The sequence below is a fragment of the Lentibacillus sp. genome, assembly GCF_035301675.1.
GTDB lineage: Bacteria > Bacillota > Bacilli > Bacillales > Amphibacillaceae > Lentibacillus.
The window spans coordinates 1-55,541 of sequence record NZ_DATGTT010000095.1 but is presented as its reverse complement, the minus strand read 5'-3'; the positions used below and the strand labels follow the sequence as shown (position 1 = coordinate 55,541).

Here is a 55,541-nt window from a genome sequence, read left to right as displayed (position 1 = left end):
CAGTCTGAACGGCACAAGTGTTAGTGTCAGCGTCCGGAACGCTGAGAGCGGCGAGATTCTGTATAATCATAATGGCGATTTGCGCCTCCATCCGGCTTCAAACATGAAGTTGCTGTCGGGTGCGGCCGCCATGGAAACATTAGGTCCGGATTACCAATTCACTACGAAAGTGCTCACAGACGGCCAGATAAACGGAAAAGTGCTTCATGGCGATTTATATTTAAAAGGAAAAGGTGATCCGACCTTAATGAAGAAAGACCTTGATCAGTTTGCAGCACAGCTGAAAGAAAAAGGAATCAGGAATATTAAAGGTGATTTGATAGGCGATGACAGCTGGTATGACGATGTGCGCCTGTCGCAGGATCTGAACTGGTCAGATGAACCGTATTACACTGGTGCTCAGGTTTCGGCATTGTCATTATCACCGAATGATGATTATGATGCGGGGACCGTGATTGTGGAAGCATATCCGGCCGATGAAACCGGAAATGAAGCGGAGGTCACGGTAACACCGGAAACTGATTATGTCACAATCACCAACAATACAGAAACCGTTGCCGCCGGGGAAAGCAAAGACATCTCCATTCAGCGCCAGCATGGATCCAATGAAATTATCGTTGAAGGAACAATTCCGGCAGACGGATCAAGGTCAAGGTCGTGGGTATCAGTTTGGGAGCCGACCGGATATGCGCTTGATGTCTTCAAAAAATCGCTCAAGGAACATGGCCTTAAGTTCATTGGCAATAGTGACGTGAAAACCGGTATAACACCCGACGATGCAACTGTTCTTGCTTCGAGGGATTCGATGCCGCTTGAGGAACTGTACATTCGGTTTATGAAGCTGAGCAATAACGGCCACGGTGAGATTCTGACAAAAGAAATGGGTAAAGTGCTGAATGGCGAAGGAAGCTGGGATGAAGGGCTTGATGTCATTGAAAATGTGGCAGAAAACTACGGCATTGACAGTGACACCATCCTGTTGCGTGATGGTTCGGGCATGTCACATAAAAATATGATTCCCTCAAATGGATTGTCACAGTTTTTAACAGCCATACAAGACGAAGAATGGTTCCCGGCATTTGAGAACTCGCTGCCTGTTGCAGGCGCACCCGAACGCTTTGTCGGCGGAACACTCAGATACCGAATGACCGAAGAACCGGCACAAGGGAATGTTGTCGCCAAAACGGGGTCATTGACCGGCGTTTCAACGTTATCCGGTTACGTGACATCACAAGACGGCGAAGAGCTGGTGTTTTCCATCATGTTTAACAACTATTTAGGCAGCTCGGATACAGAGCTTGAGGACTCGATTGCCACAACATTGGCCGGGCATGAGTTTTAGAATGATATAGGGGTTCCGGCCGTTGTTTTATCACATCATTAAACCAACCTGCCTGGCAGGTTGGTTTTAAGGGGGAGACTACCTTTAAGTTGGCTTTAATAACCAACTTCAATTGCAGCATTTACAATATACATTAAATCATTCTCATCATCTTTTTCATCCAGCATAATCCCGCTAGAAGTTGCCATACCGCCGTCTGTGACATCCGCAGTGACTGAACCGTACGGAATGGCATTTTTAATTTGCTCGACATCAAGTTTATCACGGTCGAGCGGAACGGCCAGCCGGACATTCACCTGCATGTTATCAAGTTTTCCATCCGGAAGACTTTTCTCGATTCCAGGCATTGAATTGGAATAAATCGCATTTTCCACAGCACGGACGGAGGCTTTTGTGATGTTTTGGCCATGAACATCAATACCGCTGCCTGTTTGGATGAAAAGAATTTGTTCCATGAATGATATGCTCCTTTTATTTCATGTATTTGGATACTACTTATTGGACACTTCCCATATGGATAAACCCTAAAACATCTGACAGGACTAAAAGATTTGAAAAATCCGTGTTATAATCAAAAATAGGAACTAAATCAGAAAAAGGTGAGACGATGAAAACTGAAGTTAACGGAAACACACTTGAACTGATGACTGGTGATATTACGAAGCTGGATACAGACGCAATTGTCAATGCCGCCAACGGAACGCTTATGGGAGGTGGTGGTGTTGATGGTGCAATCCATCGGACAGCAGGCAAGGAACTGCTGGAAGAATGCAAACAGGTGCAGGAGAATCAGCTTAAAGGTGAAAAATTACCGACCGGTAAGGCTGTCATCACAGGCGGCTTTAATTTGCCGGCAAAATATGTCATTCATACGGTTGGGCCGGTCTGGAATGAACGTGATCAGGGTCAGGAAGAATTGCTTGCCAATTGTTATCGTAATTCTTTGGAACTTGCAGTGGAAAATGACATGGCCGAAATAGCGTTCCCATCGATTTCAACAGGTGTGTACAGTTTTCCAATCGATCTTGCTGCCAAAATAGCCTTGCAAACGATCACTGATTTTCTAAAGAACCATGATTTCGGAAAAGTAATGATGGTACTGTTTTCGGAAATAGATTATGAAACATATGCTGCTGCACTCAAAGAGTCGGCCGGATAATTGCTGAAAGGATTTAAGTTCCCTTTAAAAAGAAACAATTCTGTGAAAAACCAAAAATGACGTAGCGCTTTTATCTGACAAATGATAAAATTTAATAAGAAGGTGTAAGAAGGAGAAATCACGATGAAGCTTTGGATGCGGAAAATAGCAGTGGCACTGGTTGCGGTTGTCACATTAGGTTTATATATTCCCGAATTTGATGTGGATGTCGAAGCAGAACAGAATAAAGAAACGATGGATTCTGAAAGCAACTCGCATGATAGAGCCATCAATGAAACAAGTGACCCGCCGATTCTGACGCCAGAATTGCCTGATGCGGATGCGGACGCTGCTGCCCCTGATCCGATTGAGGAATTGAGCGACAAAGCACGGGAGCAGGCTATGACGAAGATGGGACCACGGATTACGGCCAAGGTGGAGGGTGAGTTCCAGGCCGTTATTCTGCCGAAAATGGAAGAAGCGCTTCATCGGATTATGGACGAAACCGGAGCGGATGATTTTCAATATTACAGCGTTACCGAGCAGCCGTCCGAGGGATTGGGCGAACGGATTTTTAATATTTATGACGAACGGACGGGGCATGACATTGCCCGGTTTGATGTCAGACGCGAAAACCGTCCCATGGAAGGTTATTGGTTCAATTTTCATTATCATATAAAGAGTGATGGCTTTGAACATCACCATGAAATTGGAGAACTTTACTGGGATAAAAATATTCCGCCGAAATGGATGGCATGATAAGGGAAGCCTGGTCTTGCACCGGGTTTTTTGTTTGTTTATGATGAAATAAGGTTGTGCAGCTGCGGGATTGCCCGTTATTAACCAACATAGGAGTTTACCATATGTCTGAAGAAAATATAACACGCATCAATTTGGATGATAAAGAATACATACTGATCGGGACAGCTCATGTCTCCAAAAGCAGTGCCGAACAGGTCAAGGAAGTGATTGAGGCGGAACAGCCGGATACCGTCTGCATTGAGCTGGATGAGCAACGGTACAAATCAGTCACTGAAGGAAATAAATGGCGCGATATGGACATCTTTCAGGTTATTAAAGAAAAAAAGGCAAGCCTATTGCTAATGAATTTAGCCATTTCCTCATTCCAGAAACGCATGGCGAAACAATTCGGGATTAATGCTGGCCAAGAGATGATTCAAGGAATCGAATCAGCCAAGGAAACCGATGCAGAACTGGTGCTGGCAGATCGCGATATCCAGATCACTTTTTCCCGTATTTGGGGAAATCTTGGTTTCAAAGGAAAAGCCATGCTGCTGATGCAAGTTATCGGCAGCATTTTCAGCCGGGAAACGATTTCGGAAGAGGAATTGGAAAAGCTCAAATCAAAGGATATGCTCGACAGTATGCTGGAAGAATTTACTGAACATTTTCCAAGGCTGAAAAAACCGCTGATTGACGAACGGGACCAGTATCTCTCCGAAAAAATCAGACGAGCACCGGGTGGCAAGGTTGTTGCTGTCCTTGGTGCTGCGCATGTTCCTGGTATTACAAAGGAGATCAAACGGGAGCAGGATTTGAAACAGCTAAGTGCACGTCCGCCTAAATCAAAGCTGCCGAAGATCATCGCCTGGACGATCCCGATTTTGATTATTTCCATCATAGCATATACATTCTATACAAACCCGTCTGCCGGGTGGCAGCAAACGATCAGCTGGATTTTATGGAATGGCAGCTTGTCAGCACTTGGAACGGCCATTGCCTTGGGGCATCCATTGACGATTTTAACAGCGTTTCTTGCAGCTCCGATATCGTCATTGAACCCGCTGATCGCAGCAGGCTGGTTTGCCGGCATTGTCCAAGCTCTTATCCGCAAACCGCATGTCGGCGATTTTGAGAAGCTATCCGAAGATGTTTACAGTGTGAAAGGTTTTTGGCAAAACAAGGTGACACGCATTCTCCTGATAGTGGTCCTGGCAAACATCGGCAGTTCGGTTGGGACATTCATCGGCGGCGCAGATGTTATCAGGGTATTTCTGGATAACCTTTAAAACAGCAGGAGGGAAATTCCTATGAAGCTGATTGCTGAACAGCCGTACGTTAAGGTGGAGCGTGAGATTGCAATCTCAGGCAAGTATTATGTTGAGGATCCCCGCTCCCTGTATTTATACAGTGATAAAATTGTAAGCCGGCATCACGAATTTCCCATCGAAAACGTCTGGGATATGTCTTATCGCCCTTTTGGCAAGGAGGGCGGTCTGTTATATTTACACACGAGCAAAGGCGTTAATGTATATACCGTAAAACAGTCGCCCGAGCATTTTATTGAAGCATTCCGAGAAAACATAAAAAAGCAGCGGTAAAAGGCTCCTTCTATAGGGAGCCCTTTTGTTTTAATGGGGGTATTTTGATCAAATGTACTAGCTGACAAACTGGATGTTCCAGTCCATCTGCAGATTATCTCTGTCTTCTATCGATTCCCCCCCTCTTCTGCAAATATCACCGCGAATCGATGCAAAAAGCTTAAGGGATAAGTCCCTTAAGCTTTTTAATCATGATGCTCTTTCAATTTTAGCCCGATAAATTTCGTCTCAGTCATGCCATCGACGGCATATTTGACGCCTTCACGGCCGACACCGCTTTGTTTGACGCCGCCATATGGATGATTGTCCTGGCGGTAGGTGGAAATTTCATTGATCCAGACACCGCCCATCTCCAGCTGATCCGCCACCCGGAATGCCCGGTCGACATCCTTGGTGAACACACCTGCCTGCAGTCCGTAAATGGAATCATTCGAGTAGCTCACGACACTGTCTTCCGTATCAAATGGAATAACGGATACAATCGGTGCGAACACTTCATCCGCGATGATTTTCATGTTGCTTTCAACATCGGTCATGATGGTAGGTTGCAAAATCGTCCCATCCCGTTCACCGCCTGCTGCTACTTTTGCACCGTTTTCGGCCGCGTCATCAATCCATTCTTTGGCCCGTTTGGCTTCCTCAACACTGATCATCGGTCCGATATCGGTTTTCTCAGATGCCGGATCACCAATGGTCAGGTCTTCTGTTGCTACAATGTATTCTTTCAGGAATTGGTCATAGATTGATTTTTGGACGTATATGCGCTGTGCCGAGATGCAGACCTGTCCGGAAAAGGCAAAAGCACCCTTGACCAGCATGCTGACGGCTTCATTGATGTTTCCGTCATCGAATATGATATTGGGTGAATTGGAGCCCAATTCGAGCGTGACTTTTTTGAAGCCCGCCGACTCCTTAATTGAGCGCCCCACAGGCAAACTTCCGGTGAATGATATTTTGTGCACTTTGTCATGGGTGACCAGCTTCTCACCGATGTCACCGGCGCCCATGAGCAGATTGAGTACACCGTCAGGCAGGCCGGCCTCATGGAATAATTTAGCCAATTTATGCGCGGAGACGGGTGTTTTTTCAGCCGGTTTGAAAATGACGGTATTACCTGCTGCAATGGCTGGTGCAATTTTATGCAATGACAGGTTTAGCGGGAAATTAAACGGGGTGATGGCAGCCACGACACCGAGCGGTATATGTTTGACCAGACCGAGGCGGCCGTCGCCGTCTATCGCTGCATCCATCGGGATTACTTCCCCGCTGATATGTTTGGCTTCTTCAGAGGCGAAGCGGAGCACCTGAATCGCTCGCTGCACCTCACCGCGGCTGAAAAAGATCGGCTTTCCGGCTTCTTTCATAATGATTTCAGCAAAATCTTCAGACTGCTCTTCCATTAAATCAGCCGTTTTGCGCAGGATATCTGAACGCTTATGTGCCGGCATGTCTTTCATGGTATTATGAAACGTATCAAACGAACTTGTGACAGCACGTTCAAATTCATCGTCTGATGCCAGGACAATCTCCTCTACTGTTTTTCCGTTATACGGGTTTTTCACATCGATTGAATCATTGCCCGTGTTGATTTCTTTGCCATTAATAATCGAACATATCATGATTTATAGCCTCCTTCCAGAGTTTCAACAAATAATATCGCCGAGTTTTTCCGTTAATTTCATATTTTCGCTGTAATCAACCGGACAGTCGATAAAGACCGGCTGATTTGAAGCAGCGGCCTTTTCCAGCGCCGGTTTCAATTCGTCCGCTTTTGTAATGGTCATCACCTCAAATCCATACGAAGCGGCGAGCTGCTGGTAATCCGGATTGCCAAATTTGATATAGGATGAACGGTCAAATTTCTTTAATTGGTGCCATTCGATCAGACCATAGCCGTTATCCCGCCACATCAGGACAATGATCGGCAATTCGAGCCGTTTGGCTGTTTCCAGTTCGGCCCCGGTCATCTGAAATGAGCCATCGCCGCACACTGCGACAACATTGCGCTCCGGATTCACCATTTTTGCGGCAATTGCACTTGGCACTGCAACACCCATGGAGGCCAGGCCGTTGGAAATAAGGCATGTATTCGGCTGATAGGTGTGATACATGCGGGCCATCCACATTTTATGGGCACCGACATCCGAGATGGCAATCGCATCTTCGTTTAAAACCGTACGCAGATCGGAAATGATTTTTTGCGGTTTCACGGGGAAATGCGTATCTTTTTGAAATGCCTCGAGTTCATCCAGTGCCTGCTTTCGAACATTGGAAACCCATGTGATATCCTTGTTCGGAGTTTTGATGTTTTCACCGAGCTTCTGCAGGTTTACCGGGATGTCACCGAGAATGTTGAGCGCCACCGGATAATTGGCATCAGTTTCGGCTTCTTCGGTGTCAACGTGAATGATCTGCGTGTTGCTCCGGTTCCAATTCTTCGGCGGATACTCCGCAATATCAAATCCGACCGTAATAATTAAATCAGCCTCGTTAAAACCGCATGTAATGTAATCATTTCCGCCGATTCCTGCCGTCAGAAGACTCAGGTCATCTTCCCAGGAAATAGCGCCTTTGCCCATAAACGAATGGACAACAGGGATGCGCACTTTTCGTACAAACGCCCGGAATTCTTCGGCAGCTTGCTGGCGGCTGATACCGTTCCCGGCAAGGATGAGCGGGTGCTCGGCTTTTTCAATCATGGTTACAGCCTGTTCGATAATGCTTTCACTCGCTTTCGTATGAGGTCGTTCATTCGGCTTAAGCGGTGTCGTCTTATCGATATCCATGCCGGCGATATCTTCCGGCAGATCGATATGGGTGGCGCCCCACTTTTCCTGCCCGGCCACCTGAAATGCTTTGCGGACAACTTCCGGTGTAATTTTGGCTGATTTAATCTGGGCATTCCACTTGGTCACCGGTTCATACATATTAATCAGATCATAATACTGGTGGGAAATTTTATGGTGCCGGTCAAGCCCTGCCTGTCCGGTGATGGCGACAAGCGGTGCATGGTCCATATTCGCATTGGCGACCCCGGTCATCAGGTTCGTCGCGCCCGGTCCCAATGTGGCCAGGCAGACGCCGGGAGTGCCGGTTAGGCGCCCGTATGTCGCGGCCATAAAGGCAGCACTTGTTTCGTGCCGGGTAACGATAAACTCAATATCAGAGTCGTAAAACGCATCCATCAGGTCAATATTTTCTTCTCCAGGTACGCCAAAAACGTACTCAACGCCTTCCTGTTCAAGACATTTGACAAGCAATTCAGAGACATTCATTGCGATCATCCTTTGTAAAATATGCTTGTGTTAGCTTTTGCCAAAAGTCACGAATTATGAGTACAAAACCACTCATCTTAAGGAAAACCCCTGCATAGGCTATATAAAGTCTATTAGATGGAAGCTTATTGTCAGGTTAAGGCGGGAGAAAACCAGTTATGGAGGGAAGTAAATGGATATACTCAACAAAGTCAGAGATCACCGTGAGGAAGAACAGCGCCTTAAGTGGGAAGGGACTTTTTCAGAGTATCTTGAGATTGTAAGAGAGAGACCGGAAGTAGCGCAAACAGCCCATTCGCGTGTTTATAATATGATAAAGAGTTCCGGGTTAACAGAAAAAGACGGCCGGAAGATGTATGACTTTTTCGGTGAAGAAATTTTTGGGCTGGAGGAAGCGATCGAAAAGCTGGTGGAGGAATATTTTCACCCGGCGGCCAAACGGCTCGATGTCCGGAAGCGGATTTTACTGCTGATGGGTCCGGTCAGCGGCGGTAAATCCACGATAGTGACGATGCTTAAACGCGGGCTTGAGCAATATTCACGGACAGATGAAGGCGCCGTTTATGCGATTAAAGGCTGCCCGATGCACGAGGACCCGCTGCATTTGATTCCGCAGCATTTACGCGATGATTTTTATGATGAATACGGCATTCGCATTGAAGGAAATCTGTCACCGTTGAATGCGATGCGTCTGGAAAAGGAATATGACGGTCGGATTGAGGATGTAAAGGTCGAACGAATTTTTTTGTCAGAAGATAGGCGTACCGGTATTGGCACGTTCAGTCCGTCTGATCCGAAATCACAGGATATTGCAGACTTGACCGGCAGTATCGACTTTTCCACGATTGCGCGATATGGATCCGAATCTGATCCGCGCGCGTACCGGTTTGACGGGGAGCTGAACAAGGCAAACCGCGGAATGATGGAATTTCAGGAGATGCTCAAGTGTGATGAGAAGTTTCTCTGGCACCTCTTGTCACTCACGCAGGAAGGAAACTTCAAGGCCGGCAGATTCGCTCTTATAAGCGCTGATGAACTTATTGTTGCTCATACCAACGAAGCGGAATACCGGTCGTTCATTGCCAACCAGAAAAACGAAGCACTGCAATCACGGATCATCGTCATGCCGATTCCGTACAATTTGAAGGTGACTGAGGAAGAACGTATTTATCAAAAAATGATTAATGAAAGCGATATGTCGCATGTGCATATTGCTCCGCACGCTCTGAGGGTTGCTGCAATTTTTTCGATTTTGACCCGGCTTGAGGAGTCAAAAAAGCAAAGTGTTGATCTTGTGAAAAAAATGCGCCTTTATGACGGCGACAGTGTTGAAGGCTATAATCAAGTGGATGTCGATGAACTGCGGAAGGAATACCCCGATGAAGGCATGCGAGGGGTTGATCCGCGCTATGTCATCAACCGGATTTCGTCAACGATCATCCGTAAAGAAGTGTCTTCAATCAATGCGCTGGATGTGCTGCGTTCTCTGAAAGACGGGCTTGAGCAGCATCCGTCGATTTCCGATGAAGACAAGGAACGCTATTTGAATTATATTTCCGTTGCCAGACGGGAATACGATGAAATTGCGAAAAAAGAAGTGCAAAAGGCTTTTGTTTACTCGTATGAGGAATCCGCGAAAACATTGCTGGATAATTATCTGGATAACGTGGAGGCGTACTGTAATAAAACGAAACTGCATGACCCGCTGACCGGTGAGGAAATGAATCCGGATGAGAAGCTGATGCGTTCGATTGAGGAGCAGATCGGCATTTCGGAAAATGCGAAAAAAGCATTCAGAGAGGAAATTCTGATCCGCATTTCCGCTTATGCACGCAAAGGAAAGCGCTTTGACTACAATTCGCACGAGCGCTTGCGGGAAGCGATCCAGAAAAAGCTGTTTGCCGATTTGAAAGACGTTGTCAAGATTACCACATCATCACAGACGCCGGATGAATCACAGTTGAAGAAAATTAATGAAGTGATTGCCCGTCTGATAGATGAGTATGGCTACAACTCCGTCTCGGCCAATGAGCTGCTGCGGTATGTCGGCAGCCTGCTGAATCGGTAAATAAGGGAGAAAAATAACAAGACTGATCCTCATCAGCTCTTGTTATTTTTTCAACTCAGCTGCGGCAACTATTAACCAGTATGCGGGGGTGTCAGCAATTAATAACTTGTTTGCTTGAGGTTGCATAGACTGAATAAAAGCATGAGGAGGGGAACATGTGCAGGAAGAAAATAAAAGTTTCACTGTCTCGAAGGAAGATTGGTCCCTCCACCGCAAAGGTTACCAGGATCAGAAGCGTCACATGGATAAAGTAAAAGACGCGATCCGAAACAATTTACCTGATCTCATCAGTGAAGAAAATATCATCATGTCAAATGGCCGGGATGTCATCAAAATCCCGATCCGTTCACTGGATGAATACAAAATCCGTTATAACTATGACAAATCCAAACATGTTGGGCAGGGTGATGGTGACAGCGAGGTCGGCGATGTCATCGCGCGTGACCCGAACGGTGGAGGTAAGGGCAAAAGCGGATCCGGCAAAGGGAAGAAAGCAGGCGACCAGCCGGGAAATGATTACTATGAAGCGGAAGTGTCGATGGCGGAATTGGAAGAAGCATTATTCAAAGAGCTTGAACTGCCTGATTTGCAGCAGAAGGAAGAAGCGGAAGTCACCACCGAAAAAGTCGAATTCAATGATGTCCGTAAAAAAGGACTGATGGGCAATGTTGATAAGAAACGGACGATTTTGACCGCTCTTAAGCGCAATGCAATTAAAGGGGAACCGCAAATCACGCCTATCTATAATGATGATCTCCGCTTCAAGACGTGGAATGATGTCGTGAATCCGGAATCAAAAGCTGTCATACTTGCCATGATGGATACCAGTGCATCGATGGGGAATTTTGAAAAGTATCTGGCCAGAAGTTTCTTTTTCTGGATGATGAGATTTTTGCGTTCGAAATATGAGCGTGTTGAAATTGCTTTTATTGCTCATCATACCGAAGCAAAAGTTGTCTCCGAAGAAGCATTCTTTTCAAGAGGCGAAAGTGGCGGAACAATTTGTTCATCCGCCTATGAGAAAGCATTGGAGCTGATTTCAGACGAATACCCTCCGTCCCGTTACAATATTTATCCATTTCACTTTTCCGACGGGGAAAACATCACATCCGATAATCCAAGGTGCATCAATCGTGTGAATGAAATCATGGATGTTTCCAATATGTTCGGTTATGCTGAGGTGAACATGTATAATCGCCAGTCAACACTGATGCGCGCGTACCGGGAATTTGAAAACCCGAAATTCCGTCATTATATCTTGAAAGGCAAGGAAGACGTTTACCATGCATTAAGGTCGTTTTTCCGGAAAAAAACAGCTACTGTGTGATACCTCCGACAACCTGCGGGGGTTCTTTTTTGCCATCTATAGCGATTTTCGCGAATCTGCAGCAATTCTTCAACTAACATTAAGCGGGAAAAAGCGCTCCACTGAATGACATCATAGCTCATTCCTTCTCAATCTTATACACGCCGCGGGAGGTACTCAGTAAAAACTTCTGCCCGTCAAACTCGTACAGCGTATTGTCTTCAAGCGGAATTTCATAAACAGATGACGGCAGCGACTGGGCGTTGCTGGCATCGGTCTCGATCGTGCCCGTCCCGTTCAGATGCAGTGCGTGCATCGGTTCATAATCATCAAGCCGTCGTGTGTTGCGCGCGTATGAAATATCCTGGAGCATCATCAGCGTCTCGTCCAAATCATCGAGTTCATGTTTGGAAATTTTGATGGTTTCGCCGTTCCATTGTTGCAGTAAGTCATTGAACGTTTCAATTGTTAAAAATTTCGCTTCCATGATCATCCCTCCTGCTTATAGATTGAGCGCAATCAGAATAATCATGCAGAGTCGAAGCGTGGTAATTTTTACAGCTCGCAGCCAGAAACAGGCATCAAAAAAACTGTCTCATTTTTGAGACAGTTCCAGTTTAAATAATGCCCTGTGCGTTCATTGCGTCGGCAACTTTGATAAAGCCTGCGATATTGGCACCGGAAACGAGATTACCCGGGGTACCGTAATCGGACGCAGCTTGGATGCTGTTTTGGTAAATGTTTTTCATTATTTCTTTCAGCTTTTCATCGACATCTTCAAATGTCCACATAAGCTTGCTGCTGTTCTGGGACATTTCCAGCGATGAAACGGCGACACCACCGGCATTTGCCGCTTTTGCCGGGGCAAACAGGATATCACTGTCAAGGAACAGATCGACAGCCTCCGTAGTCGATGGCATATTGGCACCTTCGCCAACCACTTTGACACCATTGTCAATTAATGTTTTGGCGGTTTCCTCGTCAATTTCATTCTGGGTTGCACACGGTAATGCAATATCACACGGAATCGACCAGATATTTGAACAATCCTCCAGATACTGGGCGTTCGGGTGCTTATCGGTATAAGCGCTGACACGATCATCGCCTGTTTCTTTCAATTCTTTAATAGTAGCCAGATCAATGCCGTTCTCATCATATATACAACCGTCTGAATCACTGCATGCCACAACTTTTGCCCCGTATTCCGCTGCTTTTTCCATCGCATAAATGGATACGTTGCCTGATCCGGACACAATCACCGTTTTTCCATTAAAGTCAAAGCCCTTATCTTCCAGCATTTCACGGACAAAATACACCAATCCATATCCGGTCGCTTCTGTGCGTGCCAGGCTGCCTCCGTATTGGAGTCCTTTGCCGGTCAGCACGCCAGCTTCAAAGGCTCCGCGCATTTTTTTGTATTGACCGAACATATAACCAATTTCTCTGGCGTTGACGCCGACATCACCAGCAGGAACGTCGGTTTCCGGTCCAATATGCTTATACAGTTCCGTCATGAAACTTTGGCAGAACCGCATGACTTCCATATCCGATTTATCTTTCGGGTCGAAATCCGATCCGCCTTTCCCACCGCCAATCGGCTGTCCGGTGAGGGAATTTTTGAAAATTTGTTCGAAGCCCAAAAATTTCACAATGCTTTCGTTCACGGACGGATGGAAGCGCAATCCGCCTTTATACGGGCCCAGTGCGCTATTGAACTGTACGCGATACCCGCGATTTACTTGTACTTTTCCCTGGTCATCCACCCAGGGAACGCGGAACGAAATGCTCTTTTCCGGTTCCAGAAGTCTTTCAAGTATGCCGGAATCCATGTATTGCGGGTGATGGGCCAGTACTGGGGCGAGGGAGTCGACTATTTCTTTAACAGCCTGCAGGAATTCAGATTCATGAGGATTGCGTTGTTCAGTGGCATTATATATTTTCTCTATATATTGGTTGGCTTTTTTCTGTTTATCTGATTTTAAAGTTGTTTCTATTGTACTCATTGGTCATCCCCTTTTTAGAAAAAATTGTAAAATTCACTGGATAAAAGTGACGTAATGATATTATTTTACATGAAAAAGCGCATAAACACAAGATTTTACTGAATATTTCTAATGGATTGACTTTTTGAAAGCGCTTTATAACCGCTATAATAATCATTTGATTTTTATGACAGTTTTATGACTTAATAAATGTTCCAATTAATTTACATCTTCTTCTTCGTTTACTGGTCAAAATTTTAATCCCCAGCTCATACACTGTAAAAAGACCACTTGAAGGGATGATCATTTTGACGGAGACACAGATGCTGAACCGGGCAATTGATGAAATCACGGAAATAGCGACCGGCTTCGGACTTGATTTTTATCCGATGCGGTATGAAGTATGTCCTGCTGATATCATTTACACATTTGGAGCATATGGCATGCCGACACGATTTTCCCACTGGAGCTTCGGCAAGCAGTTCCATAAGATGAAACTGCATTACGATCTCGGGCTGAGCCAGATTTATGAGCTTGTCATCAATTCCAATCCGTGCTACGCCTTTCTGCTCGATACCAATAGTCTTATCCAAAATAAGCTTATTATTGCACATGTGCTCGCACATTGTGACTTTTTCAAAAACAATGTGCGTTTCGGCAATACGCGACGCGATATGGTGGAAAGCATGACGGCAACAGCTGAGCGGATTGAAAGTTATGAAATGATCTATGGACGCGATGAGGTGGAACGTTTTCTCGACGCGGTTCTGTCGATTCAGGAACATATCGACCCATCGCTTATCCGGCCGGAATTGCCTGATTATACAGAAGATGAGGAAGCGACTGAGCAGGAACGGCCTGCTGCGAAAACGCCGTATGATGATTTGTGGGATTTGGATAACTTGAAACATGACAACAAGCCAAAGCTGGTCAAAAAACGTCAGAAAAAATTTCCGCCGAGACCGGAAAAGGATCTGCTGCTGTTCATTGAGGAGCACAGCCGTGAACTTGAGAACTGGCAGCGTGATATCTTAACAATGATGCGCGAGGAAATGCTTTATTTCTGGCCGCAGCTGGAAACGAAGATTATGAATGAAGGCTGGGCCTCGTATTGGCATCAGCGGATTTTGAGGGAGATGGATTTGACAGCGGAAGAAGCGGTCGAATTCGCGTCACTGAATGCAAGTGTCGTGCAGCCTTCAAAGCAGCAGATCAATCCGTATTATCTCGGTTTAAAAATATACGAGGATATTGAAGAACGTTTTAACAACCCGACCGATGACATGCGAAAACTGGGGGCTGAGCCAAATTCAGGCAGGGAAAAAATCTTTGAAGTACGAGAAATTGAGTCAGATCAGTCATTCATTCGAAATTATTTAACAAAAGAAATGGTGAACCGGGAAGATATGTATTTGTTTGAGAAGCAGGGAAGTGACTATACGATTACCGATAAAGATTATGAAAATGTGCGTGATCAGCTTGTCTCATCACGGATCAACGGGGGGTTTCCATATATCACGGTCGAAAACGGCGATTATTTGCGGAATGGTGAATTGTACTTAATGCACGGTTATGAAGGCACTGAGCTCGATCTGCATTACCTGGAAAATGTCCTGCCGTATATTTATCAATTGTGGGGGCGCAATGTCTACTTGGAGACGGTTGTGGAAGATAAGCGGGTATTATTCACATATAATGGAGACAGTGTGCAGCGGAAATTGTTGTAAGGGGACGGAGGCACTGTCCCGCATCCCCCTGCAATTGCATAGGCTATTATCAACATGCAATAAGGGAAGTGATGACGTGGGGCTTTTTATCAACCATAACGAACATCCTAAAGTTTTTAAAAACAACGGCAAAATCCTTGAACCGAATCAGGGATATTTTCATAAAGATAATTTCGCTGACATGATCCATGAGCAGAAAGAAATCAATCAATCGTTAACGAATGCGTTTCATGAAATCAAATCGATGTATCACCGCCAGCAACATGCCAACGCAAGCAAGTGGAAAAACATTGGTGATCAGCTACAGGCGTTGAACAAGCGCGAACGTGAGCATGAAAAATTTGAACACCAGGCGATGGAATGGCTGGCAAAACTGGAACGGAACAACCAGCAGCTACAGCACATTCTTGAGAATGAAGATACGATGAAAAAAGAAGTTGCCGGAAAGATTGAATCGTTGAATGAATCCAGCCGGGATATCGTCGAGCGGCTGGCAGCATACGAATCGATTAATCAAAAAATGACACAGAAAGTGAATGAGCTTGCTGAGATGAACAGAGGGATGGCAGAGCGAGTTGCCGGACAGGATAAGGCACAGGAGGAGATGCTTGACCGACTGGAAAATCAGGAAGCCCTGATGGAGAAGTTCCACCGGCAAATCAGCGAATTCCGGTCAATCCTGTTTGAACGAAGCAGCTTCCTCGCTGAAAAGATTGAGGACAGCTATAACCTGACATCCTCTTATTTTTATAAACTGGTAAGCGGCTCCGACAAGCCGCTCACACTTTATATGGATCAGCGGAAAGCCGGCAGCGAGCAGCGGCAGGATTGAGCGAAAATCCGCCGCGGTGTGCCGTCTGTTTATGCACATAATAGTCTCGAATTGCTGTGCCAGGGATCCCGCAGTCAAATCGGAGTTGTTGAAATAGCCACGTGAACAGGTTTATCGAGTCCGATTTTGTGTTTAAAGGCTGGTAAAAGGACCTCGAGAGAAGTTCTCTAGTCCAAATCACGGTGAAAGAATCAACAAAAAAGCCTCGAGAACTAATCTCGAGGCCAAAACTGTGCATTAATTCCGCCGAAAAGTCCTTGAGCCCGGATTTCAAAGTTAGAAACAGCCACTGTTCCTCATTAAAATCCCGATCCCCTCAGTTTCACTGAAGGGAATGATGGACTTCAAATATCTGCAAAAGGTTTACTCGTAATATATCCACCGATTTGTTCCTATTTTTGTAAAGTGTTGATCTAATACTTTCCGGATTCGCTTTTTCGAATTTACGACCTGGCACCAGTCCTGAATAACGCTTGTGGTGATTTTATGTTTCGGAAACAGGCGTTTAAATTCTTCAACGGATCGCATAATGGCATTCGCAACGGCCTCTTTATGATTGCATTTTCGGCACACCAGTTTTTGCCCTTCAATTACAGTGGAAAGGGAATGACATTTTAAGCAAGTAATCCCTTTTTGGAGATCCGCATAATGATAAGATTTCAAGAGCTTGTGTGGCGATTTTTTGATATGAAGGGCGTTCAATTTTTCTGCTATGTGTCTGTGCGTGTTGCTTAATTTAGAATTTGTAGCATTCAATTTGCGCATGAAGCTTTTCAACTGTGTGGGCAAAATAAAGGGTTTGTCGGGAGTTGCCTGGTAAAGCGTGAACTCCGGATTGATAAAAATAACTGAGGCTTCAATTGGGAGGTTGAAGGCATACTCATGGAATATTTGGCGCAGCAGAGATTTGCTCCGTCCTAACTGATGCAAAGGATTCACAATTTCATAATGGGGCAGTTTGTAAAATTTATCTGCATGCAAGCCATACTCCCCTTCGTAATTCTTCACTTCAAACATATGAATCTTCTTAGATGTGATAATAAGCGTATCGATTTGAAAGAGCGTGTTATTTGCTTGCAGCAAGAGGTCATTTAATATACAGCAGTCGCATTGAAGCTGTTTGGTCAGCTCGTCAAATGTGACTTCACCTTTAAACCCCTTGCTCAAATTCAAATAGTGTTGTTTTTCTTTTGGGGTCAAATCGCCCCGTCTGTTCAAAGAACTTAATAGCAACAGCTCATCTGGCTGGCTGCGTGGTTTATAGGCCATGTCTCACATCCTTTCTTCCTGTCTGCTCTATTATACTAAATACAGGTAACCAATTCGATCGTGAGCCACCAAAACCCCTCAATAATCTTTTCGTTTAACACTGGCATGTATTTCATGCTTTCTTTTGATAAAATAGGTACAAACGAATCAGAAAAGGATGTCCTTTGAATGAACATCACAATCATTGCTGTCGGAAAATTAAAGGAAAAATACCTGAAACAGGGCATCGAGGAATACTTGAAGCGGCTTGGTCCCTATACGAAAGTTCAAATCAGGGAAGTTGCTGATGAAAAGGCTCCGGAAAACATGAGCGATGCTGAAATGAATGAAGTAAAACGAAAAGAAGGCGAGCGAATCTTCTCTTGCATAAACCAGGACACTTATGTTGTGACATTGGAGATCAGTGGAAAAATGATGACCTCGGAGCAATTCGCCGCCAAACTGGATAAACTTGCAACGTATGGGAAAAGCAAAATTGCCTTCGTTATAGGCGGTTCAGTCGGAATCAGTGAAGATGTACAGAAGCGGAGTGACCTGGCGCTGTCGATTTCCAGGCTAACGTTTCCGCATCAGCTGATGAGGCTGATTCTGTTGGAGCAGATTTATCGCGGGTTTAGGATTATGAGAGGTGAACCGTACCATAAATAACACCAGAAGCGGACTTAAATCGTAGTTATCCCTATATACAGAAAATTTCCGTATTTACCACAACATAGATTTCGTACACAAATTGAACGCTTTCATTCTTATTTTCTGTTTTCTATTCCATCACAAAAGCTGGATTATTCTGCTGCGAATGCGGGTAAACAGTAAATACATATTTTATTCTATAGATAATAATGATACACTATAGTTTGAGTATATTGGTTCAGAAAAGATGGGCGGCTGGATTGCGTCTCTTTTTGTGTGTGACGCCGGAATAAGAGCGCATCCTTTCTGCAAATCTTAACGGGAAAAGGATGAAAAAAATGAGTAATAGACAGATGTCATCAGATGTTATCCTGATCGGCGCGGGTATTATGAGTGCGACATTGGGATCTCTTTTAAAAGAACTGGCACCAGATTGGAACATCACTGTTTTTGAGAAGCTCCAAAGCGCCGGTGCAGAAAGCTCTAATGTATGGAACAATGCAGGAACGGGACATTCTGCATTATGTGAGCTTAACTACACGCCCGAAAAATCGGACGGATCGATTGATATCAATAAAGCCCTGAAGATTAACGAAAAATTTCAGGAGTCAAGACAATTCTGGTCCTACCTGATCAATAACGGTTATATTGATAACCCCGGAGAGTTCATCAGACCGCTGCCGCATATGAGTTTGGTCCATGGGGAAGGTAATGTGGAATTTTTGAAAAAGCGGTTTGAAGCACTGACTGAAAATCCGCTGTTTGAGGGAATGGAGTTTTCCGACGACCTGGACAAACTGGAAGAATGGATTCCACTGGTCATGAAAGACCGGGATGTTGATGAGCCAATCGCGGCAACGAAAATCGATACGGGCACCGATATCAATTTCGGTGTGCTCACCAGTAAACTGCTTGGGCATCTAGAAGAACGCAATGTTAATATCCGATACAATCACACGGTGGAAGATATTAAGCGCACTGACGATGGCTTATGGGAAGTGAAAGTGCGTAATTATGAAGAAGACACGCTCGAATGCCATACTGCGAAATTCGTCTTTATTGGCGGCGGTGGCGGCGCTTTGCCGTTGCTGCAGAAAACGAATATTCCGGAAAGCAAGCATGTCGGCGGCTTCCCTGTAAGCGGCCTGTTTATGGTGTGCAATAATCCGGACGTTGTGGCGCAGCATGATGCCAAAGTATACGGCAAGGCTGAGGTTGGTGCACCGCCAATGTCCCTTCCGCACCTGGATACGCGGTATATCAATGGCGAAAGAACATTGCTGTTTGGTCCATATGCCGGATTTTCACCGAAATTCCTGAAAACCGGATCAAACATGGACTTATTAGGATCGGTCAAACCGAATAATGCTTTTACAATGCTCGCAGCCGGTGCGAAAAACATGCAGCTGACCAGATTCCTTGTCCGCCAGCTGACGTTATCGAAAGAACAGCGTATGGAAGAGGTGCGCAAGTTCATCCCGGACGCCAGGAGTGAGGACTGGGAACTCGTGACCGCGGGACAGCGTGTGCAGGTGATTAAAGATACCGAGGAAGGCGGCCGTGGCACGCTTCAATTTGGTACGGAAGTCGTTAACTCCGAGGACGGTTCGATTGCTGCACTGCTTGGTGCATCACCGGGTGCGTCAACTGCGGCTTCAATCATGCTAGAAGTTATCGAAAAATGCTTCCCGGACCGTTTAAACGAGTGGGAGCCAAAAATCAAAGAGATCATCCCGTCTTATGCCGTGTCTCTAAGGGATCATCCAGAGCTGATCCGTGACGTTCATGCGACAACCGCAAAAGCGCTGGATTTGACGGACAAAAGCGAAGCAAAGCCTGTCTAACTTATAAAATAATGAAATTAAAGGAAGCACCGTTTCAAGCTAATGGGTGCTTCCTTTAGTCTTCGGAAAAGTTACTGCCCCTGCCATAAATGGATGAGATCACGGTTTTGCCCTCTGGCAAAAACATCGGTGCGGTTTGGCCCCCAGGAAACCGCTGCTGGGGCCGATGTTAAGTTGCCGCCAAGGTTCTGCCAGCTGCTCCAGCTCGATCCATTCCATGCTCTCCGGTAAAGCTCGTTGCCTGTGCCGCGCACAAAGACTTCCAGGCGATTTGGCCTTTTTGACGAAACAGCCGGTGCACTTGTCAATGTACCGCCAAGGCTTTCCCAATCACTCCATGAGCTGCCGTTCCACCATTTATGAATTAAATTGCTATTTTGCCCTCTGGCAAAGATATCGATGCGGTTCGGGTTCCATGAGACAGCTGCAGGCTCCGAGTTAAGGTTTCCGCCAAGGTCTTCCCAATCCTCCCAGTTAGATCCGTTCCATGTCCGCTTATAAAGTCGGTTGCCATTTCCGCGGGCAAACACATCAAGCTGATTTGTTCGCCGGGAGGATACAGCGGGACCACTTGTCAGCACACCGCCAAGGTTCTCCCAGTCACTCCAGTTAGATCCGTTCCACCATTTATGGTAAAGCGCGTTATCGGTGCCGCGGGCAAATACATCAATCCGGTTTGCCCCCCACGAGACAGCTGCCGGAGCTGACGTTAACTGACCGCCGAGGTTTTGCCAGTTACTCCAGCTAGAACCGTTCCACCAAATATGATACAAGGCATTGTCTGTACCTCTGGCAAAGACATCCAAGCGGTTATTTTGCCACGAGGAAACGGCCGGAGCCGATGTTAAGGTACCGCCAAGGTTTTCCCAGCCGGACCATCCATCACCGGGCTGCTGACCGCCGCCTATGAGTCCGAGGATAATTTCGATCACGCGCCTCAGCACACGATCCATGAGATCCCGCGACACACCAAATTGCCTGACAAAGAATGAAAACCACGGGACTTGCTGATGAAATTGCTGATAAATTTGGTCAGCTGACTGGTTTGTGTTTGCCTGGTTCAGTGTATAATTGATTACAAAGAAAAAGACATATTCGGCAATTTGTCTGCTCATTCCTGCCTGCTCAAATTGTGAATATAGATCACTGTGCTCCGATCGCAGCCGCTGCATAACCTCCTGAACGCTTACTTGCTGCCGGACATCAGAATAAGCCCCGGTATGATTGTCATCAGACATAGGAACCGGCGCCCAAAGATAATAGGACGGGTTTGTATACATGTATTGGTTTCTGTACATATAGATTCCTCCACTTTTTCATTAGCCTATGCAAGCGAATGATAATTGGGACTGATCACTAAACATAGAGGGATAAAAAATGGAAGAATCGCTTGTGGTGTTTAAGTGCGGAACTCCCCTGCCCACAATGTTATAATCGGTGAACGGAATGTTTAGTTAAAGGAGCAATCAATCATGAACCCTGCACAATTATACGAACAAAAACTTCGAGCGAAAGAGGAAGCCATCACGTTTATTCAGCCAAATACCGATATCATCACACCGATTCTGGTTGCGGAACCGGAAGCGCTCATGAAGCAACTGGAAACTTTCGAGGGGCTTAAAGGCAATCGTCTGTTTCAAATGTTTACCACCCGTGAAGTCATAAACGCAGACCCGGACAAACTAAAAATCATCAGCATGTTTATGGGTGCTGCGGAACGAAAAGCATTTAAAGAAGGAAAAATCGACCTTTTGCCAAACCATTTTTCCGACATACCAAAAATACTGAAACAAACAGCCAGAAAACCGGTTGTCTTGACAACAGCGTCACCAATGGATGATAACGGCTGGTTTTCGCTGGGAACGAACGCGGATCACACGATTGCGATGATCCCGCATGCTGAAACTGTTTTGCTGGAAGTTAACGAGTACATGCCGCGCACATATGGAGAAAATCAGGTCCATATTTCGGATGTCACCGCGTTAATCGAGAATCATCAGCCGATTCCTGAAGCACCGCCCGCACCTGAGCAATCGGAAAAAGACAAGTTTATTGGGGACTATGTAGCGGGTCTGATTGATAACGGGGATATCCTGCAGATTGGTTTTGGGTCGATCCCAAATGCAATTATCGACAATTTGAAGGACTACCGCAATTTGAGCATCCATACCGAAATGGTGCCCGAGAAAATCATGACGCTGTATGAAAGCGGCGCATTGACCAACGAAAACAACCCGTTTCAAAAAGGCAAAATAACGGCAACGTTCGCCTTTGGGTCCCGCGAGCTTTACGATTTCATGCATGAAAATCAGGATATTTATATGCTGCCAGTGAACAAGACAAACCATGTTGGCCGCTTGCAGTCGGCTGACAAACTCGTAACGGTCAACGCAGGTGTGGAAGTCGATTTTCTCGGCCAGGTCAATTCAGAAAAGGTTGGCGGCACGTACTGGTCATCCACCGGCGGCCAATCCGATTTTCAGGTGGCCTCCCGTCTGTCAGAAGGCGGCAGGGGCGTCATCTGTCTGTACGCCACCGCCAAGGGTGATTCGATTTCCAAAATCGTCCCGTCACTGAATCCGGGTATACCTGTCACGACATCAAAAAATGATGTGGATTATATCGTCACCGAGTATGGCATCGCACGCCTCCGCGGAAAAACGATCCGGGAGCGGACGAAAGCTCTGATTGACATCGCCCATCCTAAATTCAGAGATGAGCTGACATTTTCGGCGAAGGAGATGGGGTATCTTTAGAGAATTATTGGAATCCGTGTTAATTCGGTTCATCCCGGGGTAATCGAAACGCCAATGTTACCGAAGGAGACGCTGTTGAAGAGATCAAGGAATTCCCCAAACATATTTCTGTTAAACGACTGGTACAATCCTAAGAAGTCTCTAATATTGTCCTGTACCTTGCATCAGACGAATCAGTTTATACCCCAGTACTCCTCAATTACTTTCGCTGGCATAAGCCCGATATTTTCATTACCATGGAAAACAAGGAACCATAAACGTTTGTAAAGGAGACATTTATATGACACGCGTTAATAATCAAATAATCCTGGCTGAACGGCCACAGGGCATGCCGGATGACAATACGTTTGAATTTGTGAAAAAGGATGTTGAGAACGTACAGGAAGGTCAGATTCTGATCAAGACGCTGTATGCTTCCGTTGATCCGTATATGCGGGGCAGAATGGAAAATGTAGAATCATACATCGAACCGTTCAAACTTAATGAAGTGATCGAGGGGGGCTCGATTGGCGAGGTAATTGAATCACAATCCGATCAATTCAAAGAAGGCGATGTTGTGACGGGTTCGTTCGGCTGGCAAGAGTACTATGTTGCTGGTGAAAATGAAGTGCGGCCAATCGATCCGTCCATTGCTCCCATCACTACAAATCTGCACATATTGGGTATGACCGGCTTGACTGCTTATTTTGGTCTCTTAGATATCGGCAAGCCAAAAGAAGGCGAAACCGTTGTGATTTCAGGTGCAGCCGGTTCGGTCGGCTCAACCGTCGGGCAAATCGCCAAAATCAAAGGTGCACGCGTCGTCGGCATTGCCGGTTCCGATGAAAAAACAAACTTTTTGAAAGACGAATTGAACTTTGATGAAGGCATCAATTACCGGACAACGGACGATATAGAAGATGACTTAAAGCGCGCCTGCCCGGATGGTGTCGATGTCTATTTTGATAATGTCGGCGGGGAGATATCGGACGCTGTCATGACGCAATTGAATCGCTATGCACGCATACCGGTCTGCGGCGCGATTTCGTCCTACAACAAAGATGAACAAGACATTGGACCGCGTGTGCAGCAGACCCTGATTAAGAAAAGCGCCCTCATGCAAGGCTTCACGGTCGGTAATTATTCCGACCGCTTCAAAGAAGGTACCAAACAGCTCGGCCAATGGCTCCAGGAAGGAAAACTGACGTATCGTGAAACCATCCGAGAAGGCTTTGAAAACATTCCGGAGGCGTTCCTTGATTTGTTTAGAGGGAAGAATATTGGGAAGCTATTGGTGAGAATCGAAGAGCGGGAGTATGAGAAATAAATAGAGGCTACCAGAAGTAAAATGAGATGATGGGTCTCGTTATCTTTGTTATCAATACAATTTTATGGTGCATCATACAAGGATCCCCAGCTTTTTCACTTAAGGCTGGGGATCCTCATACCTCTATTAAAACGGAAATGTCCTTTCTTTCTTCTGCACTGAAATCCATTTACCTTCCGTAAACTCTTCAATAATATATGGACTACCGAAGCGGCCAATACCGCTTTGGCGCATGCCGCCGAACATAGCGGTTGGTTCGTCCTGGACCGGCTGATCGTTGATGTGGGGTCATGCCAAATATCATGTCCAGTGCATACTCGCGTGCTTTATCTTCATCGTTTGAGAAGATGGCCGAACTTAAGCCGTATGGTGTGTCATTGGCTTTTTCATTCCTCAGTTGCATCCTCGGAGATTTCGCGCGGCAATGCCTCGATTTCGCGCAACAATCTCGCCAAACGATTATTTCCAGATCATTGTGTGATAAGTAAATAAAAAGCGCCAAACAACCAACTCTGCTTTATCTTTATAATGGCGCCTCACTCTCTAAACCTGAAACTATTAATCAACTCGGCCATCTGTTTCGGGGACTTATCCATGTCGTTCGCCAGCCAATGCTTGATGACGTAGATGCTCCCGCTGATGACAAAGGTACCGGCATATTCTGATATGTCCGGATCGACTTCATTGTTATCCATCCAGCTTTTGATCAGAAATGTCCGGGCAACGTCCATCACACGGCGTTCAAAGGAATGATCACCGTTTCCACTGAGAAGTGTCTGGCAGATATCACGCTTGGAGACAACGTATTCCAGCAGCTTTTCAGTCATCTTTAATGCTTCTGCTTCCTGCTCGAAATTGTATTGATTTAAATAGGTATTTAAATCCGCAATCAGCTCTTCTTCTATCTGCTCCAGCAAATCAAACTGGTCATGATAGTGGCTGTAAAAAGTCGACCGGTTGATATCAGCCTCTTCACAGATTTCTTTGACGGTAATCGCTGAAAACTGTTTCACTTTCAATAATGTGATCAAACTGTCCTTTAAGACCATGCGGGTGTATTTTTTTCGGCGGTCGAGTTTTTCGTTCATAAAATCGTCACACTTTCATTTTTGTGTTCAGCAACAAATTTTTAAGATGTGTTGGGTTTTGTACGCAAGATATAAAACTGTTTGTTGTAAATCCAACACGGTGTCGTATATAATATTATCGTGTTCGAATGTATGATGCAAGAGAGGATGAACACCGATTGATATGACAACACGCATTTTAAAATATAAAAAATCGATTGTGATTACATTTCTGCTACTGACGATAATCAGCGCGGTGGTGCAGTTTGGTGTGCCGGTTAATCATGATATGGTTGACTATTTGCCGGATGATACCCCGTCCATTGAGTCAATGGATGTGATGGATGAGGAATTCGACGGGGCGGTTGCCAACACCCGGGTCATGATGAAGGATGTCAGCATCCAGGAAGCATTAAACTTTAAAGAAAAGCTGGAAGCCGTTGATGGTGTTTCGGAAGTGATGTGGCTCGATGATGTGATAGATATCAAAACACCGGTCGAAATGGCGGATACTGATACTGTCGAGTCGTATTATGAGGATGGCAATGCATTGTTTTCTTTCCATATTGAAGAAGGAAAAGAAGTGGAAACAACGGATGCCATTTATGAATTGATTGGTGAGAAAAACGCCATGTCAGGGGATTCCCTTGATACAGCGATCTCGCAAAAAATGACCGGACAGGAGTCGATGAATGCCGCGTTGATTCTCGTTCCGGTTATAATCCTGATTCTGCTCCTGTCAACGCGTTCATGGATTGAGCCGGTATTTTTCCTGACAGCAATCGGGGTATCTGTCTTGATTAATTTGGGGACGAACGTCTTTATCGGTGAGATTTCGTTTGTAACGCAGGCGGTGGCACCGATCCTGCAACTGGCTGTGTCGCTCGATTATGCGATATTTTTGCTTCACAGTTTCGACGACTACCGGAAAGAGACTGAAAATCCAACAGAAGCGATGAAACTTGCGATGAAGCGGTCATTCCCGGCTATTGCAGCAAGTGCATCAACAACGTTCTTCGGATTTACAGCCCTGACGTTTATGGAATTCGGACTTGGCGCTGACTTGGGTCTGAACCTGGTGAAAGGGATCTTGCTCAGCTTTATCAGTGTCATGGTTTTCCTCCCGGCTCTGACGCTGATGCTGTATAAATGGATTGATAAAACACAACACAGACCATTCATGCCAAGTGTTTATCGTGTCGGCAAACATGTCATGAAATTGCGCGTCCCTGTGCTCCTGGTGGTGCTGATTCTGATTGTGCCGGCATTTCTGGCGCAGAGTCAAACCAATTTCCTTTATGGAACCGGCGGACACCCGGAACATACACGGGCAGGCAGTGATGCAGCTGAAATTGAAAAGTCATTCGGCAAATTTACGCCGGTGGTGCTGTTGGTGCCAAAAGGCGACCTTGCCCGGGAGGAAGAGCTCGTCCAGGAGCTTGATGACCTCAGCCAAGTGAAAAGCACTGTCTCTTATGTTGATACCATCGGGGCGGGAATACCGCCGGAGTATCTTGATAAGTCCCAGACAGAACAGTTCTTTTCGGAGAACTACAGCCGGATTACGTTAAATACAACAACCGACAATGAGGGTGACAAAGCCTTTGACCTGGTGGAAAATGTAAGGGACACTGCGGCAGATTATTATGGTGATGATTTTCATGCCCTTGGAGAAAGTGTCACTTTGTATGATATGAAAAATATTGTGGAACAGGATAACACGATTGTGAATATATTGACGGTTGTGACGATTGCCATTGTGCTGCTCATCACATTTCGTTCAATCTCCATCCCGGTTGTGTTGCTGCTGACGATTCAATCCGCTGTCTGGATTAATTTATCAGTGCCGTACTTTACCAACTCGTCGCTCGTGTATATCGGCTATTTGATTATCAGTACGGTTCAGCTTGCGGCAACGGTCGATTACGCGATTTTACTAACGGAAAATTATACGTATAATCGCAAAAGAATGGATGCGTTCGCGGCGATTAAGAAAACCACAAATGAAAAGATTTTCTCGATCGGCGTATCAGCATCGATTTTGTCCAGTGTCGGTTTTATCCTGTGGGCGACATCAACTGATCCAATTGTTTCGTCTATTGGGCTGCTCCTGGGACGCGGTGCGTTATTGGCGTTTCTGCTGGTTGTGCTTTTGCTGCCAGCGTTGTTGCTTATTTTTGATCGGATCATTGAAAAAACATCATGGAAACCAAACTTTTTTAAAGGGAAGTGATGCTATGCGGCCAAAAAAATTAGCGATCATCATGTTGAGTGCCGTGCTGGTATTTGGCTCGACGCCTCTAGCCGCTTTAGCCGAAGATAATAACGGCGGCGGTAAGTCAGAAACGGAAGCCGGCAAGTATTCTGCCAAAGATGAGGCAATTTACGGTAACTTGGGTGCAGGCGGGGAACTGCAGGATATGTACGTGGTCAATACTTTCCACGTCACCGAGCCCGGCGAAGTTGTTGATCATGGGGATTATACCGATGTGCGCAACTTAAGCAACTTAAACGACATCGAACAGACCGATGATAATAAAGTCCGGTTTCAGGCGGAAGATGAGGAGTTTTATTATCAGGGCGCGATGGAAAACCGCCCGCTCCCATGGAATATCGATATCACATATTTATTGGATGGCGAAGAGATGGCACCTGATGAACTGGCCGGCAAAAGCGGTTCGTTGGAAATTCAGATTGCCACATCCGCTAATGAGAGTGTCGATTCCGTGTTTTTCAAAAACTACTTGCTGCAAATCTCACTGACGCTTGATCCGTCAATTGCTGATGATATCCAAGCACCTGATGGAACTGAAGCTACTTCAGGTAAAAATAAACAAATCAATTTTACCGTGATGCCTGAAAAAGAGGAAGAATTCATTGTATCCGCAAATGTCACCGACTTTGAGATGGATCCGATTGATATATCGGCAGCACCGTATTCGATGTCGGTTGAAGATCCGGATTTGGGCGGTATGAAAAGTGATATGCAGTCGTTATCCGACGCAATCAGTGACATCAATCAAGGTGTCGGCGACTTGAATAGCGGCATCTCAGACTTGAGTGCCGGTACTTCGGATCTGAGCAGCGGATCGAGTGATTATCGAAGCGGCATAAACGAACTTGATCAATCATCTGATAAGTTGGTCAATGGCTCTGCCAGTATTCGTGATGCTTTAAACAAGGTGAATAATTCAGTGCAGGGTGGAGTGCCTGAAGCTCCTGATTTAAGCGAGCTTGAAGCATTGCCCGGCAAATTGCGTGAACTGGCAGGCCGCTTGCGTGAATCTGCCGATGGGCTGAATACGCTGAAAAAGAAGTATAATAATGCGTATGGCAGTTTGAAAGAAGCGATAGGCGGCATTCCTGATTATCAGATCAATCAAGAGACAATTAATGCAATCAAGGATCAGCTTAAAGAACAAAGCGGAAATGACTCTGCTAATAAGAATCAAACGAAAGAAAAGAGCAGAAATAATTCGAATCAGGAAAAAGTTGTGAATCAGCTCTTTGAAACCTATCAGGCTGCGCAGAATGCCAAAGGAACGTTTCAGGAGGTTAAAAAAGCGTTCGGCTCTGTGGAGGGGACATTGAACGATGTTTCGAGCGGTATCAGAAAAATGGCCGATAAAGCCGAAACAACAGCTTCCGAGATTGAAAAAGGCCTGCAAAGCATGGATAAGATGGGTGCAATCAAGGATCTGCAGAATGGGTTGTCGTCACTTGCCTCTGAATATCAGTCCTTCCACAGCGGCCTCGTGGAATATACAGATGGTGTCAGCAACCTGGCAGCCTCTTATAAGGACCTTGATGCCGGCATTCAAGATCTTGCCAAAGGCGCCTCATCGCTGAACAGCGGTGCAAACGAGCTGAAAAACGGCACAGAGGAATTACAGGAGAGAACCGATGATTTGCCGGGTGAAATGCAGTCAGAAGTCGATCAGATGATGGACGAATATGATGCTTCCGATTTTGAACCGCAATCATTTGTCTCGGATAAAAATAAAAAGGTTGACGTCGTGCAATTCGTCCTGCAGACCGAATCAATCGAAGTGGAAGAACCCGAAACAACAGAAGACACCGGCGAAGAAAAGGAAAAAGGCTTCTGGGACCGGCTGATGGATCTGTTTCGATAAATTTTATCTTTAGCAGTTCAATTCATATGTAAATTGGACTGCTTTTTTTATATTAAACTCGTACCTCTGTTTAGTGAATATGGAAATTAACGCTATAGATCTGATCAGAATCGCTATAGATTATAGATGATAACACTTTAACACCTTAGTGTTTGTGAGTATGTTAAGCAAGAATAGAGATTATGATAGACTAAGAATTGCAATAATGAGTCCTGCCAACGCAAAAGGGTTGTCTATATCTTTGACAGGGGCACTTTATATAACTGAAATGAACAAGGTGATTAATATGAATGTATTATTAGTGATGATCGGTGGTTTTTTCGGAGCTATATCCCGGTTTGCCATGGGAGGATGGATATATACAAATAATGGGTTTCCTTTAGGTACTTTATTAATCAATCTTATTGGATGTTTCCTTTTAGGGTGGTTTCTGACATTTGTGAGCCAAAAGGAAAAAATAAAATCTGAAATTACGCTAATAATTGGAGCAGGATTTGTCGGCTCTTTTACAACTTTCTCAACCTTTTCACTTGAGACGATTAATCTATTTCAGCGGGGTTTTATGCTTCAGGGAATACTATACATATTGGCAACCGTAATATTAGGGTTGGCGTTTACATATTTAGGCAGTAAACTAGCCTTACCTAAGGAAAGAACAGGTGATGTACAATGATTTGGATTGTGGGATTAGGCGGTTCTTTAGGTGCTGCGGCCAGATTTTTATTAGGGAATCTGATTAGTAGGAGAGCACTAAATATATATCCGTTTCCAATTGGGACTTGGATCGTTAACATCACGGGTTCTTTTTTACTTGGGCTGATTGCTCAGCTTCACCTTACAAACCAAGTCGGTGAATGGTTATGGTTATTTGGCGGGGTGGGCTTTTGTGGTGCATATACAACATTTTCAACTTTTGGGAACGAAACCATAACGCTAATGATCTCAAACAGAATAAAACTAGCAGCCATATATGTCGTAACATCAGTTATTGCAGGGGTGATTTCAGCGGCGGTTGGCTTTTACATTTAGCTTGATGGAGTATGGTTTTCTAACCGTAAATTCATTATCACGCAACGCGGTTTGGCATATTTTGAGAATCCGGGTTATGTTTGTTCTACCCCATTCTCCATGTTTTTACTTTCTCCAGAAGCTGCTCTCTTTGCCGCTGGAGCTGTCTGACGCGATGTCCGTTTGCTCCGGACGGATGCGGAAAACCGGTTAAATAGGTGTGGTTGGGCAGTTTATCTTCCTTCGCCAGTCTTGAGATGACGTGGTCTGCTGTTTTTCCAAGCGGGATAATGAGCGAGGGCGGCGTGATATGTGTCAGTTCGGCCGGGAATTCAGCGTAGGCATAATGCCGCAATAAAGATGAGCGATCGATAGGCGGTTGATGCCCGGTGTAGTTTTTCCCTTTGATAAATACCGGGTATTTGATGATCGATGTGGTATGCAGGAAGTTTCTGTTTGTCCCGAACAAATCGGATGAATTTGGAATGCCGCATTCATCAAGCATGCCAATGAGGTTTTTCCGCATTGAACCGGCGAATCCGGCTGCCTCTTTGGTTTCCTTCAGGCATGTTTCCAGTGCTTCACCTAAAGACAGGCTTTTAACAAACTGCTCATAGGCTGTTTTCATTTGACGCCATCCCGGAGTGATGCCAGCAATCACAATCTTGGCGTCGGTGTTGATGTATTCATTATGAGGCGCGTAATACATGCTGATATCCCCATCTTTTTCCATCAACAAAGATTCGATTAATAAATCATGTTTGGTGAATGGTCTTTCGGTGCCCAATGTACGAATTGCCGGCAGAAATTCCTGGAGTGCTGTGTGTGACATTGATGGAGCCTCCTTCTATTACCTACATTAAAACATTTTGGGCGTGTTTAGGCTACTTTTCAGGTGGTGGTTCTATTGCCCGTTATATCGAATTTTGTGAAATAGTATTCTGATTAATCAGTTATTATGTTAATATAAGGAAACATGTTATTGAAAAGGATGGTGTCCGGAATGCTAGCTAAACCAGCTGGATTGGAACTCGGCGATAAAGTGGCGACCGTCAGCCCGTCATGGGGCGGGTCCGGTGAACCGGAACTAAGATGGCGCTATGAACAAGGTGTGGAGCGGCTGCGTGAAGTCTTCGGTCTTGAGGTAGTCGCGATGCCAAACAGTTTAAAAGGTGCGGATTATCTTTATGAACACCCGAAGGCACGGGCTGAAGATTTGATGACTGCCTTCCGGGATGACAGCATCAAGGCGATTATTGCGAACATCGGTGGAAGTGAAAGCATACGGCTGCTTCCATATATTGATTTTGATGTGATTAAGGAGAACCCGAAAATTTTCATGGGCTATTCGGATGTGACTGTATCGCATTTGTTCTGCCACAAAGCTGGATTGTCATCATTTTACGGACCGGCGATTATGACCGACTTTGCCGAGAATGTTGAGATGCTGCCGTATACGGTTGAGATGGTCAAGCGGACATTGTTTTCCAGCGATGTCGTTGGGGAAATCCGGCCGGCAGCGGAATGGACGAGTGAACGTCTGGAATGGGATATCAAGAACAAATACATCCGGCGCACGATGCAGTTGAACCAGGGATATGAAATTCTGCAAGGATCGGGTGTCGTGCAGGGCCGTTTGATTGGCGGCTGTATGGGTGTATTGGAATTCGCCAAAGGGACCGCAATTTGGCCTGATGACAAATATTGGGAGGATAGCATTCTGTTCTTTGAAACATCAGAAGAAAAGCCGCCGCCCGAATCCATTAAACGTTGGCTGCGCAATTATGCGGCACAGGGGATCTTGCAAAAAGCGAACGGTATCATTTTTGGCAAACCCCAGGATGAAACATACTACGAGGACTACAAAAAAGCGATTCAAACGGTGATGAAGGAATATCAGCTGGAGGACCTGACGATTTTGTACAATCTGAATTTTGGGCATACCGAACCGATGATAATATTGCCCTATGGTGCGATGGCTGAAGTGGATTGTGATCAAGAAGCGTTTTCGATATTGGAGAGTGGCGTGGAATAGTTATCATTTGAGGGACCTTGTTCAATCATTTCCAAGTCTTCATCTGTAGGATATATATTGCGATATTTTCCCCAGCTTGTTGGCCAAAACAAAAAAACATGTGAATCCATTGCGAATCGCATGTTTTTTTCTCTTTTAGTTTTGCAGTTTTCTTAACAAATGAAGCAGCTGTTTTTTTTCGTCAGATGTGAGTTTACTGAACTTCTCCCATTGATAGTTTTCAATCTGGGGGGTTAATTCCTGATAGAGTTTATGCCCCTGCTTGGTTAACGAGATATAGTTGGTCCGCCAATCCTTTCTGCGGCTGATCAAATAACGATCCTCGAGTTTACGCAAAAGTTGCGTGATATTCCCTTTTGTCACAAGCAACGTCTCCGCCAGTTCCTGCTGAGTCAATGTACGCTGTTCTCCCAGACGGCTGATAATATCTAGCTGTGCGTTGGTCAGGTTCAATTTATTTAATAATTCATTCGTCCCCTTTAATTTCGCTTTATGGACACGCGTCAGCCGGTGCCATAGCAACATGTTCAACCTTTTGGTACGTCTTTCATCCTGAGCCAAACCATCACCCCCCCTGAGAATCGATCATATCTCTTTATTCAGTTTATAACTAAACTTATTTGTATATTGATCAGTTTACAACTAAACTCATACAATGTCAAATTGATTAATGAATGGATGTTCATTTGGCTTCGTTGGGGGAAAAGGGTACAAATATATGGGATGATTTGTATATCGATATACACGCTACTTCTCCAGAATCTCTAAAGCGGCAGTTTATAATCATTTCAACAAACGCAAACCATTCAAAATAACCAGGATTGTGCTGCCTTCATGGCCGACGACACCTAAAGGAAGGTCGAGCATCTGCAAATAGTTCGTTAAAATAAGAACGACGATCACACTTAAGGAAAAAGCGATATTTTGTTTGACGATCCGATTCATGCGCCCTGATAACGTGATGGAATTGGTAATGCGTTCCAGATTGTTTTTCATGAGAACCATATCGGCAGTTTCGAGTGCGACACCGGTTCCTTCACCCATCGCAATGCCAACATTTGCGCTTGCCAGTGCCGGTGCATCGTTAATGCCATCGCCGACCATTGCGATGTTTTGGTATTTCTCGCGCAATGATTTAACATGCTCGACCTTTTCCTGTGGCAGGCAGTTGGCAATATAGTGATGCACGCCGGCTTCTTCAGCGACTGCTTTGGCGGTCAGTTCATTGTCTCCGGTAATCATGACGGTGTGAATACCCGCTTTTTTCAGCTTGCTGATTGCTTTTTTCGTTGATTTGCGGACGGTGTCCTTTAAAGCAAATACGGAGACGATGGTGTCATCAGCTTTTGCAAAAATAATTGTTTTTCCTTCCCCTGCTAATTCAGCGGCGATACCATCTGAAAATGCTTCTGCCTCTGATCTTCCAACAAAGTCTGGATTCCCGATTTCCCACTTTTTATTATCGACAATCGCTGTTACGCCTTTACCGCTCAGTGTTTTCATCTCTTGCACATCCAGGGATGGCATTTCATCCAGTTGCTGCTTGCTATATGTTATAAGTGCCTGTGCCAGCGGATGCGTGGATTCATTCTCAATCGCACCGACGACTGCTGTGACATATGTTTTGTCCGCCTCATCAGCAAAATGAACATCAGTGACTTCCGGTTTGCCATTTGTCAATGTACCTGTCTTATCCAGTGCGATCGCTTTAATATGGCTTAAATTTTCCACATGGATGCCGCCTTTGAACAGGACACCTTTTCGTGCTGCGTTGGAGATGACCGATAGTGTGGCCGGTGTAATGGATGCAACAAGTGCACAGGGTGACGCGACGACTAATAGCACTAACGCCCGGTAGATACTATCGGATAATGCCCAGTCAAACACAAAGTAAGGCAAGAAAAGCATAATGGCGACAGTGATCAAAACGACATTGACATAGGTTGACTCAAAGCGTTCAATAAATAGCTGTGACGGTGATTTTTCCTCCTGTGCGGATTGGACCATATTGATGATCCTCTGAAAGACTGTTTCGGTTGGCTTTTTCGTAATTGTTACCGTTAATGTGCCATCCAGGGCCATTGTCCCGGCATATACATCATTTCCATTCTTCTTGCTCAACGGCATGGATTCTCCGGTGATCGCACTTTCATCAATGGCGCTTGTGCCTTTGGTGATGACGCCGTCAGCCGGAATACGTTCACCCGAACGGACAAGGATGGCATCATCAATCGCCAGCGATGAAACGGGAACTGTGTTTTCCATTCCATTCTCCAGCAGTACGGCTTCTTCAGGCTGCATCTCCATTAAGGAAGAAATGGCTTTATTGCTTTTATTCATGGAGTATGTTTCAAGGGCTCCTGACAATGCAAAAATGAAAATCAGGATCGCCCCCTCTGTCCAATAGCCGATGGCAACTGATCCGACTGCGGCGAATATCATAAGCATTTCCACGTTTAATTGCCTTGTTCGGACTGTTTCCGTAATGCCCTCTTTAGCCTTTGCATACCCGCCAATTGTAAATGCAATCAAATGAAGGATGACCCACATTGGCTGGGAAAGGACACTTTCCATTGACCATGTCAGAAGGATAAGAAAACCGCTGACGAGTGCAGCGATCAATTCGATATGATCACGGATCTTCCTGAAATACGTATTCTCGAGAAAGAAACTAAGGGGCGCTCGGTCCTGCTTTTCCAAGACGTTTGTTTCTGTCGCCATTCTTCATACCTCCTAACTGATAATAATAACCATTTCCAACAATTTATAATAATTACAATCTAATATTTATTATAATTATACTACATGAGAGGAAAAAGTCAATTAGTAAATTGCCCTTTTAAATGGTTATTCGGAGGGTTAATGCGCCCAGAACGGCCTTTTATTCTTTTTATAATAATTATTAATTGTGCGGCAGCTCTTTTTTTATACAAAACTGAGCAGCCCCCATCCTGGAGACTGCTCATCCTTTTTTGTCAGCTCATGACCGAATAACCAAGTTTTTCAATGGTTTCCTGCAATTCCTCTGATGTCACTTTGCTTTCATCATAAGTCGATTTGATTTTGCTTGAGTTGAATAACACTTTGACGTTTTCCACACCGTCCATCTTGCCGAGTTTACCTTCTATCTTTTTGATGCATGATGGGCAAGTAAGCGGTTCTAATTGGAATTTAGCAGTTTTCATTGTAATCTCTCCCTTGTTTTGTTCTATCTTCAGTATAAAGTCTTTATCCGGTTCATTCCTTGATTTGAGTCAATTTTGGAGACTTCTTCTTTGCCCGCTTCTTTCTTCATGCTTTTCTGATTGAAGCGGATGAGCCGCATGGCGTTCAGGATGACGAGCAGGACACTTGCTTCATGGATGAACATGCCTGAAGCTAAGTGGACACTGCCTGTCAGAACACCTGCCAGTAGGACAAAAACGGTGCCGACTGCGAAAGATGTGTTCTGATTCATATTTCGGATGGTTGCCTTCGATAGTGAGAAAGCGTGTGAATACTGCTTGAGTTTGTCTGACATCAATACGACATCTGCGGTTTCCATTGAGACGTCTGTGCCGCCTTCGCCCATCGCGATGCCAATATCCGCTGCAGCAATTGACGGTGCATCATTAATACCGTCACCTGCCATTGCAACAATGTGACCGTCTGCTTTAAGTTTCTTAACGATCTCCACTTTGTTTTCCGGCAGCAGTTCAGCATGGATCTCATCAATGCCTAGCTGGGAGGCGACAAGTTCTGCTGTGTGCCAGTTATCGCCCGTCAGCATGATTATTTTCTGAATACCACTTTTGCGCATTTCAGCTAATGCCTGCTTAGCGTCATCACGAATCTGGTCGGCTATTGAGAAAATACCGGCGATTTGACCGTCAATAGCTGCAAATATGGTTGTGTTGCCGGATTTCTCACGATTAATGGCATAGTTAGCAACACCGGCAGGAATTTCAATATTTTCGTTTGCCATCAGTTTTCGGTTGCCAATTGCCAGAATGCGGCCTTCAAGGGTTGTACGGATGCCGCTGCCCTTAATGACTTCGGTATTCTTAGGTTCACCGTCAAGTGCAATGTTGCGTGCGTTCGCTTCTTTAACGATTGTCTGGCCCAAGTGGTGCTCGGAGATTGTTTCAGCCTGTGCAACCAAGCGCAGCAGCGAATCAGGTGTTTCGCCATTAAACACTTTAATATCTGTTACTTCGGGTTTGCCTCTTGTCAGTGTCCCGGTTTTGTCAAAGATGAGTGTATCAACTTTGGAAAAGTTATCCATGAATTCGCCGCCTTTAATAAGAACACCATTCTTTGCGCCATTGCCAATTCCGGCAACGTTTGAAACTGGTGCACCAATTACGAGGGCGCCAGGGCAGGCAACAACCAGGAATGTAATCGCTGTGTGCAGATTCTGGGTCAGTGCGTAGACCAATACTGCCAGGACCACAACGGCTGGTGTATAAATGTTGGCAAAGCGGTCAAGATATTTTTCTGTCTTGGATTTTGATTCCTGTGCTTCTTCCACCAGTTCAATGATTTTGGCAAATGTTGTATCATCACCGACTTTTTCAGCGATCATTTCAATGTAGCCATTGTCCAGAATCGTTCCGCTGAAGGCTTGATCGTCTGTTTTCTTGGATCTCGGGACAGATTCTCCTGTAACGGCTGCTTCATTCAGTGTTGCTTGACCGTTCAGGATGCTGCCATCAACCGGTACTTTTCCGCCGGAGCGGACGATTACATGATCGCCTTCGATAACATCTTCTACCGGAACAGTCACTTGCTTGCCTTCCCGGATGATTGTTGCTTCCTGAGGTGCCATATCAACCAGTTCTTTTAGTGATGACCGTGTTTTGCTAAGGGTACGGACTTCTAAATAATCTCCGAACATGAACAGGAATGTGACGACTGCCGATTCCATATATTCTCCGATGAAAAACGCTCCGATCACTGCAATAATGACAAGCAGTTCAATGCTGAATGCCTTCATCCTGAGTGCCTGGTATGCTTTGATGAAAATCGGGACACCCGCTAGAAAAGTTGCCACAAGCAGAGCACCATCCCGAAATCCCTGCAGACCATTCAAATAAAATACAAGCGCCAGTACCAATAATCCTCCTGAAATCGCGGTAATATGGTTTTTATGATTGTTGATCACTTTAATCATGATCATCTGCCTCCTTGTTTTCTTCTGACTTCAATATAAGGCAGATTGGGCAGAAAGGAATTGACCGGGGTCAAGTTTGGGGGGGTTTTTGAGGAAAGGGTGTCTCCAGTTAAGGTGCGGTTAACCTGAAATTGCAGCATTCAGTATGACAAATGAATGCTGCTTCTCTGGTTCCTGGCTCACATCATGTTTCGTAGTATCACAAAAACCATATATGATCCATATGCGATGGTCAGTACAATACCTTCAATTTTCCCGATTCGGTAGCTGGTTCTTGAAAAAATGAGCAAAACTGCTGTCAGGAAAATCATGAGCAGGGCATCTGTAAAAACCTGGCCGTCAACCGATAGCGGCGCAATAACCGATGATGTCCCGAGTACGAGCAGGATATTGAAAACGTTGCTTCCCACGATATTTCCGACAGCGATCTCGCTTTCTTTTTTGACGGCAGCCGTGACAGATGTCATCAGTTCGGGAAGGGAGGTGCCAATCGCAACGATAGTCAGGCCGACCATGGTTTCACTCATACCAAATGACATGGCAATTTCCTTTGCATTGCTGACGACCAGCTCCCCGCCAAAAATGATCGCTGCGAGACCACCGATGGTCAGGATAATATTCTTTCCCCATGAATTCGTTTTATCATCCGTGCTTTGTTGGTTAACCTCTTCTTCTTTGGATGTCCGCGCAACCTCAAACAAATAGTATAAGAAAATGGCAAAGAACAGAAGCAAGATTATGCCGTCACTTCTTGTAATCAGGTTTTCGCCCATTGACTGCAGCCGCACATCACTGATCACGACAAGAAAAGCCACACTTGCTATCAAGGTAAACGGGATCTGCTTGCGTATGGTTTCCCGTTTAACAGTCAGTGGATTCAGGATGGCGGTCAGGCCGACAACGAGTGTAATATTAAAAATGTTGCTCCCGATCACGTTACCAATTGAAACACCTGCACTTTCCTCGAGTGAGGCAACAATACTGACGGTTCCCTCCGGTGAGCTTGTCCCGAATGCTACAATGGTCAATCCGATTAACAGCGGTGACACGTGAAGTGCCCGGGCAATCTTAGATGCACCATCCACAAAATAATCAGCGCCTTTAATCAGGAGTAAAAAACCGATAATCAATAAAACATATGTCACAAATCTCAGCCTTTCTGAAATCAATTGTCATTTAGCGGTCTGATATGGATACATTACTATAGATGAATGATTTTCGCCAATCTCGAATAATGTATCAGAAGAGAAGCATTTTGGTTATCCAAGGACATCTATTTTGCTATAGTATAATTAAGCAATGCTTGAGGTGATTGGATGGATTTAGACCGCATTACGGACAAAGTTAAAGATCATACCCCAGCAGTGCTGGGACATAAACACTTTATGAAATCAGCTGTTATTTTGCCTCTTATTCAAAAGGCGGACGAGTTGCACGTGCTTTTTGAAGTTCGTTCGGAAACGATGAGGCGCCAGCCGGGTGAAATCTGCTTTCCGGGCGGACGGGTCGATCCCTGGGATAAAGACCCGCAGGCCGCAGCCATCAGGGAAACCACAGAAGAGCTTGGCATCAGTGAGGCGAGGATTTCAGATGTCTATCCGCTTGATTATCTGGTCACACCATTTGGCATGATTGTCTATACGCATGCAGGGCTGATCAGCACTGATGAACAGTTTGAACCCAATCCGTCAGAGGTCGAGGAGATTTTTACGGTGCCACTGTCTTTCTTTCTGGATAATGATCCGAAAATATACCATGTGAACTTGCAAGTGAAGCCGGAAAAGACATTTCCGTTCGAGCTTGTTCCGGGCGGCGAAAATTATAATTGGCGCACCAGCCACATTGATGAGTACTTTTATATTTATGGTGAAAAGGTCATCTGGGGCTTAACGGCACGCATTCTTGCCCACTTCGTCGAGATGATCCGCTGATTGGTGATTTCAGAAAAATGTATAAAGTGAAACTTCAATAAGTGGTGGTTCTTTATCCCCCACTTATCCTCTTTGGTTTCACCTCATCCTCTTGAAGTTGGGTCTTACTGCCAGTTCTATGCGGGATAAACACCTTTTCACAAATTTGACAGTTTGGGAATTTTTTTATATACTTTATTCAACAATGTTGAATAGAAAGAAACCCAATTGAACATGATAGATGAAAAGAAACAGACTTATAAACATACCCTATTTTTTTGTCAGGTCTGTGTAAGCGTATTCACAGTAAAATACTAGGTTTTTCCAAGCTGAAATCCAGATAGCGGCAGCCACTGAGATGTCTGATGCAACTATCGAATGACAAGAGAAAAAGAACCGTTTTCAATAAACCAAGGAGGGTTTATGATGAGACGATGGCCGGAATTTGTACAGATAAAAGAAGTCGGGCCGCGCGACGGACTGCAGAACGAAAAACAGCGGATATCGACGGCTGATAAGATCCACTGGATCAACACACTTTCCGAATCGGGTGTAACGGAAATCGAATATTCATCGTTTGTCCATCCGAAATGGGTGCCGGCACTGGCTGATGCAAATGAAGTTGGAAGGCGCATCAAGCGGAATCCGAATGTCCGTTATTCGGCACTGGTTCCAAACATGAAAGGCCTCGAACTGGCGCTTGGAGCTGGTATTGACGGTGCTTCAGTATTCATGTCGGCAAGCGAAACGCATAATAAGAAAAATATCAACAAATCAATTGATGAAACATACCCGGTCCTCGAAGAAGTGATACAGGGCGCAAAAGACGCGGGCAAGCATGTGACAGGTTATGTTTCAACGGTATTTGACTGCCCGTTCGAGGGAAAAATCAAGCCGGAGCAAGTACTGCGTGTGTGTGACCGGCTGATTGAGTCCGGTGCGGATGACATTTCCCTTGGTGATACTATCGGTACGGCTGTCCCGGCACAAGTGGATCAGCTGCTGGGTGAGGTGCTGAAACACTTCCCGAGCGAAAAAATCATTATGCATTTTCATGATACACGCGGCATGGCAATCGCCAACATCATGCGCTCAATGGAACATGGAATCACCCGGTTTGACAGCTCAATCGGCGGACTTGGCGGTTGTCCGTATGCACCGGGAGCGGCAGGCAACGTTGCGACAAATGATGTTTTGTATCTATTGAACGGCCTTGGCATTAAGACGGGAATGGATGATAATAAACTTCAGGAAGCGGCACTGTTCATTCAAAGCAAGCTCGGAAAATCATTGCCGAGCAAATCACTCGCCTACGCAGCAAGCCAGAGCTGAAAGAAAGATGATGAAGAATGAGATAGACCTCACCCTGTGTTATATTCAATGGAGGTGGGGTTTTCTTATGTGCTTTCCACAGACCCCGAACTGATTGAGTCAAATTTCACAAGGGAGAGATTCCCTGTTGCCATATTCGAAAAATTCATCTATCCTTTGTTAAAGAAGAGTGTATAGGATGAGGCGAAAGGAGCGAGTTACCATAAATCTCGAAAATATTGGGCAAAAACTGAAACAAGCCCGGCTAAAAAGTAAACATACACAGCAGCAAATAGCGGATCAATGCGGTATCTCCAAAAGTCTGTTATCGAAAATTGAAAATGGACAAACCTCATCTGCTGTTGCAACGCTATCGAAAATTTCTGAGGCGCTTGATGTGCCACTCTCCTGGGTGCTGGATGGGCATCCGGAGACCGATCTTGTTATGCTTCCGAAAATAGAGCGAAAAATCAGCGCGGATGATGAAAATATGGGTTATTCGTTTGAGCTGCTTGCCAATCGGTCACGCTTTTCACGCATCGAACCGACGATTGTCCATGTGACGCCGAAAGATTTTAATGTGCGGCATGAGCCGTATACGCATTCACAGGATGAATTCATTTATATCGTCGAAGGATCCATCGAACTGTATTACGACGGGGAAAAGCATTACATGGAAAAAGGAGATACCGGGTACTTTAAAGGGGTTAAACCACATTTGTTTATCCCTGTGGACAACGATGGTGCCAAGGTTTTAACGGTATTTATTGATGATTAAAAAATTGCCTTCCAATCCAGGAAAGGCAATTTTTTAAATGGGGTTTTTTCCGGTCTCCCATGCTAACTCGCTCGTTCAGTCTCCGATGATTTTTCCGTCTTATTAATAACACAAGTTCCGGCAAGGTCGCCGGTCACATTTAATGATGTGCAGCCCATTCCGACCAGCACATCAATGGCGGTCAATAAACCGACTGCTTCCATTGGTAGGCCGAGTTGCGCGAAGACGGTAGCAATCATGATGATGCCCGCACCGGGGACCCCCGCTGTACCAACTGATGCCAGTGTACCAATCAAGACAACTTGCAATATTTCTGCAAAGCTCAATGGGTCACCAACTACGTTTGCGGCAAATACTGCTGATACCGCAATCCGGATGGCAGCACCGTCCATATTAGCTGTTGCACCAAGCGGCAGGCTGAACCCGTACAGGCTTTTTCGCAGGTTCAGCCCGCGGGCGGCATTGAGCGTTAGCGGCAGTGTGCCGGAACTGCTCTGTGTGACAAATGCCGTAATCATCGGGGTGCGTCCATACCTGAAAAAGTCTTTTATATTGACTTTGAAGATGGCCATGAACAGGACGTAAAACAAGACCTGCACAATCAGCGCAATATAAAGGACTCCTACCATGCTGCCTAACTCCACTAATGTATCGGACCCTTGATTGCCGACCACTTCTGCGATAATGGCAAAAATACCGATCGGTACGTACTGAATGATAGCCTTCATGATGGTCAGAGTGGCTTCATTCAAACCATTCACGACATTAAAGACTGTCTCGCCCAGCTCCTTGTTTGCCTCGGATGAACGAAGTGCTGATATGGCAATCCCGAACGCAAGCGCTGTAAAAATGATGCCGAGCAGGTTCGGCTCACTGAATGCTGTGATAATATTGTCCGGGACAATGCTTAGTAAAACACTAATGGTGCCCGGGTCTTCAGGAACTGCAAATTCTTCACTCGTATCAAGTGTCATACCTGTGCCCGGATTGAAAATGCTGGCAATCGTAATTCCCACAGCAATGGCGAATGCTGATGACACTAAGTAATAGATAAAAACCTTGCCGCCCATGCGGCCTAGATCCCCCAGTTTTGCCTGGTTAACCCCGACGATTAGTGTGAACAATATCAGCGGAACAATCAGAAATTGCAAAAGCCGCAGCAGCAAATCCCCAAACGGAGCCAGGACAGCTATATCTTCGCCGAAAATCAGTCCTGCAAGAATACCGAGAGCAAGTGCAATCGTAATTTTTAACATTAACGATGCTTCGATATATCCTCTCCAAAGTCTCCTCATCAATAAACCCCCTCGCCAATTATTTTCAAGTCTTATTCCGATAAAATTAATTGGTATTGTTCTTAGACATTATCTTGTTTGGACAGTGCTGTCAAAAGTATTGTTTTCGGTTTAAGATGTAAAAAGCCATGCTGCAGTGCACATGGCTTTCATCGTGTTATTTTTCAATGAACATTTGAGACCAGTAGTTGCCATCGCTCGTATAGCCGACACCAATATGGGTGAACGATTCGTCCATGATATTTTTCCGGTGTTTCTTACTGTTCATCCAGGCATCGACCACCTGCTTTGGGGACTGCTGGCCCCGGGCGATGTTTTCGCCGGCTGACTCAAATGAGACATTAAATTCACGCATCATATTAAATGGGGAACCGTAAGTCGGACTTGTATGTGAAAAGTAATTCTTTTCCTGCATGTCTTCTGATTTTTGCCGGGCTACACCGCTTAACGATTTGCTCACTTTTAAGGTGGACAGGCCACGCCGGCTTCTTTCCCTGTTTGTCAGGGAAATAACTTTAGAGGCAAACTCATTCATACCTTGTTTTTGTTTTGTTTGGTTATTTGGCTGCTGCTGTCTTTGGTTTTGCTGCCGATTATTGCCTTCCTGCTGGTCCTGTCCAGGCTGCAGTCTGTCCTGTTCCCGGAGATTACGCTCTTGCAGCTCTTTGTCCTGTTCTCTGCCGGGGTCACGGGCATTTCCGCCAAAAGGTCCTTTGTTTGGTTCATTGCCATTTAAATTTTCATTTCGATTCCGGTTGGTTTTTCCTAAGTCAAGATTATTGTCGTTGTCCTCCTCGAATCCAATTTGCTGAGTACCGGGTCCGGTCTCGTCACTGGATGAATCGGTTCGTATCGTTGAAATGGGCAGCTGGTTATCATCGGTATTTGTATATGACCGGCCGGCATTTTCATCGTTGTTGCATCCTGCCATCATGAGGATGAAAAGACCCATAAATATGAGGGTTGATATGGCTTTTTTCATATAAAGCCTCCTTCGAATGTGTTGTTTAATTTTCAACTTGTTGAAATTAATATAGATAGAAATTTATGCACGACGGTACTGTTAAAGCTTTTCGTTCAGTTTCTCCAGTTGTGCATCAAACTCATTCTCTGGACTGTAAAGCGTAAAAACACGTGCTGTATGTGCATCGTTCACATGCTGTATATAAACCTGGTTTCCGCTATAGGTCACATGTTTCATGTCCGGCGATTGAGCAATCTCCTCAGCGCGTTGTCGATTCAATCTGGTCACCTCCCGTGATTCGTTGATAAAGCTGATATTAATTGATAAATTCGAGAATTCGATTGATATAATCGGGCTTATTATTGTAAATAAACGCTTTCAGGGTCCGTCCTCAAATAGCCCCATCAGATCGACTTCCTGTTCGTGGTCCATCTCATCGAGCGGAAAAACGACTGCTGTATTGTTTTCTTCATTTATTTCCTTCAGATAAACGGGAAAACCGTGGTATTTTACATTTATCATGGTGATGGCATCAATGATTTCCTGTGCACGGCCACTGTCCATAGAAATCTCCTTTCTGATCGTTCTCAGTTATATTTTTTGTTCGGGCAAACGGAATATACGAGGCGGAAATATCCATTTTTTCTGATTGTGTCAGGTGGTAATTTAGAGTAGAATTTACATCAAACTGTAAAAAGAACGGTTCGTGCAGGAGGAGTACAGCATGAAAGGGAAAACTGGATTTTTTCAAAAAATTTATTATGGATGGTTCATTGTTTTTATCGGCGGTTTGGGCATTTTCTTTTCAGGTCCCGGCCAGACATATTCGAATTCGGCATTTATCGATCAGTACATCAATGATTTTGGCTGGTCACGGACAGAGGTTTCCAGTTTATACTCATCTGCGACCCTTATTGCCGGGCTGACGATGATGTTCGTCGGGCGCTTTATTGATAAGTACGGGCAGCGTTTCATGATGGTTACGGTGGGAACGGTATTTGCACTTGCTTGCTTTTTTAACAGTATGGTGACGAACATGCTGATGCTTGGCATTGGTTTCTTCCTGGTGAGGCTGCTGGGCCAGGGTACGATGTCGCTCATCCCCAATACACTTGTCGCCCAATGGTTTGTTGAAAAAAGAGGCCGAGCCTTCAGTTTCATGACAATGGGCAGTTTTATCAGTGCAATGGTATTTCCGATTATCAATACATGGCTCATTCAGACATGGGACTGGCAAATCGCGTGGCGTTTTTGGGGCGTTATGCTCTTAGTTGTCTTTGTTCCGTTTGCCTTGTTCGGTGTCCGTAACCGGCCTGAGGAAATGGGCCTTGAACCGGATGGTGCGAAGTCATCAGCGGATGAAAAGACAGAATCGGTGACAGGAACGGCACTTCCGGAGGCAGAAGAAGATTGGACACTGAAAGAAGCGATGCGCACATGGGCTTTCTGGGGTATTTTGATCAGTGTCGGGATTCCGGCGATGATCAACACCGGAATTACGTTTCATATTATTTCGATTTTTAATACAAATAACCTGTCTGCCGGAATAGCCGCGATGGTGTTAAGTTTAATGGCATTCGCCGGCATGCCGATGTCACTGATTTCGGGCTTCATTACAGAAAAAATTCAAACGAATTATTTGCTGGCGTCTGTGTTTGTGATTGAAATCATTTTCCTGTTAATGCTGCTGATCACGAACAGTTTTCTGATGGCGGTTTTATTCGGTATCGTATGGGGTATCGCCAATGGCCTGGAGCGGATTGGCATGAATGTTATCTGGCCCGATTATTTTGGCAGAAAATATGTCGGCAGCATTAATGGGGTCGGTATGACGATGGTCGTGCTCGGTTCATCATTGGGGCCGTTGCCGTTCGGGGCCGGATTTGATATTTTTCATAACTACACACCGGTATTACTGGCATCGCTGGCGTTCCCAGCTGTAGGGCTGTTTTGTGCTGTATCAGCAAACAAGCCAGAAAAATCCAAACTGGCTGCCATTAGGACGCGCAATTGAATAAATCGCGTGCTTCTTTGAATTCGCGCGATCCTCAAAATCGCGCGACACTGGCCCGAATTCGCGCAACACTACCCTGATTTCGCGCGACTGCAGCTGCAGCGAGCGGAATAGCATCAGGAAGTCCAGCGGCTGTGCAGCCGATCGAGCTGAATAAAAATAACGATAAAGCGGTGAGTTCAGATGTTAAAGGATACAGGTGAGCGGATCATACCCGAATATATGAAAGTAACGGATGAAATGCTGATTGAGCATGTGGCAAGGTATTTTTTTGCTGTTGACTATGTTTACGGGCGCGTACTTGATATTGCCAGCGGTGCGGGATACGGCACCCATATTTTAACAAAAAAAGGCAAAGGAACTGTCGATGAGGTCGTCGGTATTGATTTCGACCCGGAAACGGTCAAATATGCGAAGGGTGCATACCATCATCCTCATTCGATGTTTATGGAAGGTGACATCACCGATCCGGCGCTGCCTGAAAAACTGGGTCAATTTGACTGTATCGTCAGCTTTGAAACGATTGAGCATGTTGCTGAAGAAGAACAATTTTTGAAAAATATTTATAAGTTGCTGAAATCCAGCGGGACACTCATCCTGTCGACACCATTTGGAAAAGGACGCGGCAAGCCGTCCGGGTCGCCGTTTCATGTTCATCAGCTGACAACTGTTGAGTTTATGGATTTGTTTCCGGATTATTCGTCGGCTGCATTTTATTTTCAAAAAGGACCTTTGATTGAACCTGCCAATCGTGATGGCGACCGGCATTTTCCGCTTGGCATTGCCATCTGTCAAAAGTAGGATGTTTTTAGTAAATAGTGTAGAGGAAATCCCGAAGTTCTAGTCAATATTCCCGAAGTTCACAGGCAATACCCCGAAGTTCACAATTAAAATCCCGAAGTTACACAAATTCGGACATCAAAAAAGCCGGCGCGCCACAAATGGACGTGCCGGCTATTGCAATCTGTACACTTATTTGAAGAGCAATACGTCACCGACCGTGTTATCATCACTTTTTCCGATGACACGGAAGTTAAGGCCGTATTCCGGAACATTGCGTCCGGCATCAACAAGGCCGGGGTTGCTCCAGTCAGCACTGTCGTCGAACAGCGGTGTGCGCTTCGTGTAATTGTCTTTCATGGTAACGTTTTGCAAATCCAGGTAATCCAGGAACATCTTATCGGTTTTTTCAAATGTGAACGCTGCGTCATGCAGTTGATATCGTGTCGCTCCGGCTGAATGGTCACTCCATTTGACGGCACGCTGATCAGCATCGACAACACCGAGGAAGCCTTCACCCGGATGCTGGCCTGTCCAGTTGTTGTCATAAGATTCGTCAACATACCAGACAACAAGCCCCTCGCCATAGGACATTAAGCTGTCGCCGCGGCGGATATTGGCAAGGCCTTCATCAACGCCGTTGTGTGAGCGCCACTCGAGCAGGTAATAGTGATCAGTGTAATACGTGCCATCATGCTTTTCAAAACCGTTCAGGTCAAATTGCGTATCACCTTCTGCACCGTCTTGGAACACTTCTTCACCATCAGCCGTTACGTTGACGTTGTCGAAGAAAATACCATCGAGATTGGTGGCCCAGTCGGTCATGGAACGGAACTGAATCTGGATTTCCTGACCGGCATATTCACTGATATCAATCGATTCATGGACCCAGCCGTCACTTGAACCGGTGTAACCCGGCAAGTTTTCTTTAATAGCAGGGTAACCGTTTGGATCAATGACGTCGGTCGTGCGTTCACTGGACAGCGATTCCCAAGTTTCCCCGCCGTCAGTTGAAACTTGCGCCATCGCAAAATCCCAGTTGGATTCGATGTTATACCAAGTGTCAAAGTCAAGCGTCGCATTGGACACACCGGTCAAATCAACCGTTGCAGCCATTTTATTATCCACTTCATTGCCTTTGCCGCCATAATATGCATTTTCACCGGATGCTGGTGTGGTCAACACATTTTCTTTCTGCGGAAGATTCACACGAACAGCATCATTGTTGGTGCCTTTCGTAACGCCCTCATCAAGCAGGACACTTGTGCCGTTTTCTGTGACGTCACTCGAGTCGATTGTAGTACCGCTGAGCCAGTTGCCGCCGTGATTGGTCTGCAGCATCTCTTTTGCAAATGGGCTCATCCCAGGAGGTTCTGTGCCCGGAACATCTCCGGCCCAGCTGCCGCTTGCCATAAGTGACCAGTAGGCAACTGCTTCACCTTCACCAGTGTACTGGGTATCGTATTCATCAGGAAGACCCAGATCGTGTCCGTATTCATGGGCAAAGACGCCTGCTGCGCCGTCTTCAGGCTCAATGGTGTAATCCCAGGCCCCCAATGCGCCGCCAAAACGGTCACTATCTGATTCAGCACCAGGAACGGCAACAGGCTGATTGCCCAAGTTCCAGCGATGGGACCAGATGGCATCTCCGCCAAGTGCACCGCCGCCTGCTTCTTCACCAACACCGGCATGGATAACCATCAGATGATCAATAAGCCCATCTGGTTCATCATAGACACCATCACCGTCATAATCATTACGGTCCCAGGCATCATACTCGCTCAAGTCGATAGATGGATCCTCTGAAGCTTGTACCAGTGCTTCGTATACTAATTCGCGAGGACGTGCGTCACTGCCGTCAGGTGCCGGGTAGTTGCCGCCATAATATGCAGCCGGGTTTTCGGTCGTATACCAACCGGCAATTTGGCCATCTACTGTATAGCTGCCGCCTGATTGCGCTTCATAATACTGCTTCATGGAAACCAGGTTTTCGCCGTTTGGTCCCTCATAGCCGTTCTCACCGAAAATCATATTTTGGAAATGTTCATCGGTATAGTCATCATAATACATGTCTGTTTCGCCCGGCTGAATGGAGTTCCTTGAATAATCCGGGAAGTCAATCGCCAGTACCAAAACCTTATCCTCGCGTACCTCACCATTGTAATTTTCCTTTTCCACCGGATCTACATGGTTCTTTTTAGCATGTCCAAGTTTGTTACCTTTTCCGTTGGTAAGCGGATTGTTGTTTTTCTTTTCTTTATTTTTCATTTTGGCGTCATCAGTACCAGTCTGATTGACCTCCATTTTTTTGCTGCCTTCAGACTTTGATTGCAAGTATTTTTTTAGTGCTTCATTTGCTTCTGATGCAGATGCGTCTTTTGCAATGGTTCCTTTTTCCTTAAGCATCTCAATCAGTTTCTCATCATTGGCCACCCCCATGTCTATCGGTGAGCCTAATGTTGAGGATACTTGTGATTTTAATTCAGTGTTTGTGCTGCTTCCCTGTTCTGCACTGACCGGCAGCCCAAGACTTAGCGTCAGCGCTGCTGCAGCGGATAAAATAAACCCCTTTTTCATTACTGTTAACCCCCTCCTAATTTATGTATTGATTCCAAAAAATTTTCTTTCATCTGCTGGTTAACTAACACTCTCCTTTCTTGTAAAAAGATGATAGAATATTTTTAGGATATAATTATTATTGAAGATTGTAAATATTTATATAGAATATGACAAAAATCATGAAGTTAGGCCTAATTTCCCGATAGGTCTTTAGCACTGAAATATAAATTTGATGTGAGTGAAGGGAAGGTCTTCTTATGGCAAATCATGATGTTATCGTAATTGGCGCTGGACTTGCAGGACTGGCAGCAACGAAGGAACTCGCTGATTCGGGCAAAAAAGTGCTGCTTCTCGACCAGGAGCCTGAAGCCGCGTTCGGAGGTCAGGCCTGGTGGTCATTCGGCGGCTTGTTTCTGATTGATTCGAGGGAACAGCGCCGGATGGGTATAAAAGATTCTATAGAATTGGCGTGGCAGGACTGGCTTGGTACCGCGGCTTTTGACCGTGAAGATGACGAAGATTACTGGTCGCGGAAATGGGCTGAGGCCTATGTTAATTTTGCAGCGGGTGAGAAACGGGAATGGCTCGGGAAAATGGGAGTGAAATTTTTTCCGGTAGTCGGCTGGGCTGAACGCGGCGGCTATGACGCAGGCGGTCACGGTAATTCAGTGCCCCGCTTTCATATCACCTGGGGGACAGGTCCGGGACTTGTAAAACCTTTTGAACGAAGCGTCCGCAAGCATATAAAAAATGGACAGGTCGATTACAGATCGCGGCACCGTGTTGATGGACTTTTGATGACGAATGGTGTTATTAACGGTGTACAGGGGTCAGTTCTTGTGCCAAGTACAGTCGAGCGCGGTGTAAAAAGCTCAAGGGAAGCCGTCAATCAATTTGAGCACTATGCACAGGCTGTAATGGTGGCCAGCGGCGGTATCGGCGCTAATTTTGAGCTGATCCGCAAAAATTGGCCGAGCTGGCTGGGCACACCTCCAGAGGAGATGATTTCAGGGGTGCCGGCACATGTTGATGGCCGGATGCTTTCGATTACTGAACAAGCCGGTGGGCGGATCGTCAACCGCGACCGGATGTGGCATTACACAGAAGGTATCAAAAATTGGCGGCCGGTCTGGCCGGAGCACGGAATCCGTATCCTGCCGGGGCCATCGTCACTGTGGTTTAATGCAGAGGGTAATCGGCTTCCTGCTCCGAATTTCCCCGGATTTGATACGCTTGGAACACTCAAGACGATTCAAAAAACGGGGTATAGTTACTCCTGGTTTATCCTGACACAGAGTATTATTGAACGGGAATTTGCCCTGTCAGGATCAGAACAAAATCCTGATTTGACCGAACAGAATATCAAAAAGTTATTAAGCCGTATTTTACCGGGGGCGCCCGAGCCGGTAGAAGCTTTTAAAAGATATGGCGAGGATTTTGTGGTTGCAGATAACATTGAAAATCTGGTCGTCGGTATGAATAAACTGACCGGCGAAAAGCTTTTGGATATCGACCATGTGAAAAAGCAGGTACTGGCGCGTGACCGGGCGATGGATAATAAATTCACGAAGGATCTGCAAATAACGGCGATGCATGGCGCACGCACCTATCGTGGGGATAAATTGATCCGGGTCGCAGCACCGCATAAATTGCTTGATCGGAAACACGGTCCGCTGATCGCTGTCAGATTGCATATTCTCAGCCGCAAAACATTGGGCGGATTGCAGACTGACTTATCCGGCAGGGTGCTGAATGAACAGGGGGCGCCCGTTCCCGGTCTTTTTGCGGCCGGGGAAGTTTCCGGATTTGGCGGAGGCGGACTGCATGGCTACCGGTCACTGGAAGGCACATTTCTGGGCGGTTGTCTTTTTTCCGGGCGGCAGGCAGGCCGTGCGCTGGGGGAAGCATTGCAGTAAGCAGGATCCTCTTTCGGAAACGCCGAAAAGGTTCGAGAGAAAAGCTCTCAAACTCAAACAACTTTTTGAAATCGCATGCATAAAAACAGGTCATGTTCCAAAAAATGAAGATAACCTTTTTGGAAAGGGGATCAGATGACGTGGCGGAAAAAAACAACCAATTCAAGGAAAACAAAAACCATGGGGAACATCGAAATGGTCGTAAAAGTCAATATAAAAACAGCAGTACCCATGGCAAGCAATTGAATGAGTATGTCAGTAAAAAAGACGAGTGATTTTTAGAAATAAGCAGTGTGATATGACGTCACACTGCTTTTTTAATAAGAGGTGATAGCATGAACCAAGCGATGTTTCTCGACCGTGACGGGGTGATTAACGAAGTGCTCAGCGATCGGGTGAAATTCGTCAACAAGCCAAGCGATTTTTACCTGCTGGACGGTGTTGGAAAGGCGGTTAAGCTGTTCAACGACATGGAATTTAAGGTTTTTATCGTGACCAACCAGGGCGGCATCGGACTCGGTTATATGAAGGAAGATGCGCTGAGTGCCATACATATCAGAATGGAAGCGGATCTGGCGGAGTTCGGTGCAGTCATTGACGATATTGCCTACTGCCCACACAAACCACACGCGGATTGCTCTTGCCGAAAGCCGAAACCGCAAATGATTCTGGACCTTGCTGAAAAACATAAGATTGACTTAGGTGCAAGCTACATGGCCGGTGACAGGAAGCCGGACATCGAAGCGGGTCAACAGGCAGGGACGAAAACGGTTCTGCTCAGCGACAGGGGGAAATCAGCAGCTGGTGAAGATAAATCTTTCCCGGATCTTTTGTCATTTGCGAAATGGCTAAAAAAGCACCGTTAATTTTTCATGGATTTATTGTTTCGGGGAATACTAAAACCTGTCGCAAAAAATCAGTAACGAAAGGATGGATCTGTCATGAAAAGCTTGATAACCCTGATGGCTGCAGCTCTGATGCTTTTTACGAGCGTGCCGTCCGTATCTGCTTTTTACAAAGGGTTTGCCGAAGATTTGCATGAGCGGCAGGCGGAGAAGGAGGACTATAACGAGACATATCACCAAATTTTTCTGATGCTTGAGGCAAAAGACTTTGGAATTGAAACGGAAGGCAAGGATAATGAACAATTAGCCAAAGAGATTGCTGAGGCTAAAATAAAGCAAAGTGCAAAGGAAAAAGGAATTGAAACGGAAGGTGAGGATATTAAGGAGCTCGCCAAAGAAGTTCACCATGCTGAAGTGAAAGAGAAAGCTGAAGAAATGGGCATCAAACAGAAAGGCAAGGATCCGCAGATGCTCGCTGAAGAAGTTTATGAAGCGATCCTGAAGCAAAAAGCGGACGAACTGGGAGTCGATAAAGAAGGAAAGAAACCAGAGGATCTGAAGAATGCTGTTTTGGAAGCTTCCATTAAAAATGAAGCGACGACATTAGGCATCGACATCGAGGGCAAGGATTTTGAGGAATTGCGAAAAGCCATCCACGAACAAAAAACTTTTAAGACAGCCAAGGCTCTGGGCATCGATGACGATGATAAGAATGCTGAAAAATTATTCGATGAAATCATGACACAGTATGCTGAAAAAGCAAAAGAACAGAAGCTTTACCCATTTGAAAACAAGGAAGGAAAATTTTTTAAAGGACACCACCATTTGCAGACAAAATAAACATCTTATCTGCCACGGTACGTTGATTTAGGATATCTTCTTAATTGATATATTCATCAGAATATTCTATATTAGAGTGGAGAGGAGGGGGGAGAATCGTGGCAGATTGGCTAACGAGTTTGCAGACGGATACACCTCAGGAAGGCTTTGAGTTGGCATTAAAGCTGGCCAGAAAAGGGGTTGCCTATACCCAGCCTGATGCTGAGGTCCGGGACAGACTGCGGCCGGAGTATGCGGAAAATGCGGACAGCCTGACAATGGCTTCACAGGTTGTTTCCATCCATTTTCAAACGGTTGCAGCAGCAAATAATTATTGGAAGTAGAGAGACATGGGGGATAGGTTAAGCTATATAAGGCCAGATCGCAAAGCCGATTTGGTCTTTTAGTTTAAAATGCTTTTTAAAAAAGGGTTTTGCGGCCAATATGTGGAATATACTATTAAAACTAGCTGTGAAAGGAGTAATGGAATATGAGTGAAAAGGGAAAAATCAAAGTAAACGACAACGGGCCGTATTTGGTGAAAGGCGACGTTGAGATGGTGGATGCAGAAGGAAATGTTTTTGCAACAAAAAAATCTTTCTCGATTTGCCGCTGTGGTCATTCGAACAACAAGCCGTTTTGTGACGGTTCGCACCGTAAAGCCGGATTTGAAAGCGAGCCGCGTGCGGACTGATGGTGTAACAGGCAATTTTTAAAGTTCAATTGACGTACCAAAAACAGTGGTGTGCACCGTTTCTGATGCACGCCACTTAATTTTTATTGGCCTGAATCAACACTCAAAGTAACATCGATTGGTTAATCCACCACAACATTAATGGATAGATTATCCGTTATGCAAACAGCATAGTTGCGATAGTGGCGTCAGTTTGGAATAATAATAATATATTCTTAATGCAGGGAGTGGAATGCATGAAAGTCTTAGTAGTAGGCGCAAATGGTCAAATCGGAAAACAAATCGTGAAACAATTGCAAAATAATGATCAACATACTGTACGGGCAATGGTCCGGAAAGAAGAACAGGCAGAAGAACTGAAGAAAAATGGCGTGGATGCTGTCATCGCGAACCTTGAAGGCAGCAAGAATTCCATCGTCAAAGCGGCAAAAGGCTGTGAGGCAGTTATTTTCACGGCAGGTTCAGGCGGCAGCACAGGCCCTGATAAAACATTGCTTGTTGACTTGGATGGCGCTGTCAAAACGATCGAAGCTGCTGAGGAAGCAGGAGCAGAACGCTTTGTGATGGTTAGTGCTTTGCAAGCCAACAACCGCGAAAATTGGAACGAAAAAATCAGACATTATTACGCAGCTAAGCATTATTCCGACAGAATACTCGAGGCGAGCAATCTGAGTTACACGATTGTACGGCCGGGGGGACTGTTGAACGAAGAAGGCACCGGGAAGGTTAAGATAGCCGGAAACCTTGACGAGCGCGGGTCAGTGCCGCGAGAAGACGTCGCAAAAGTTGTGGTAGCTTCACTGACTGAAGAAAATACATTTAAACGCGGATTTGACCTGGTTTCCGGTGAGACAACAGTGGCAGACGCTTTGAAAAACCTGTCATAAATCCGTTCTTTGAGATTTCTGCTAATATATGCAGAATAGGGAAACGCCAAGGGTCAAGATACTTTTGGCGTTTTTTATGAGTAAAATGTATTTACGGTTGTATCATAAGATAAGAGGTGGAGTATATGGATAAGAAAGTCATCATTGATTGTGACCCCGGGCACGATGATGCGATGGGCATTATATTGGCGGCATCAGGTGTAAGCAATTTGCAGATTGAAGCGATTACGACGGTTGCCGGCAATGTAGATGTTGAAAAGAACACTAAAAATGCATTGAAAATTTGTGACTTGGCAGGATTGCACGATGTTCCAGTGGCAATGGGGACCAATCGGCCGCTGATCCGAGAATCGCTGGAAGCAGCCCACGTACACGGCAAAAGCGGTCTCGACGGAACCGGGTTGCCGGAAGAATCGGTCAAGAAAGCGGCTGATAGACATGCGGTTGATGTCCTGATTGAGAAGGTGATGGCCTCTGATGGGGATATAACGCTTGTACCGATTGGCCCGCTGACAAACGTTGCAATGGCCATGCGGAAAGAGCCGCGTATCATCCCGAAAATCAGCGAAGTCGCACTGATGGGCGGCGGTACATATGGCAACAGGACACCGGCAGCTGAATTTAATATTTATGCAGATGCAGAAGCGGCCCAGATCGTATTCGCAAGCGGCGCGCCCATTACGATGTTCGGACTGGATGTCACACACCAGGCACTGGCCAAACCTGACAAGCTGGAGGAGCTGACAGTGATTGATAACCCAGCTGCTGCAGCGGTTGCTGAGATGATCAGGTTTTATTCCGGCGCGTACAAAGGGAATTTTGCCGGTGCTGCATTGCACGACCCTTGCCCAATAGCTTATTTGATCGATCCTGCTATCTTTGAGTTGAAACAAGCAAGGGTGGATGTGGAAACAAAGGGTGAATTCACATATGGCATGACTGTTGTCGACTTTAAGGGAAGTACAGGCAGACCACCGAATGTCCGCTTTGCCAGCCGGCTCGATCAGGACAGGTTTTGGCAGCTGTTTCTGGATGCACTGCGGTCGTATTAATCGAGCGGGAGCGGTTGCCCTTAGGCAGGAATGGTTAAGCCTGAAATCGTGCGAGAAGTTTTTATACTCGTGCGACAATATCACAAACTCGTGCGAGGACAGCACCAGATCGCGAGACGTTACTATAATTTCGCACGACAACGGCTCCCAAGGCACAACATCACTCTGAATTGATGATTCTTGGCAGACGCCAAGAATCCCTGTCATAACTACAATCGAATCCAAATACGAAAAAGGGGCGACATTCAAAAAAATTTGTGAATATCATGCCCTTTTTTTAGGGTCGATTCCGACTATCGCTATAGGAACACTATTCCATATTTGCTATGCCCAGCTAAGTGTCGATTTCACCGTGAATCGTTTCAGCCTCAGCATTCTCACCTTCCAGCCATTCGGCAAAGTCAAATTCAACCGGCTCCTGATCACCGCCCAGGGCAAATCATGCCTTCAGTTTTTTCGGAAAATAGGCGGACGTATGAATCGTCTCAGCCCAGCTTCTATATTG

General features: G+C 45.6%; 52 protein-coding genes and 1 pseudogene. 31 read left to right on the top strand and 22 right to left on the bottom strand.

Annotation, left to right across the window (positions count from 1 at the left end):
• Positions 1-1,342 (top strand): D-alanyl-D-alanine carboxypeptidase/D-alanyl-D-alanine endopeptidase (gene dacB / locus VK097_RS13960; protein WP_324212411.1); only part of this gene is annotated, 1,342 nt, incomplete at its 5' end.
• Between the two features lie 95 nt (positions 1,343-1,437).
• On the opposite strand, the gene VK097_RS13955 is transcribed toward dacB, so the two are convergent.
• Positions 1,438-1,797 carry a Lin0512 family protein gene (locus tag VK097_RS13955; RefSeq protein WP_324212410.1) on the bottom strand — a complete coding sequence of 120 codons (360 nt, stop codon included), beginning with the start codon at positions 1,795-1,797 and terminating at the stop codon, positions 1,438-1,440.
• A gap of 152 nt (positions 1,798-1,949) precedes the next feature.
• Here VK097_RS13955 and VK097_RS13950 point away from each other — a divergent pair, with 152 nt between their 5' ends.
• From VK097_RS13950 to VK097_RS13935, 4 genes are all read left to right on the top strand, one after another.
• Positions 1,950-2,501, top strand: a complete 552-nt coding sequence (locus VK097_RS13950) for an O-acetyl-ADP-ribose deacetylase (protein ID WP_324212409.1) — start codon at positions 1,950-1,952, stop codon at positions 2,499-2,501.
• 123 nt (positions 2,502-2,624) lie between these two features.
• Positions 2,625-3,239 carry a YpjP family protein gene (locus tag VK097_RS13945; RefSeq protein ID WP_324212408.1) on the top strand — a complete coding sequence of 205 codons (615 nt, stop codon included), beginning with the start codon at positions 2,625-2,627 and terminating at the stop codon, positions 3,237-3,239.
• A 104-nt stretch (positions 3,240-3,343) separates the two neighbouring features.
• On the top strand, positions 3,344-4,510 hold the full coding sequence (locus VK097_RS13940) for a TraB/GumN family protein (RefSeq protein WP_324212407.1): 1,167 nt from the start codon (positions 3,344-3,346) through the stop codon (positions 4,508-4,510).
• A gap of 21 nt (positions 4,511-4,531) precedes the next feature.
• Positions 4,532-4,822: a hypothetical protein gene (locus VK097_RS13935; RefSeq protein WP_324212406.1), complete on the top strand. Its 291-nt coding sequence runs from the start codon at positions 4,532-4,534 to the stop codon at positions 4,820-4,822.
• Between the two features lie 185 nt (positions 4,823-5,007).
• On the opposite strand, the gene VK097_RS13930 is transcribed toward VK097_RS13935, so the two are convergent.
• Both VK097_RS13930 and VK097_RS13925 read right to left on the bottom strand, forming a co-directional pair.
• Positions 5,008-6,441: an aldehyde dehydrogenase family protein gene (locus tag VK097_RS13930; protein ID WP_324212405.1), complete on the bottom strand. Its 1,434-nt coding sequence runs from the start codon at positions 6,439-6,441 to the stop codon at positions 5,008-5,010.
• Positions 6,442-6,465: 24 nt separating this feature from the next.
• Positions 6,466-8,097, bottom strand: coding sequence for an acetolactate synthase large subunit (locus VK097_RS13925; protein ID WP_324212404.1), 1,632 nt, complete (start codon positions 8,095-8,097; stop codon positions 6,466-6,468).
• A 172-nt stretch (positions 8,098-8,269) separates the two neighbouring features.
• Between VK097_RS13925 and VK097_RS13920 the strand changes: the two genes are divergently transcribed.
• Together VK097_RS13920 and yhbH are read left to right on the top strand one after the other, a co-directional pair.
• Positions 8,270-10,165 (top strand): PrkA family serine protein kinase, encoded by a 1,896-nt coding sequence (locus VK097_RS13920; RefSeq protein WP_324212403.1) that lies wholly within the window; start codon positions 8,270-8,272, stop codon positions 10,163-10,165.
• A 157-nt stretch (positions 10,166-10,322) separates the two neighbouring features.
• Positions 10,323-11,492 carry a sporulation protein YhbH gene (gene yhbH / locus VK097_RS13915; RefSeq protein WP_324212402.1) on the top strand — a complete coding sequence of 390 codons (1,170 nt, stop codon included), beginning with the start codon at positions 10,323-10,325 and terminating at the stop codon, positions 11,490-11,492.
• A gap of 118 nt (positions 11,493-11,610) precedes the next feature.
• Here the strand turns inward: yhbH and ymzB are convergent, their stop codons facing one another.
• Positions 11,611-11,958 (bottom strand): protein YmzB, encoded by a 348-nt coding sequence (gene ymzB / locus VK097_RS13910; RefSeq protein WP_324212401.1) that lies wholly within the window; start codon positions 11,956-11,958, stop codon positions 11,611-11,613.
• Between the two features lie 130 nt (positions 11,959-12,088).
• Positions 12,089-13,474: an NADP-specific glutamate dehydrogenase gene (gene gdhA, locus VK097_RS13905; RefSeq protein WP_324212400.1), complete on the bottom strand. Its 1,386-nt coding sequence runs from the start codon at positions 13,472-13,474 to the stop codon at positions 12,089-12,091.
• A 302-nt stretch (positions 13,475-13,776) separates the two neighbouring features.
• On the opposite strand from gdhA, the gene VK097_RS13900 reads away from it, so the two are divergent.
• Complete coding sequence (locus VK097_RS13900; RefSeq protein ID WP_414672182.1) at positions 13,777-15,180, top strand: SpoVR family protein; 1,404 nt, start codon at positions 13,777-13,779, stop codon at positions 15,178-15,180.
• A 76-nt stretch (positions 15,181-15,256) separates the two neighbouring features.
• Positions 15,257-16,012 carry an RNA polymerase-associated RTF1 family protein gene (locus tag VK097_RS13895; RefSeq protein WP_324212398.1) on the top strand — a complete coding sequence of 252 codons (756 nt, stop codon included), beginning with the start codon at positions 15,257-15,259 and terminating at the stop codon, positions 16,010-16,012.
• A gap of 363 nt (positions 16,013-16,375) precedes the next feature.
• Here the strand turns inward: VK097_RS13895 and VK097_RS13890 are convergent, their stop codons facing one another.
• Positions 16,376-17,281, bottom strand: coding sequence for a nuclease-related domain-containing protein (locus VK097_RS13890; protein WP_324212397.1), 906 nt, complete (start codon positions 17,279-17,281; stop codon positions 16,376-16,378).
• A gap of 168 nt (positions 17,282-17,449) precedes the next feature.
• On the opposite strand from VK097_RS13890, the gene rlmH reads away from it, so the two are divergent.
• Together rlmH and mqo are read left to right on the top strand one after the other, a co-directional pair.
• On the top strand, positions 17,450-17,929 hold the full coding sequence (gene rlmH / locus VK097_RS13885; protein ID WP_324212396.1) for a 23S rRNA (pseudouridine(1915)-N(3))-methyltransferase RlmH: 480 nt from the start codon (positions 17,450-17,452) through the stop codon (positions 17,927-17,929).
• A gap of 320 nt (positions 17,930-18,249) precedes the next feature.
• The gene (mqo, locus tag VK097_RS13880; RefSeq protein ID WP_324212395.1) at positions 18,250-19,755 is read left to right on the top strand and encodes a malate dehydrogenase (quinone); all 1,506 of its coding nucleotides are present in this window, start codon (positions 18,250-18,252) and stop codon (positions 19,753-19,755) included.
• Positions 19,756-19,826: 71 nt separating this feature from the next.
• Here mqo and VK097_RS13875 read toward each other — a convergent pair whose 3' ends face one another.
• Positions 19,827-21,053, bottom strand: a complete 1,227-nt coding sequence (locus tag VK097_RS13875) for a PLL family lectin (RefSeq protein WP_324212394.1) — start codon at positions 21,051-21,053, stop codon at positions 19,827-19,829.
• 174 nt (positions 21,054-21,227) lie between these two features.
• Here VK097_RS13875 and VK097_RS13870 point away from each other — a divergent pair, with 174 nt between their 5' ends.
• Both VK097_RS13870 and VK097_RS13865 read left to right on the top strand, forming a co-directional pair.
• On the top strand, positions 21,228-22,511 hold the full coding sequence (locus VK097_RS13870; RefSeq protein ID WP_324212393.1) for an acetyl-CoA hydrolase/transferase family protein: 1,284 nt from the start codon (positions 21,228-21,230) through the stop codon (positions 22,509-22,511).
• A 280-nt stretch (positions 22,512-22,791) separates the two neighbouring features.
• Positions 22,792-23,817, top strand: coding sequence for an NADP-dependent oxidoreductase (locus VK097_RS13865; RefSeq protein ID WP_324212392.1), 1,026 nt, complete (start codon positions 22,792-22,794; stop codon positions 23,815-23,817).
• 126 nt (positions 23,818-23,943) lie between these two features.
• Here VK097_RS13865 and VK097_RS13860 read toward each other — a convergent pair whose 3' ends face one another.
• From VK097_RS13860 to VK097_RS13850, 3 genes are all read right to left on the bottom strand, one after another.
• Positions 23,944-24,051 carry a hypothetical protein gene (locus VK097_RS13860; protein ID WP_324212412.1) on the bottom strand — a complete coding sequence of 36 codons (108 nt, stop codon included), beginning with the start codon at positions 24,049-24,051 and terminating at the stop codon, positions 23,944-23,946.
• Positions 24,020-24,220 (bottom strand): aldehyde dehydrogenase family protein, encoded by a 201-nt coding sequence (locus VK097_RS13855; RefSeq protein ID WP_324212391.1) that lies wholly within the window; start codon positions 24,218-24,220, stop codon positions 24,020-24,022. Before VK097_RS13855 ends, VK097_RS13860 begins: the two co-directional genes overlap by 32 nt.
• Positions 24,221-24,353: 133 nt before the next feature.
• Entirely contained in the window at positions 24,354-24,905 is a 552-nt protein-coding gene (locus VK097_RS13850) for a TetR/AcrR family transcriptional regulator (RefSeq protein WP_324212390.1), read from the bottom strand.
• 163 nt (positions 24,906-25,068) lie between these two features.
• Between VK097_RS13850 and VK097_RS13845 the strand changes: the two genes are divergently transcribed.
• The 4 genes from VK097_RS13845 (at position 25,069) to crcB (VK097_RS13830) (ending at position 30,046) form a co-directional block, all read left to right on the top strand.
• Complete coding sequence (locus VK097_RS13845) at positions 25,069-27,117, top strand: efflux RND transporter permease subunit (protein WP_324212389.1); 2,049 nt, start codon at positions 25,069-25,071, stop codon at positions 27,115-27,117.
• A 4-nt stretch (positions 27,118-27,121) separates the two neighbouring features.
• Positions 27,122-29,017 carry a YhgE/Pip domain-containing protein gene (locus VK097_RS13840; protein ID WP_324212388.1) on the top strand — a complete coding sequence of 632 codons (1,896 nt, stop codon included), beginning with the start codon at positions 27,122-27,124 and terminating at the stop codon, positions 29,015-29,017.
• Between the two features lie 160 nt (positions 29,018-29,177).
• Entirely contained in the window at positions 29,178-29,690 is a 513-nt protein-coding gene (gene crcB, locus VK097_RS13835; RefSeq protein WP_324212387.1) for a fluoride efflux transporter CrcB, read from the top strand.
• Entirely contained in the window at positions 29,687-30,046 is a 360-nt protein-coding gene (gene crcB / locus VK097_RS13830) for a fluoride efflux transporter CrcB (protein ID WP_324212386.1), read from the top strand. Before crcB (VK097_RS13835) ends, crcB (VK097_RS13830) begins: the two co-directional genes overlap by 4 nt.
• A gap of 85 nt (positions 30,047-30,131) precedes the next feature.
• Here the strand turns inward: crcB (VK097_RS13830) and VK097_RS13825 are convergent, their stop codons facing one another.
• Positions 30,132-30,857: a uracil-DNA glycosylase family protein gene (locus tag VK097_RS13825; RefSeq protein WP_324212385.1), complete on the bottom strand. Its 726-nt coding sequence runs from the start codon at positions 30,855-30,857 to the stop codon at positions 30,132-30,134.
• 171 nt (positions 30,858-31,028) lie between these two features.
• Here VK097_RS13825 and VK097_RS13820 point away from each other — a divergent pair, with 171 nt between their 5' ends.
• Positions 31,029-32,060: a S66 family peptidase gene (locus VK097_RS13820; RefSeq protein ID WP_324212384.1), complete on the top strand. Its 1,032-nt coding sequence runs from the start codon at positions 31,029-31,031 to the stop codon at positions 32,058-32,060.
• 135 nt (positions 32,061-32,195) lie between these two features.
• On the opposite strand, the gene VK097_RS13815 is transcribed toward VK097_RS13820, so the two are convergent.
• From VK097_RS13815 to VK097_RS13795, 5 genes are all read right to left on the bottom strand, one after another.
• Positions 32,196-32,621 carry a MarR family winged helix-turn-helix transcriptional regulator gene (locus tag VK097_RS13815; protein WP_324212383.1) on the bottom strand — a complete coding sequence of 142 codons (426 nt, stop codon included), beginning with the start codon at positions 32,619-32,621 and terminating at the stop codon, positions 32,196-32,198.
• Between the two features lie 222 nt (positions 32,622-32,843).
• The gene (locus tag VK097_RS13810; protein WP_324212382.1) at positions 32,844-34,781 is read right to left on the bottom strand and encodes a heavy metal translocating P-type ATPase; all 1,938 of its coding nucleotides are present in this window, start codon (positions 34,779-34,781) and stop codon (positions 32,844-32,846) included.
• A 254-nt stretch (positions 34,782-35,035) separates the two neighbouring features.
• Complete coding sequence (locus VK097_RS13805) at positions 35,036-35,245, bottom strand: heavy-metal-associated domain-containing protein (RefSeq protein ID WP_324212381.1); 210 nt, start codon at positions 35,243-35,245, stop codon at positions 35,036-35,038.
• A 29-nt stretch (positions 35,246-35,274) separates the two neighbouring features.
• Positions 35,275-37,212 (bottom strand): heavy metal translocating P-type ATPase, encoded by a 1,938-nt coding sequence (locus VK097_RS13800; RefSeq protein WP_324212380.1) that lies wholly within the window; start codon positions 37,210-37,212, stop codon positions 35,275-35,277.
• Between the two features lie 179 nt (positions 37,213-37,391).
• Positions 37,392-38,357, bottom strand: coding sequence for a calcium/sodium antiporter (locus VK097_RS13795; RefSeq protein ID WP_324212379.1), 966 nt, complete (start codon positions 38,355-38,357; stop codon positions 37,392-37,394).
• A 171-nt stretch (positions 38,358-38,528) separates the two neighbouring features.
• Here VK097_RS13795 and VK097_RS13790 point away from each other — a divergent pair, with 171 nt between their 5' ends.
• The 3 genes from VK097_RS13790 to VK097_RS13780 all read left to right on the top strand — a co-directional run bounded on the left by VK097_RS13790 (position 38,529) and on the right by VK097_RS13780 (position 41,211).
• Positions 38,529-39,143, top strand: coding sequence for an NUDIX hydrolase (locus VK097_RS13790; protein WP_324212378.1), 615 nt, complete (start codon positions 38,529-38,531; stop codon positions 39,141-39,143).
• A 405-nt stretch (positions 39,144-39,548) separates the two neighbouring features.
• The gene (locus VK097_RS13785) at positions 39,549-40,454 is read left to right on the top strand and encodes a hydroxymethylglutaryl-CoA lyase (protein WP_324212377.1); all 906 of its coding nucleotides are present in this window, start codon (positions 39,549-39,551) and stop codon (positions 40,452-40,454) included.
• 178 nt (positions 40,455-40,632) lie between these two features.
• Positions 40,633-41,211: a helix-turn-helix domain-containing protein gene (locus VK097_RS13780; protein ID WP_324212376.1), complete on the top strand. Its 579-nt coding sequence runs from the start codon at positions 40,633-40,635 to the stop codon at positions 41,209-41,211.
• A gap of 62 nt (positions 41,212-41,273) precedes the next feature.
• Here VK097_RS13780 and VK097_RS13775 read toward each other — a convergent pair whose 3' ends face one another.
• From VK097_RS13775 to VK097_RS13760, 4 genes are all read right to left on the bottom strand, one after another.
• Complete coding sequence (locus VK097_RS13775; protein ID WP_324212375.1) at positions 41,274-42,506, bottom strand: dicarboxylate/amino acid:cation symporter; 1,233 nt, start codon at positions 42,504-42,506, stop codon at positions 41,274-41,276.
• Between the two features lie 157 nt (positions 42,507-42,663).
• Entirely contained in the window at positions 42,664-43,488 is an 825-nt protein-coding gene (locus tag VK097_RS13770; protein WP_324212374.1) for a CAP domain-containing protein, read from the bottom strand.
• An 81-nt stretch (positions 43,489-43,569) separates the two neighbouring features.
• Positions 43,570-43,758, bottom strand: a complete 189-nt coding sequence (locus VK097_RS13765) for an H-type small acid-soluble spore protein (protein ID WP_414672181.1) — start codon at positions 43,756-43,758, stop codon at positions 43,570-43,572.
• 90 nt (positions 43,759-43,848) lie between these two features.
• Positions 43,849-44,034, bottom strand: coding sequence for an H-type small acid-soluble spore protein (locus VK097_RS13760; RefSeq protein WP_324212372.1), 186 nt, complete (start codon positions 44,032-44,034; stop codon positions 43,849-43,851).
• Positions 44,035-44,194: 160 nt separating this feature from the next.
• Between VK097_RS13760 and VK097_RS13755 the strand changes: the two genes are divergently transcribed.
• Together VK097_RS13755 and VK097_RS13750 are read left to right on the top strand one after the other, a co-directional pair.
• Complete coding sequence (locus VK097_RS13755) at positions 44,195-45,484, top strand: MFS transporter (RefSeq protein ID WP_324212371.1); 1,290 nt, start codon at positions 44,195-44,197, stop codon at positions 45,482-45,484.
• 183 nt (positions 45,485-45,667) lie between these two features.
• A complete protein-coding gene (locus tag VK097_RS13750) occupies positions 45,668-46,285 on the top strand; it encodes a class I SAM-dependent methyltransferase (protein ID WP_324212370.1) in 618 nt (205 codons plus the stop codon).
• A gap of 171 nt (positions 46,286-46,456) precedes the next feature.
• On the opposite strand, the gene VK097_RS13745 is transcribed toward VK097_RS13750, so the two are convergent.
• Complete coding sequence (locus tag VK097_RS13745) at positions 46,457-48,841, bottom strand: immune inhibitor A domain-containing protein (RefSeq protein WP_324212369.1); 2,385 nt, start codon at positions 48,839-48,841, stop codon at positions 46,457-46,459.
• 239 nt (positions 48,842-49,080) lie between these two features.
• Here VK097_RS13745 and VK097_RS13740 point away from each other — a divergent pair, with 239 nt between their 5' ends.
• The 8 genes from VK097_RS13740 to VK097_RS13705 all read left to right on the top strand — a co-directional run bounded on the left by VK097_RS13740 (position 49,081) and on the right by VK097_RS13705 (position 55,036).
• Positions 49,081-50,739 carry an FAD-binding dehydrogenase gene (locus VK097_RS13740; RefSeq protein WP_324212368.1) on the top strand — a complete coding sequence of 553 codons (1,659 nt, stop codon included), beginning with the start codon at positions 49,081-49,083 and terminating at the stop codon, positions 50,737-50,739.
• Between the two features lie 140 nt (positions 50,740-50,879).
• Complete coding sequence (locus VK097_RS13735) at positions 50,880-51,014, top strand: hypothetical protein (RefSeq protein WP_324212367.1); 135 nt, start codon at positions 50,880-50,882, stop codon at positions 51,012-51,014.
• A 60-nt stretch (positions 51,015-51,074) separates the two neighbouring features.
• Entirely contained in the window at positions 51,075-51,605 is a 531-nt protein-coding gene (locus tag VK097_RS13730; RefSeq protein WP_324212366.1) for a D-glycero-alpha-D-manno-heptose-1,7-bisphosphate 7-phosphatase, read from the top strand.
• Between the two features lie 75 nt (positions 51,606-51,680).
• Positions 51,681-52,424, top strand: a complete 744-nt coding sequence (locus VK097_RS13725; RefSeq protein ID WP_324212365.1) for a hypothetical protein — start codon at positions 51,681-51,683, stop codon at positions 52,422-52,424.
• A gap of 98 nt (positions 52,425-52,522) precedes the next feature.
• A complete protein-coding gene (locus tag VK097_RS13720) occupies positions 52,523-52,747 on the top strand; it encodes a hexameric tyrosine-coordinated heme protein (protein ID WP_324212364.1) in 225 nt (74 codons plus the stop codon).
• Positions 52,748-52,893: 146 nt separating this feature from the next.
• A complete protein-coding gene (locus tag VK097_RS13715; RefSeq protein WP_324212363.1) occupies positions 52,894-53,097 on the top strand; it encodes a CDGSH iron-sulfur domain-containing protein in 204 nt (67 codons plus the stop codon).
• Between the two features lie 236 nt (positions 53,098-53,333).
• Positions 53,334-53,984 (top strand): SDR family oxidoreductase, encoded by a 651-nt coding sequence (locus tag VK097_RS13710; RefSeq protein ID WP_324212362.1) that lies wholly within the window; start codon positions 53,334-53,336, stop codon positions 53,982-53,984.
• A 125-nt stretch (positions 53,985-54,109) separates the two neighbouring features.
• Positions 54,110-55,036 (top strand): nucleoside hydrolase, encoded by a 927-nt coding sequence (locus VK097_RS13705; RefSeq protein WP_324212361.1) that lies wholly within the window; start codon positions 54,110-54,112, stop codon positions 55,034-55,036.
• A gap of 334 nt (positions 55,037-55,370) precedes the next feature.
• Here VK097_RS13705 and VK097_RS15475 read toward each other — a convergent pair.
• Positions 55,371-55,541 (bottom strand): annotated as a pseudogene (locus VK097_RS15475) (acyl-CoA--6-aminopenicillanic acid acyltransferase); the annotation flags it as partial.

What these genes read in the sequence shown, in the direction of transcription:
- VK097_RS13875 (WP_324212394.1), bottom strand. Translation starts at nt 21,053, where the DNA reads ATGTACAGAAACCAATACATGTATACAAACCCGTCCTATTATCTTTGG.
- VK097_RS13900 (WP_414672182.1), top strand. Translation starts at nt 13,777, where the DNA reads ATGCTGAACCGGGCAATTGATGAAATCACGGAAATAGCGACCGGCTTC.
- VK097_RS13755 (WP_324212371.1), top strand. Translation starts at nt 44,195, where the DNA reads ATGAAAGGGAAAACTGGATTTTTTCAAAAAATTTATTATGGATGGTTC.
- VK097_RS13790 (WP_324212378.1), top strand. Translation starts at nt 38,529, where the DNA reads ATGGATTTAGACCGCATTACGGACAAAGTTAAAGATCATACCCCAGCA.
- VK097_RS13715 (WP_324212363.1), top strand. Translation starts at nt 52,894, where the DNA reads ATGAGTGAAAAGGGAAAAATCAAAGTAAACGACAACGGGCCGTATTTG.
- ymzB (WP_324212401.1), bottom strand. Translation starts at nt 11,958, where the DNA reads ATGGAAGCGAAATTTTTAACAATTGAAACGTTCAATGACTTACTGCAA.
- VK097_RS13710 (WP_324212362.1), top strand. Translation starts at nt 53,334, where the DNA reads ATGAAAGTCTTAGTAGTAGGCGCAAATGGTCAAATCGGAAAACAAATC.
- VK097_RS13730 (WP_324212366.1), top strand. Translation starts at nt 51,075, where the DNA reads ATGAACCAAGCGATGTTTCTCGACCGTGACGGGGTGATTAACGAAGTG.
- crcB (WP_324212386.1), top strand. Translation starts at nt 29,687, where the DNA reads ATGATTTGGATTGTGGGATTAGGCGGTTCTTTAGGTGCTGCGGCCAGA.
- VK097_RS13805 (WP_324212381.1), bottom strand. Translation starts at nt 35,245, where the DNA reads ATGAAAACTGCTAAATTCCAATTAGAACCGCTTACTTGCCCATCATGC.
- VK097_RS13870 (WP_324212393.1), top strand. Translation starts at nt 21,228, where the DNA reads ATGAACCCTGCACAATTATACGAACAAAAACTTCGAGCGAAAGAGGAA.
- VK097_RS13890 (WP_324212397.1), bottom strand. Translation starts at nt 17,281, where the DNA reads ATGGCCTATAAACCACGCAGCCAGCCAGATGAGCTGTTGCTATTAAGT.
- VK097_RS13865 (WP_324212392.1), top strand. Translation starts at nt 22,792, where the DNA reads ATGACACGCGTTAATAATCAAATAATCCTGGCTGAACGGCCACAGGGC.
- mqo (WP_324212395.1), top strand. Translation starts at nt 18,250, where the DNA reads ATGAGTAATAGACAGATGTCATCAGATGTTATCCTGATCGGCGCGGGT.
- VK097_RS13825 (WP_324212385.1), bottom strand. Translation starts at nt 30,857, where the DNA reads ATGTCACACACAGCACTCCAGGAATTTCTGCCGGCAATTCGTACATTG.
- VK097_RS13750 (WP_324212370.1), top strand. Translation starts at nt 45,668, where the DNA reads ATGTTAAAGGATACAGGTGAGCGGATCATACCCGAATATATGAAAGTA.
- VK097_RS13850 (WP_324212390.1), bottom strand. Translation starts at nt 24,905, where the DNA reads ATGAACGAAAAACTCGACCGCCGAAAAAAATACACCCGCATGGTCTTA.
- VK097_RS13745 (WP_324212369.1), bottom strand. Translation starts at nt 48,841, where the DNA reads ATGAAAAAGGGGTTTATTTTATCCGCTGCAGCAGCGCTGACGCTAAGT.
- VK097_RS13770 (WP_324212374.1), bottom strand. Translation starts at nt 43,488, where the DNA reads ATGAAAAAAGCCATATCAACCCTCATATTTATGGGTCTTTTCATCCTC.
- VK097_RS13785 (WP_324212377.1), top strand. Translation starts at nt 39,549, where the DNA reads ATGAGACGATGGCCGGAATTTGTACAGATAAAAGAAGTCGGGCCGCGC.
- VK097_RS13760 (WP_324212372.1), bottom strand. Translation starts at nt 44,034, where the DNA reads ATGGACAGTGGCCGTGCACAGGAAATCATTGATGCCATCACCATGATA.
- VK097_RS13845 (WP_324212389.1), top strand. Translation starts at nt 25,069, where the DNA reads ATGACAACACGCATTTTAAAATATAAAAAATCGATTGTGATTACATTT.
- VK097_RS13775 (WP_324212375.1), bottom strand. Translation starts at nt 42,506, where the DNA reads ATGAGGAGACTTTGGAGAGGATATATCGAAGCATCGTTAATGTTAAAA.
- VK097_RS13855 (WP_324212391.1), bottom strand. Translation starts at nt 24,220, where the DNA reads ATGCAACTGAGGAATGAAAAAGCCAATGACACACCATACGGCTTAAGT.
- gdhA (WP_324212400.1), bottom strand. Translation starts at nt 13,474, where the DNA reads ATGAGTACAATAGAAACAACTTTAAAATCAGATAAACAGAAAAAAGCC.
- VK097_RS13780 (WP_324212376.1), top strand. Translation starts at nt 40,633, where the DNA reads ATGAGGCGAAAGGAGCGAGTTACCATAAATCTCGAAAATATTGGGCAA.
- VK097_RS13955 (WP_324212410.1), bottom strand. Translation starts at nt 1,797, where the DNA reads ATGGAACAAATTCTTTTCATCCAAACAGGCAGCGGTATTGATGTTCAT.
- crcB (WP_324212387.1), top strand. Translation starts at nt 29,178, where the DNA reads ATGTTAAGCAAGAATAGAGATTATGATAGACTAAGAATTGCAATAATG.
- VK097_RS13800 (WP_324212380.1), bottom strand. Translation starts at nt 37,212, where the DNA reads ATGATTAAAGTGATCAACAATCATAAAAACCATATTACCGCGATTTCA.
- VK097_RS13940 (WP_324212407.1), top strand. Translation starts at nt 3,344, where the DNA reads ATGTCTGAAGAAAATATAACACGCATCAATTTGGATGATAAAGAATAC.
- VK097_RS13950 (WP_324212409.1), top strand. Translation starts at nt 1,950, where the DNA reads ATGAAAACTGAAGTTAACGGAAACACACTTGAACTGATGACTGGTGAT.
- VK097_RS13705 (WP_324212361.1), top strand. Translation starts at nt 54,110, where the DNA reads ATGGATAAGAAAGTCATCATTGATTGTGACCCCGGGCACGATGATGCG.
- VK097_RS13945 (WP_324212408.1), top strand. Translation starts at nt 2,625, where the DNA reads ATGAAGCTTTGGATGCGGAAAATAGCAGTGGCACTGGTTGCGGTTGTC.
- VK097_RS13740 (WP_324212368.1), top strand. Translation starts at nt 49,081, where the DNA reads ATGGCAAATCATGATGTTATCGTAATTGGCGCTGGACTTGCAGGACTG.
- VK097_RS13810 (WP_324212382.1), bottom strand. Translation starts at nt 34,781, where the DNA reads ATGGCGACAGAAACAAACGTCTTGGAAAAGCAGGACCGAGCGCCCCTT.
- VK097_RS13860 (WP_324212412.1), bottom strand. Translation starts at nt 24,051, where the DNA reads ATGCGCCAAAGCGGTATTGGCCGCTTCGGTAGTCCATATATTATTGAA.
- VK097_RS13820 (WP_324212384.1), top strand. Translation starts at nt 31,029, where the DNA reads ATGCTAGCTAAACCAGCTGGATTGGAACTCGGCGATAAAGTGGCGACC.
- rlmH (WP_324212396.1), top strand. Translation starts at nt 17,450, where the DNA reads ATGAACATCACAATCATTGCTGTCGGAAAATTAAAGGAAAAATACCTG.
- VK097_RS13840 (WP_324212388.1), top strand. Translation starts at nt 27,122, where the DNA reads ATGCGGCCAAAAAAATTAGCGATCATCATGTTGAGTGCCGTGCTGGTA.
- VK097_RS13725 (WP_324212365.1), top strand. Translation starts at nt 51,681, where the DNA reads ATGAAAAGCTTGATAACCCTGATGGCTGCAGCTCTGATGCTTTTTACG.
- VK097_RS13930 (WP_324212405.1), bottom strand. Translation starts at nt 6,441, where the DNA reads ATGATATGTTCGATTATTAATGGCAAAGAAATCAACACGGGCAATGAT.
- VK097_RS13920 (WP_324212403.1), top strand. Translation starts at nt 8,270, where the DNA reads ATGGATATACTCAACAAAGTCAGAGATCACCGTGAGGAAGAACAGCGC.
- VK097_RS13925 (WP_324212404.1), bottom strand. Translation starts at nt 8,097, where the DNA reads ATGAATGTCTCTGAATTGCTTGTCAAATGTCTTGAACAGGAAGGCGTT.
- VK097_RS13935 (WP_324212406.1), top strand. Translation starts at nt 4,532, where the DNA reads ATGAAGCTGATTGCTGAACAGCCGTACGTTAAGGTGGAGCGTGAGATT.